The following is a 55,385-nucleotide window of genomic DNA, read 5'->3' as shown; positions in this document are numbered from 1 at the left end:
GGGCAACGCATTGGCTGCAGGGTATCCGACCCCGGAGTCCGCCCCAAATACGTCCGCCTTGCCCGAGCGCAGCAACTCGGCCGCGTCAGCCGCGATGGTCGGGCTGAGTGGGATACGGACGATCTCGGCCGCCTTGATCTCCCGGGTGAGCACGCGCTCCGAGGGAGCTCCGCGAATGGTGCCGATCTTGACACCGGCCTTATCGACCGAGGGGATGTCGGGGAATTCCTTTCCTGGCGCCGCGACATAGATGAGACTAATGACCCACAGGTCGGCGGTAGAGGTGGACTTATCGGCAGGAGCAAGAACTCGGGGTCCGATTGCGACGTCCCATTCACCTTTGCCGAAGCTTTGCTGGTATGCATCCGGACTAGGATACATCACGGGTTCGACCGCCACGCCGAGCTTCTGCCCAATGAACCGCGAGACCGGCTCAGCCACGCCACCGAGCACGGTGATGTCAATCATGCCGACGCGTAACTTTCCACTTGGGGCGATCTCCGGCGCTGGAGCTGTCTGCCCAAATGCCATGCCAGACAACGTTATGAACAACGCGACCGAAAGAAGAAGCCGAACCATCAGGCGCCCCTTTGCTTGGACAGGTCGATCCTATCAGCGGACGGGCAACCCGGCCATTACTACCGAATTGGTAGGGCTCGCGAGGCGATGTTGCCTACGGGTCAACTCGACAAAACTCAAAGTCAGCATAGCGCGTTGGTTTTCGGGCGCATCGCGAATGATCGTCGCGTCCTCCCGAGCGGTGTCAGTCCGGGACGCCGGCCGCCTTCAGCGTTTCACGATAGGTCGCGGACATCGATTGCACCGGAAACGGAATCCGCGACAGGAAGCTGGAGATCGAAAACTCCGGATCGACCTTAAGCAGCTCGCGCGCGGTCTGGGTCGCGCGCGCGGAGTCGCCGGTCTTGACCAGAGCCACGATCAGGACGCGGAGGGCGACTGCGAAGCGACGGTTCTGCGCCAGCGCCTTGTCGGCCCACGTCACCGCCTCGGTGAAATTCTGGTCGAGCACCGCGCAGATCGCGAGCGCCGCGGACGCGAACCAGCCGCGGGGGTCGCGCGGGTTGAGCCGTTGCGCGCGCTCGATCATCGCGCGGCCAACGTTCTGGTTGCCGCGCATCGCCTCGATCCAGCCGCCGAGCACCAGCGCCATCGCCGAGTTCGGATTGATCGCAAGCGAGCGCTCGAACAGTTCGCGCGCGGGCTCGATCTCGTCGGCCATGTTCCAGATCGCGAACGCCGCCATCCACAGCACCTGCGGATCGCCGGGCGCAAGCTCCACCGCGCGCCAGGCCTGCGCGACCGCGCGCTCCCGGTAGGAGTCGTCAGGCTTCAGCCAGCCCTGGACATGGCGCATCGCATGGCAATAGGCCGACGCCGCCAGCGCGGGCGCGTAGGTCGGATCGAGCGCCAGCGCCTGGTCGAGGCAATCGAGCGCGGCTTCCATGCTCTCGGGCGTGAACTCGTACCTCAGACTGTAGGCGCGCAGCAGCAGATCGTAGGCGTCGAGCTTGTCGGGTGGCGCGGCCCGCACCCGCTCGGCCTCTGCGACCAGCATCGTCGGCTCGATCGCGCCGACCACGGTCTCGGTGATGCGATCCTGCAGGTCGAACACGTCGTTCGCCGCACCGTCGAAGCGATCGGCCCACAGATGCGCGCCGGAGGTGGCGTCGATCAGCTGGCCGGTGATGCGCAGGCGATCACCGCCGCGGCGGACGCTGCCCTCGAGCACATAGCCGACGCCGAGCTCGCGGCCGACCTGGCGGATATCGACCGCCTTGCCCTTGTAGGTGAAGGCGGAGTTGCGCGCGATCACGGTGAGGCGGCTGCAACGGGCGAGCGCGGTGGTGATGTCCTCGGCGATCCCGTCGGCGAAATAATCCTGCTCCGGATCGCCGCTCATGTTGGTGAAGGGCAGCACCGCGATCGACGGGCCCTCGCTCGGTCGCGGCGGCGCGGCGTTGTCGGCAACCGGACGAGCGGACGCGCTGTCCTCCCGGACATCGCCGACGAAGCGGAGGCCCTTGCGGGGCAGGGTGCGGATCAGCCGCTGCGCCTCGCCATTGTCGCCGATCGCGGTCCGCGCCGCGTTGACCCGGCTGCTCAGCGTCGCCTCCGAGACGATCCGGCCGTGCCAGACCGCGGCCAGCACCTCGTCGCGGCTGACGACGCGATTGCGCGCGCGGATCAGGAATTCCAGGAGGTCGAAGACCTGCGGCTCGACGGCCACCAGGGCAGCGCCGCGGCGCAGCTCCCGGCGCTCGGAATCGAGGGTCAAGTCGTTGAAATGGTAAGTCAATTCGAAGAGTCCGGCAGGCGGCGGCTGAATCCGGAGCGGAAGCTAGCACAGGCCGACGGAAGCCAAAATCAAGACGGTCTGAAGAACAAATCCATGTCCTCTGAAAGCGGGCGGGGGCGGTCTCTGCGATAGTGATTTCGACACCAGAGTTAAGGAGATCGCCATGTCCCAACCCACCAACCAGCAACGCCGCCGCTTCCTCGGCATCGCCGGCGGGATCCTCGCCGCGTCCCGGTTTGGCTTGATCGGATCGGCGAGCGCGCAATCCAAGGAGCAGTCCAAGGCGGCGGCGCCCGCGGTCAAGGCCGGCGGCCATACCACGATCGGTCCGGTGAAGCAGATCAAGGCCGGCGTGCTCGATACCGGTTATGTCGAGATGGGTCCGGCGTCAGGTCCTGCTGTCATTCTGCTGCACGGCTGGCCCTACGACATCCACAGCTATGCCGACGTCGCGCCGGCGCTGGCGGAGGCCGGCTATCGCGTGATCGTGCCGCATCTGCGCGGCTACGGCAGCACGCGCTTCCTCTCCAGCGATACCAAGCGCAGCGGCCAGCCGGTCGCGGTCGCCGCCGACATCATCGCGCTGATGGACGCGTTGAAGATCGAGAAGGCGGTGCTCGGCGGTTATGATTGGGGTGCGCGCACCGCCAACATCATGGCAGTGCTCTGGCCCGAGCGCTGCAAGGCGATGGTGTCGGTCAGCGGCTACCTGATCGGCAGCCAGGCGGCCGGCAAGCTGCCGCTGCCGCCGAAGGCCGAGCTGCAATGGTGGTACCAGTTCTATTTCGCGACCGAGCGCGGCCGCGAGGGCTATGCCAGGAACCGGCACGACTTCAACAGACTGATCTGGCAGCTCGCTTCGCCGCAGTGGAAGTTCGACGACGCCACCTATGACCGCAGCGCCGCCGCGTTCGAGAACCCCGACCACGTCGAGATCGTGATCCACAATTACCGCTGGCGGCTCGGCATCGCCGAGGGCGAGGCCAAGTACGACGCCTTCGAGACGACGCTGGCCCCAGGCGCCCGTGATCGCGATCCCGACCATCACGATGGAAGGCGATGCCAACGGCGCGCCGCATCCGGAGCCCGCGGCCTATGCCAGGAAGTTCTCCGGGCATTACGAGCATCGCCAACTCGCCGGCGGCATCGGCCACAACCTGCCGCAGGAGGCGCCGCAGGCCTTCGTGCAGGCGATCATCGACGTCAGCAAGGTCTAGACACGTGCCGCCAAGATCGATGTGGAGACCTGATAGCTTCGATCTGGCGCTGCGATGGCTGCGAGGCTAGTTTCCCCGCGGCAATCGCATGCGGGGTACGGCTTTGACCATCACCATCTACGGCATCAAGAACTGCGACACCATGAAGAAGGCACGCGGCTGGCTCGACGATCACGGCGTCGCCTATGATTTCCACGATTACAAGACGGCCGGGATTGCCAAGGACAAGCTCAAGCAATGGAGCGACGAGGTCGGCTGGGAGACGCTGCTCAACCGTGCCGGCACCACCTTCAAGAAGCTGCCCGATGCCGACAAGGAAGGGCTGAACGAGCGCAAGGCGGTGGCGCTGATGGCCGAGCAGCCCTCGATGATCAAGCGTCCGGTGCTCGACCTCGGATTGAAGCGCGTGGTCGGCTTCAAGCCGGATATCTATGCCAAGGAAGTGCTGGCGAAAGCGCGCAAGAAGGGCTGATGCCGGCAGGCTCCGCGCATCTCGAACCATGAGGTCCCGTCGGTGGCCTACATCGTTCGAGACGCCCACATCCTGCGGGCTCCTCGGATGACCGGTCTGAAGGCGGGACAACATGTCCGACGTCGTCCCTGCGAAAGCAGGGACCCATAACCACAGGATCTAATTGTTGAAAGGCTGTGACCCCAGCCCTGCGCAACAATGGCCTTCGGTGGCTATGGGTCCCTGCTTTCGCAGGGACGACACTGAATGTTTGGTGCCGCTCCCCTTAGCTCGAAAGCGCTTTACGTCAGCTCGACCGAATCCTGGCTCGCGGGGCGGACCGCCGGCACGAACCTGCGGTCGATCACCGCGCGCACCGTGACGACTGGGACCGACTTCGCCTTCACGCCCATCAGATTGTGCAGCCGGAAGCCGCCCTCGATGCTGATCGCCTTGTAGGAGCCGATGATGTGCTCGACGGTGTCGCCGCGCCCGAACGGCAGCAGCAGCCGTTCGTAGGAGACATCCTTGCCGTCGGCGTCGGTGACTTCAGCGACCGTATAGGTCGGACGCTTTCGCGCCAGGCAGGCACGATAGGACCGGATCACGCCGGCATAACGCTCCGGGCCGATCGCATCATCCAGATAGCGGTTGGTGCGCAGCCGCGGCTCGACATGCTCGTTGCCATAGGCGGTCGTTAGCCTTGCGCCTTCCTGCGTGATGATGAAACGGGCGGCGTCGCCGCTGCCCTCGACGTCGAAGCCCATCATGTCGGCGCGCTCGTCGGCACTGCCGTCGGTGTGGAAATCGTCGAGCGTGGGAAGCGCGTCCGGCGTGCGCAACGCGCGCAGCCAGGCATTCAGCAGCACGCGCTGCGTGATCGATTTGATCACCGATGGATCGGCGCTTGTGAATGGCATCGGCTAGCCGACGCGCGGGATGGTCGGGCCGCGGGCATAAAGCCGCAGCCACGTGCTGAGGACATCACGTTGCCGGATCGACTTGACGACCGAGGAATTGGCGCTGTGGAAATGCAAGGCTGGTGCCGCTCATCATGTAATGGCCAAAGCTTCGGCGAGAAGGCGGAAATATTCTATGAATGCCGGACTGCGGAGCAAAACACCCTTAATGGTGGCTTTCCGAGGCGCAAAGCCCGCGGAAATACCATTCGACTAAGGATCAACCGGAACAAGCCGTGCCGATACTGCACTGCACAGCTTTCCACCTTGCGTAACTGCCGCAGATGACGGCATATTCCGGCCCGGAGGAGGCGGGCGCCGGACGGTTTCCAAGACGGACCGACGACCTGTCTGACATGAAAAAACTGGCCACGCGGGCGAGGCGCTTCGCGGCGATGGCGTATGGGGGAATCTTTTTGGCCGATGAGTTCATCCTCGAAACCAGCGGATTGACCAAGGAATTCGCCGGTTTCTTTGCCGTTCGCGACGTCGCGCTGAAGGTGCGTCGCGGCAGTATCCATGCGTTGATCGGGCCGAACGGCGCCGGCAAGACGACCTGTTTCAATCTGCTGACCAAGTTCCTGAAGCCGTCGGCCGGCCAGATTCGCTACAAGGGCCAGGACATCACCGCGATGCCGCCCGCCGACGTGGCGCGGCTCGGGCTCGTCCGCTCGTTCCAGATCTCTGCGGTGTTTCCGCATCTGACAGCGCTGGAAAATGTGCGCGTGGCGCTGCAGCGCCAGCATGGTTCGTCATTCGATTTCTGGCGCTCCAAGAGCGTGCTCGACCGCTTCAATCCGCGCGCGCACGAGCTTCTGAACGATGTCGGCTTGAGCGAATTCGCCAACACGCCGGCGGTCGAGATGCCGTACGGCCGCAAGCGCGCACTTGAAATTGCAACGACACTCGCGCTCGACCCCGAGATGATGCTGCTCGACGAGCCGATGGCCGGCATGGGCCATGAGGACATCGACAAGATCGCGGCGCTGATCAAGCGGATCTCGGCCAAATACACCATCCTGATGGTCGAACATAACCTCTCGGTGGTGGCCAACCTCTCCGACATCATCACCGTGCTGACGCGCGGGCAGGTGCTGGCGGAGGGCAACTACGCCGACCTCTCCAAGGACGAGCGCGTGAAGGAAGCCTATCTGGGAGCGGGTCATGGCTGAGGCAAATCTCGCGGAGAAGCCGGTGGCCGCGGCCGGCGCCGAGGTGCTGGCGGTCAAGGATTTGCAGGCCTGGTACGGCGAATCGCACATTCTACACGGCATCAATTTCAACGTGAAAGCCGGCGAGGTGGTGACGCTGCTCGGCCGCAACGGCGCCGGCAAGACCACCACGCTGAAGTCGATCATGGGCGTGATCAACAAGCGCTCCGGCTCGATCCGCTTCGACGACAAGGAGATCATCCGCGCCACGTCGGACAGAATCGCGCGGCTCGGCATCGCGTTCTGCCCGGAGGAGCGCGGCATCTTCGCCAGCCTCGACGTGAAGGAGAACCTGCTGCTGCCGCCGGTGGTGCGTCCGGGCGGGCTGCCGCTCGACCAGATCTTCACGCTGTTTCCCAATTTGAAGGAGCGCCTCACCAGCCAGGGCACCAAGCTGTCGGGCGGTGAGCAGCAGATGCTGGCGATCGCGCGCATCCTGCGCACCGGCGCGCGCTTCCTGATGCTGGACGAGCCGACCGAAGGCCTGGCGCCGGTCATTATCCAGCAGATCGGGCACACCATTGCGCGCCTGAAGTCGCAGGGATTTACGATCCTGTTGGTCGAGCAGAATTTCCGTTTCGCCTCGACCGTTGCCGACCGCTACTACATCGTCGAGCACGGCAAGGTGATCGACGGCTTCGCCAATTCGGAGCTGTCCGCCAACATGGATAAGCTGCATACCTATCTCGGCGTCTGATCGCCCGAGCCAGAAAATTTGAGGACTGAGGGAATCCCCATGAAGAACACGATTTCTGCGCTTCTGCTCGGCACCGCGATGGCGCTCAGCGTCGCGAGCATTGCCTCCGCCGACGACAAGGTCGTCAAGATCGGCGTGTTGTCGGATCAGTCCGGCCTCTACGCCGACCTCGCCGGTCCCGGCTCGACGCTGGCGGCGCAGATGGCGATCGAGGATTCCGGCCTCAAGGCCAAGGGCTGGACCATCGACCTGATCTCCGGCGATCACCAGAACAAGCCCGACATCGGCACCACCATCGCGCGCCAGTGGTTCGACGTCGACAAGGTCGACACCATCGTCGACGTGCCGAATTCCGGCGTCGCGCTCGCGGTCAACAACGTCGTGAAGGAAAAGAACGGCGTCTACATCAATTCGGGCGCTGCGACCTCGGACCTCACCAACGCACAGTGCTCGCCGAACACGGTGCACTGGACCTACGACACCTACATGCTGGCGCACGCCACCGGCCAGGCGCTGGTCAAGGCGGGCGGAGACACCTGGTTCTTCCTGACCGCGGACTATGCGTTCGGCGCGGCGCTGGAGCGCGACACCACTGCGGTTGTCCTCGCCAATGGCGGCAAGGTGGTCGGCGGGGTCAAGCATCCGCTCAACACCGCCGATTTCTCCTCGTTCCTGCTGCAGGCGCAGGCCTCCAAGGCCAAGATCATCGGCCTCGCCAATGCCGGCGGCGACACCACCAACTCGATCAAGCAGGCGGCCGAGTTCGGCATCGTCAAGGGCGGCCAGAAGCTTGCCGCGCTGTTGCTGTTCCTCACCGACGTCAAGGCGATCGGGCTCGAGACCGCGCAGGGCCTGAACTTCACCGAGACCTTCTACTGGGACCTCAACGACAACACCCGCGCGTTCTCCAAGCGCTTCTCGGAGCGGATGAAGAACGGCGCGCCCCCGACCATGGTGCAGGCCGGCGTCTATGCGGGCCTCACGCATTACTTCAAGGCGCTGGAAGCGCTCGGCGGCAATCCGCATGACGGCGCCAAGGTGGTCGCCAAGATGAAGACCATCCCGACCGACGATCCGCTGTTCGGCAAGGGCGAGGTCGAGGCCAACGGCCGCGTCACCCACGACGCCTACCTGTTCGAGGTGAAGAAGCCCTCGGAGTCCAAGGGACCGTGGGACTTCTACAAGCTGGTCGGCACCGTGCCGGGCAACCAGGCCTTCACGCCGCTCGACAAGAGCACCTGTGCGCTCCTGAAGAAGTGACGATCACGCCCGCCGGCCATGCGCGTGGCCGGCGGGCTTCATCTATCTAAGCGAAAGCTCATTCGATGCAGGCTCTCTACGCACAGCTTCTGGTCGGACTGATCAACGGCTCGTTCTACGCGCTGCTCAGTCTCGGGCTTGCCGTCATCTTCGGCATGCTCAACATCATCAATTTCGCGCATGGCGCGCTCTACATGATGGGCGCCTTCGTGGCGTATTTCCTGCTCAATCTGGGCGGCATCAACTACTGGTGGGCGCTGATCATCGCCCCCGTCGTGGTCGGCATCTTCGGCATGATCCTCGAGCGCACCATGCTGCAATGGCTGACCGGGCTCGACCATCTCTACGGCCTGCTCTTGACCTTCGGCATCGCGCTGATCGTGCAGGGCGTGTTCCAGAACTATTTCGGCTCCTCCGGCCTGCCTTACTCGATCCCGGATCAGCTCAAGGGCGGCGTCAATCTCGGCTTCATGTTCCTGCCGATCTATCGCGGCTGGGTGGTGGTGTTCTCGCTGGTGGTGTGCCTTGCCACCTGGTTCCTGATCGAGAAGACGCAGCTCGGCGCCTACCTGCGTGCCGCGACGGAAAACCCGACGTTGGTGCGCGCCTTCGGCATCAACGTGCCGCGCATGATCACGCTGACCTACGGGCTCGGCGTCGGCCTTGCCGCGCTCGCCGGCGTGCTGTCGGCGCCGATCAACCAGGTCCGCCCGCTGATGGGCGCCGATCTCATCATCGTGGTGTTCGCGGTGGTCGTGATCGGCGGTATGGGCTCGATCATGGGCTCGATCATCACCGGCTTCACGCTCGGCGTGATCGAGGGACTGACCAAGTATTTTTATCCCGAGGCCTCCAACACCGTGGTGTTTGTCCTGATGGTGCTGGTGCTGCTGGTGAAGCCAACGGGACTGACGGGACGGGCGGCCTGATATGTCAGCATTGACCGACGATACACTTCCGATGACGCCGCGCGCGATGCGCGACGAGATGATCGTGTTCGCCGTGATGGCGGTGCTGCTGGCGGTGGTGCCATGGACGGGGATCTATCCGTTCTTCGTCATGCAGGCGCTGTGCTTTGCGCTGCTCGCCTGCGCCTTCAACCTCTTGATCGGCTTTGGCGGCCTGCTGTCGTTCGGCCACGCCATGTTCCTCGGCACCGCCGGCTACGTCTCGGCGCATGCGCTGAAGGTGTGGGGGCTGCCGCCGGAGCTCGGGATCGTGGTCGGCACCGCCGCGGCGGCTCTGCTCGGCCTCGTCACCGGCTACATCTCGATCAAGCGGCAGGGCATTTACTTCTCGATGATCACGCTGGCGCTGTCGCAGCTGCTTTACTTCCTGTATTTGCAGGCGCCGTTCACCCATGGCGAGGACGGCATCCAGGGCATCCCGCAGGGCCATTTGCTCGGGATCTTCGACCTCTCGAAGCCGATGGTGCTCTACTACGTGGTGCTGGTCGGCTTCCTCGCCGGCTTCCTGTTGATCTACCGCACCATCAACTCGCCGTTCGGCGAGGTCTTGAAGTCGATCCGCGAGAATGAGCCGCGCGCGATCTCGCTCGGCTACAAGACCGACCAGTACAAGCTGCTCGCCTTCATCCTGTCGGGCACGCTGGCGGGCTTTGCCGGTTCGCTGAAGGTGTTCGTGGCGCAGAACGCCTCGCTCACCGACGTGCACTGGTCGATGTCCGGTGAAATCGTGCTGATGACCCTGGTCGGCGGCCTCGGTACCATCTTCGGCCCGGTGGTCGGCGCCTTCGTGATCATCGCCATGCAGCAATATCTCGCCGGGTTCGGCCAGTGGGTGACCGTGATCCAGGGCGTGATCTTCGTGGCCTGCGTGCTGCTGTTCCGCCGCGGCCTGGTCGGCGAGTTGGCCCATCTGCTCAGGCGGTCGCTGTAAGGGCAGGGGCAGGATTTCGGCCGACATAGCGGTGGACGACCGCCCGTTCGGGCGGTCGTTTCAGGTTTTTTCCCCGCCAGATGCTCTATGACAGTTCTGTGACAGTCGCTAAAAGGGCTGTCCCAGAATGATGGAACAGAGACATGCTGCGCTGGTTTCGCGCCTTCCTGCCCAAGGAAGAGCGGTTTTTCGAGCTGTTCGCCCGCCACGCCCAGACCTCCGTGCAGTGCTCGCTGGCGCTGCAGGACATGCTGAAGGGCGGGGAGGAGACCCCGGTGTTCTGCCAGCGCGTCAATCAGTTCGAGAACGACGCCGACAGCGTCACCCGCGAGGTGCTGACCGCGGTTCGCCGCACCTTCATCACCCCGTTCGACCGCAGCGACATCAAGAACCTGATCACCGCGATGGACGACGCGGTCGACCAGATGCAGGCGACCGCCAAGGCGGTGATGCTGTTCGAGGTGCGCGAGTTCGAGCCGCCGATGCGCGAGATCGGCACCCTGATCGTCGAATGCGCCAATCTGGTCGTCCGCGCGCTGCCATTGTTGCAGGCGATCGGCCACAACGTCTCGATGCTGACCCAGATCACCGAGGAACTGACCAAGCTCGAGGGCCGGGTCGACGATCTCCACGATATCGGGCTCAAGGAGTTGTTCCTGAAGCACCGCAACGCCAACACGATGGACTTCATCGTCGGCGCGGAGATCTACGACCACCTCGAGAAGGTGGCCGACCGCTTCGACGACGTCGCCAACGAGATCAACTCCATCGTCATCGAGCAAGTCTGAGCATGATCCGGAAAAGTGTGGAGCGGTTTTCCGGCGCGACAAACGCGGAACACGTTTGCGCGGAGATCATGCTCAAGAAAACACAATAAAGCGGGGCATCACGTGGACGCCACGCTGGGTCTTCCGGTTCTGACCATCCTGATCGCGGTCGCGCTGCTGTTCGACTTCCTGAACGGCCTGCACGACGCCGCGAACTCGATCGCGACCATCGTCTCGACCCGGGTGCTGCGGCCGCAATATGCGGTGTTCTGGGCGGCGTTCTTCAACTTCGTTGCCTTCGCGGTGTTCGGCCTGCATGTCGCCAACACCATCGGCACCGGGATCATCGACCCGTCGGTGGTGGATGCGACCGTGATCTTCGCCGCGCTGGTCGGCGCGATCGTCTGGAACGTGATCACCTGGGGCTTAGGCATTCCCTCATCGAGCTCGCACGCGCTGATCGGCGGCCTGGTCGGCGCCGGCATGGCGAAGGCGGGCATCTCAGCGGCGGTGTGGAGCGGGCTGACCAAGACCCTGCTCGCGATCGTGCTGTCGCCGCTGGTCGGCTTCCTGCTGGCGCTGGTGCTGGTCGCGATCGTGTCCTGGCTCTCGGTGCGCTCGACGCCGTTCGCGGTCGATCGCGCCTTCCGCATCCTGCAATTCGCCTCCGCGTCGCTGTATTCGCTCGGCCATGGCGGCAACGACGCGCAGAAAACCATGGGCATCATCGCCGTGCTGCTCTACTCGCAGGGCCATCTCGGCGACACCTTCGAAATCCCGTTCTGGGTCGTGCTGGCCTGCCAGAGCGCGATGGCGCTGGGCACCTTGATGGGCGGCTGGCGGATCGTCCGCACCATGGGGCTTCGCATCACCAAGCTGACGCCGATGCAGGGTTTTTGCGCCGAAACCGGCGGCGCCGCGACGCTGTTCATCGCGACCTATCTCGGGGTTCCCGTCTCAACCACGCATACCATCACCGGCGCCATCGTCGGCGTCGGCGCCGCACGGCGGCTCTCCGCCGTGCGCTGGAACGTGGCGAGCTCGATCGTCTACGCCTGGGTGATCACGATCCCGGCGTCGGCCGCGGTCGCCGCGGCGACGTATTGGGTCGTGCAAATCCTGAAGTAATTAACCGACCAGTTTCAGCCCGACGATGCCCGACACGATCAGGGCGATGCTGGCAAGCCGCATCGCGGTCGCCGGCTCACCGAGCAGGATGATGCCGAGCGTTGCAGTGCCGACCGCGCCGATCCCGGTCCAGACCGCATAGGCGGTTCCAATCGGCAGCGTCTTCAGCGCGAGGCCGAGCAGCAGCACGCTGCCGGCCATCGCCGCCAGCGTCAGCACCGACGGCACCAGCCGCGAGAAGCCCTCGGTATATTTCAGTCCGATCGCCCAGCCGATCTCGAGCAGGCCTGCGGTGAACAGAATGGCCCAAGCCATAACGAACCCTCCGGATAAGGCAGGGTCGTCCCCGCGGGTGATGTGGTGAGGGAAAGGTCGTCCTTTCCGGCCATATATGGGGATCGCGCCGCCGCTCCGCATTGCGACAAAACGCCCTTGATTGCGCCCGTTTTCCCTGCCAAATGCCCGCCATGTCCGACATTTCAGTTTCAGCCGAATCGCCGTCCCGCTCGCCGCTGTCAGAGGAAGTGGCGCGCCGGCGCACTTTTGCGATCATCTCGCACCCGGACGCCGGCAAGACTACGCTGACGGAAAAGCTGCTGTTGTTCGGCGGCGCCATCAACCTCGCGGGCCAGGTCAAGGCCAAGGGCGAGCGCCGCAACACGCGGTCGGACTGGATGAAGATCGAGCGCGAGCGCGGCATCTCGGTGGTCACCTCGGTGATGACCTTCGAATTCAACGAGCTGGTGTTCAACCTCCTGGACACGCCGGGCCACGAGGACTTTTCGGAAGACACCTATCGCACGCTGACCGCGGTCGACTCCGCGGTCATGGTGATCGACGCCGCCAAGGGCATCGAGGCGCGCACGCGCAAGCTGTTCGAGGTGTGTCGGCTGCGCGACATCCCGATCATCACCTTCATCAACAAGATGGACCGCGAGAGCCGCGACACGTTCGAGCTGCTGGACGAGATCGAGAAGACGCTGGCGCTCGACACCACGCCGATGACCTGGCCGGTCGGCCGCGGCCGCGACTTCCTCGGCACCTATGACGTCGTCAATGGCGGCGTGCGGCTGCTGGAAGGCGGCGGCGCCAAGACCGGCGCCACCGAGCAGATCGACATCGCCGATCTCGGCAAGCGCAATCCCAACCTCGACGTCGCCGAGGTCAAGGACGAGCTGGCGCTGGCCTCGGAGGCCTGCAAGCCGTTCGAGCTCGCCGCGTTCCGCGAGGGCCATCTGACGCCGGTCTATTTCGGCAGCGCGCTGCGCAATTTCGGCGTCGGCGACTTGCTCGAAGGCCTCGGCAAGTTCGCGCCGGCGCCGCGCGCGCAGGATTCCGATCTGCGCAAGGTCGATGCATCAGAGCCGCGGATGAGCGCGTTCGTGTTCAAGATCCAGGCCAACATGGATCCGAACCATCGCGACCGCATCGCCTTCGCCCGGCTGTGCTCGGGCAAGCTCAGCCGCGGCATGAAGGCCAAGCTGGTCCGCACCGGCAAGAACATGAGCCTGTCGAGCCCGCAGTTCTTCTTCGCGCAGGATCGCTCGGTGGCGGATGAAGCCTTCGCCGGCGACGTCGTCGGCATTCCCAACCACGGCACCTTGCGGATCGGCGACACCCTGACCGAGGGCGAGGATCTGACCTTCGTCGGCGTGCCGAGTTTTGCCCCGGAAATCGTCCGCCGCGTTCGCCTCACCGATGCGATGAAGGCGAAGAAGCTGAAGGAAGCCTTGCAGCAGATGTCGGAGGAGGGCGTCGTGCAGGTGTTCCGGCCGCGCGACGGCGCGCCGGCGCTGGTCGGCGTCGTCGGTCCGCTGCAGCTCGACGTGCTGAAGGCGCGGTTAGACGCGGAATATTCGCTGCCGGTCGAGTTCGAGGTCTCCGAATTCTCGCTGGCGCGCTGGATTTCCTCCGACGACCGCAAGGCGCTCGACACCTTCATCGCCGCCAACAATTCCGGCATCGCCGACGACGTCGACGGCGATCCCGTGTTCATGGCCAAGAACGAATTCTATCTCGGCTACACGCGCGAGCGGGCGGAGGGCATCACCTTCTCCAACGTCAAGGACGTGAAGAAGAAGGCGTAGCGTTGCATACGCACTGTCGTCCCCCGGCTTGACCGGGGGACCCAGTACGCCGCGGCCTATCCGTTCGATCACCGCTGTCTCTGGAATACTGGATCGCCCGGTCGGGGCCGGGCGATGACAGCGACGGTGTGGCGAGAGAAGCGCGAGGATGTGAACCGGCCCCGCTTGATGCGGTCTGCCCGCGGTACCATGTTCCCCGGAGCGCAATCCGGGTCCGTCTGCATGCTCCGACGCGTCGCCATCTGTCTCGCTTTTGCCGTGCTGGCCTTTGCGTTCGCGAGCGCTGCCTCTACGCAGCAGCGGCAGCAGACCAACCCGGCTCCGTTCGCACACACGCCTTGCAGTGTGCTCGACGAGGGGCCTTGCATCCCGTCTTATTGCAGTGTGTTCAACACCGGGCCGTGCTTTCCCGAGATGGATTATCCGTACGGCGAAAATCTCCAGCTCACGATCCTGACCGTGCCGCCCGAGGGACAGGCCGATAAGTACCGAAAGCCGGATCATGATCTCAATACCATCGGCGATCTCTTCGCCGCGCTGCGTTCCTGCTGGGCCCCGCCGCCGCCGGACGACGCGCGTGCGGGCATGCAGATGTCGGTGCGCTTCAGCTTCAAGCGATCCGGCGAGATGATCGGCACGCCGCGGCTGACGTTTTCGACGCGGGGTATCCCGGCCGACACCCGCACCACCTACCTCAACGCGATCAATGCCTCGCTGGATGCCTGCCTGCCGCTGAAATTCACCGGCGGGCTCGGCGGTGCGCTGGCCGGCCGCCCGATCATGATCCGCTATGTCGACAATCGGGAGCTCGCCAAGCCGGCCGGCAAGCCGTGAGGAACGTCATTCCGGAGCGATGCGGAGCATCGAACCTCAGATGTGCAATTGCACATCGGGGAATCTCGAAATTGGCTTGTGCGCCCTGTAATCTCGAGAATCCCCGGTGCGCAGTTGCGCACCTGCGGTCTGGCCCTGCGGGCCATCCCGGAATGACGGCATAGGCCGCAACGCATTGCTTTCCGCAGTCTGAAGGTGATACGCGAGGGCATCAATCAGGGAGGAACATCGTGGGACTGCTCGTCATGATCCTGGGTCTCGTGCTGTTCCTCGGCATCCATGTGCTGACCAGCCTGCGCGACCTGCGCGCAGGCATCGTCAATGCCATGGGCGAGGGGGCCTACAAGGGCGTCTATTCGCTGGTGTCGTTCGCAGGCCTTGCGCTGATCATCTGGGGTTTCGGCCACTACCGTGCGACCGGCTGGATCGACGTCTGGACGCCGCCGACCGCGTTCAAGCACATCACGGTGGCGCTGATGCTGCCCGCCGTCATCCTCGTCGTCGCCTCCTACATCCGCGGCCGCATCTACACCACGCTGAAGCATCCGATGCTGGCGGGCGTGAAGCTGTGGGCATTCGCGCATCTGCTCGCCAATGGCGACCTCGGCTCGATCATCCTGTTCGGCTCGTTTCTCGGCTGGGCGGTCTATGACCGGATCTCGCTGAAGCGCCGCGCCGATGCCGGTGCGCCGCCGATCCCGGTGGGCGGCCCGACCAACGACCTGATCGCGATCGCGGTCGGTGTCATCGTCTATCTGGCGCTGGCGTTTGCGTTCCACCCGGTCGTGATCGGCGTGCCTGTCATGGGAGCCTGACTATGTCTGTTCAATCCGCCATCAAGCGCAAGACCGCGCCCGATCTGCGCGCCCGCAAGAACGGCGAGCCGATCGTGATGCTGACGTCCTACCACGCGCACACCGCGGCACTGGTCGACCGCCATTGCGACGCGATCCTGGTCGGCGATTCCCTCGGCAACGTCATGCACGGTTTCGAGACCACGGTGCCGGTCACCCTCGACATGATGATCCTGCAAGGCCGCGCGGTGATGCGCGGCTCGCAGGCCGCGCTTGTTGTGGTGGATATGCCGTTCGGCTCCTATGAGGGGTCGAAGGAGCAGGCGTTCCAGTCCGCGGTGCGGATCATGAAGGAAACGCTGTGCGGCGCGGTCAAGCTCGAGGGCGGCGCGCGGATGGCCGAGACGGTGGCGTTCCTGTCCGAGCGCGGCATTCCGGTAATGGGGCATATCGGCCTGACGCCGCAATCGATCAACACGCTCGGCTCGTTCCGCGCCCAGGGCCGCGAGGAGGAGAGCTGGGCGCCGATCGAGAACGACGCCAAGGCCATTGCGGAGGCGGGCGCCTTCTCGATCGTGGTCGAGGCGGTCGCCGAACCGCTGGCGCGCAAGATCACGCAGTCGATCACAGTCCCGACGATCGGCATCGGGGCGAGCGCGGCCTGCGACGGTCAGGTGCTTGTGCTGGAGGACATGCTCGGCCTGTCGCCGCGCGCGCCGAAATTCGTCCGCCGCTATGGCAATCTCGGCCCCGCGATCGAGAAAGCGATCGCGGGCTATGCGCGCGACGTCAAGAGCCGCGCCTTCCCGGGGCCTGAGCACGTCTACGGCATGAAGAAGAGCTGACGAGGCACGCATGGACTGGTCGCAACACGCACTGCCGCTGATGCGGCTCGAGCCGCGCTTCGGTGACCGCGTCGTGCCGGCATTCGCGGAGCGGCCGGCCAGCCTGTGGGCGATGATCGCTGAAGCGGTTACTCAGAATGGCGACGGCGAGGCGCTGGTCTGCGGCGCGACGCGCATGAGCTGGCGTGACGTCGCCGAGCAGTCGGCCAAGGTCGCGGCGGGCTTTTCAAAGCTCGGGCTTGCGCCCGGCGACCGCGTCGCGATCCTGCTCGGCAACCGCATCGAGTTCGTGTTGACGATGTTTGCCGCCGCGCATGCCGGACTGGTCACGGTGTTGCTCTCCACGCGCCAGCAGAAGCCCGAGATCGCCTATGTGCTGAACGATTGCGGCGCCAAGTGCCTGGTCCACGAGGCCACCCTTGCCGACCGCATTCCGGCCGCCGCCGATATTCCCGGCCTGAAGCACCGCATCGCGGTCAGCGACGACAGCGCGTCGCAATTCGCTCGCCTGCGCGACAATGCTCCGGCCGCGGCGCCGGCGGAGGTGATGGAGGAGGACACCGCGATGATCCTCTACACCTCGGGCACCACCGGCCGGCCGAAGGGCGCGATGCTGGCCCATTGCAACATCATTCACTCCTCGATGGTGTTCGCATCCTGCCTCAAGCTGACCAAGGCCGATCGCTCGATTGCCGCAGTGCCGCTCGCGCATGTCACCGGCGCGGTCGCCAACGTCACCACCATGGCCCGCTGTGCCGGCGCGCTGATCATCATGCCGGAGTTCAAGGCGTCGGAATATCTGAAGGTGGCCGCGCGCGAGCGCGTCAGCTACACGGTGATGGTGCCGGCGATGTACAATCTCTGCCTGATGCAGCCGGATTTCGACAGCTATGACCTGTCGAGCTGGCGGATCGGCGGCTTCGGCGGCGCGCCGATGCCGGTCGCGACCATCGAAAAGCTCGACGCCAAGATTCCCGGACTGAAGCTCGCCAATTGCTACGGCGCCACCGAAACGACGTCGCCCTCGACCCTGATGCCGGGCGAACTGACCGCCGCCCATATCGACAGCGTCGGCCTGCCGTGTCCCGGCGCCGAGATCATCGTGATGGGCGCCGACGGCCGCGAGGTGCCGCGCGGCGAGATCGGCGAGCTCTGGATCCGCAGCGCCTCCGTGATCAAGGGCTACTGGAATAATCCGAAAGCGACCGCGGAAAGCTTCACGGCCGGGTTCTGGCATTCCGGCGATCTCGGCTCGGTCGACGCCGACAATTTCGTCCGCGTGTTCGATCGCCAGAAGGACATGATCAACCGCGGCGGCCTGAAGATCTATTCCGCCGAGGTCGAGTCGGTGCTGGCCGGCCATCCGGCCGTGGTCGAGAGCGCGATCATCGCCAAGCCGTGCCCGGTGCTCGGCGAGCGCGTCCACGCCGTGATCGTGACCCGCAGCGAGGTGAATGCGGAAAGCCTGCGCGCCTGGTGCGCCGAGCGCCTGTCGGATTACAAGGTGCCGGAGACCATGGCGCTCGGCACAACGCCGCTGCCGCGCAACGCCAATGGCAAGGTGATCAAGCGGCAGCTGCGGGAGACGCTGGCGGGGGCGTGATCCGGGCAGGACAACGTCCCCGGTTAACGCTTTGATCCGCCTCGCTTTGCCTTGCCTCCGCCACACCGTTAGGGTAACGCCGCCGCGATGTGGGGATCGGGTAGGGGCTGGGCTCCACCCAGATTCGCGGTCCCGAGGGGATGGGATAGCTTTAAGTGTCTGAATTATTTGACGAAGTAGACGAGGAAGTCCGTCGCGATCAGCTCAAGAAGCTGTGGGACAAGTACTCGATCTTGATCATCGCGCTGGCGGTCCTGGTGGTCGCGGGCGTCGGTGGCTGGCGCGGCTACCAATATCTCGAGGCCAAGAAGGCCGCCGAGGCCGGTGCGGCGTTCGACCGCGCCGTCGAGCTCTCGGATCAGAACAAGCACGCCGAGGCCGCGGCTGCCTTTGCCGACCTGGTCACCAAGGCGCCGTCCGGCTACCGCACGCTGGCGCGGCTGCGCATGGCCGCCGAGGTCGCGACCCGCGATCAGCCGGCCGCCGCAAAACTCTATGACGAGATCGCAGCCGACCGCAGCGTCGGCGGCCCCGACCAGGACCTGGCGCGGATCCGCGCCGCGCAGCTCGTGATGGAATCCACGACCTATCCGAACATGCTGCAGCGGCTCGAGGCTGTGGCGACGTCGAAGGATTCGACGTTCCGTCACTCCGCGCGCGAGTTGCTGGCGCTGTCGGCCTGGCGCGCCAACGATGCCACCGCGGCGCGGCAGTGGCTCGACCAGATTGCCAATGACGGCGAGACGCCGCCGAGCATGCGTTCGCGCGCCGAAGCGCTGCAGGCCTTGTTGCCGCCGGTCGCGAAGAGCTGACCTGGAGAGCTGACTTGGCGCGAAACCCGAGTTTGAGTGAGAGATCGACCATGCGCCGCTCGCAACGCCTGATCGCAGCCGCAGTCCTCACCGCGCTTTGCGGCGCGCTGGCCGGCTGCGGCAGTGGCGGCATGGCCAATTTCGACCCGAGCGACATGCTCGACTTCCTCGACACCAAGAAGAAGCTGCCGGGCGACCGCAAGCCGGTGTTTCCCGAAGGCGTGCCCGGCCTCGAGCAGGGCGTGCCGAAGGAATTGTACAAGGGCTCGCAGCAGGAGCAGCTCGACCAGCAGAACGCCGCGGCGGCAGCCGCCGCCCAGCCGGCTCCGCCAGCTGAGCCGCCGAAGGGCGCCAGGAAGCACGCCAAGCGGGCCGCGCCACCAGCCGATCAGGCGGCTGCGCCCGACGCCGCAACCGAGGAGGGTGCGCCCGCCGCGGTGCCGCCGGATCCGAAGCCGAAGAAGATCGTCCGCCGCCGCACCACCGCGCCGCCGGCCGACGACCAGCAGGCGCAGCCTGCCGCGCCGGCCCAGCAACAGACCCAGACCACGCAACAATCCGGCGGCGCGTTCCCCGCGCCACTACCGAGCGGCGGATTTAGCCGCTAGAGCTGATCGCCGGGCGGCGTGACGTAGCGCATTCCACGGCCTCAAGGTTCGAGACGCGCTGCCGCGCTCCTCACCATGAGGGTCCAAGACCCTCATCCTGAGGAGGCGCGAAGCGCCGTCTCGAAGGATGAGGCCACCGAACGACAAGAGGCACGGGCTACCCGAAGCTCATTGACTCCAGCTTCATAAATTGCGCTTGGATAGTTCATGTCTTTCACCATCGCCATTATCGGCCGGCCCAATGTCGGAAAGTCGACGCTGTTCAACCGGCTGGTCGGCCAGAAGCTCGCGCTGGTCGACGACGAGCCCGGCGTCACCCGTGACCGCCGCGAGGGTCAGGCCAAGCTCTACGATCTCGACTTCACCATCATCGACACCGCAGGCCTCGACGAGGGCGCCAAGGGCTCGCTGACGGCGCGGATGCAGGAGCAGACCGAGACCGCGATCGAGCTCGCCGACGCGCTGATGTTCGTGATCGACGCCCGCGTCGGCCTGACCCCGACCGATCGCGCCTTCGCCGACTTCGCCCGCAAGGCCAACAAGCCGGTGGTGCTGGTCGCCAACAAGGCCGAGGGCAAGCATGGCGAGATCGGGGCGATGGAATCCTACGCGCTCGGGCTCGGTGATCCCGTGCAGATCTCGGCCGAGCACGGCGAGGGCATGGGCGACCTCCACGAGGCGCTGAGCGCGCTGGTGCCCGAGGCGCCGGAGGAAGACGACGAGATCGAGGACGATGAGGACATCTCGGAGGAGGAGGCCGCGCAGCGCCCGATCCGCGTCGCCATCGTCGGCCGGCCCAATGCCGGCAAGTCGACCCTGATCAACCATCTGCTCGGCGAGGAGCGGCTATTGACCAGCCCCGAGGCCGGCACCACGCGGGATTCCATCGCGGTCGAGATCACCTGGAAGGGCCGCCAGTTCCGGGTGTTCGACACCGCCGGCCTGCGTCGCCGCTCGCGGATCGAGGAGAAGCTGGAAAAGCTCTCGGTCGCCGACGCGCTGCGCGCAGTGCGCTTCGCCGAGGTCGTTGTCATGATGATGGACGCGCAGAACAAGTTCGAGGAGCAGGACCTGCGCATCGCCGATTTGATCGAGCGCGAGGGTCGCGCCATCGTGCTCGCGGTCAACAAATGGGACCTGGTCGAGCGCAAGCCCAACCAGATCTCGCAGCTGCGCACCGATGCCGACCACTGGCTGCCGCAGGTCAAGGGCGCGCCTGTTGTCGCGGTCTCCGGCCTGATGGGCGAGGGCATCGACCGCCTGATGACCGCGATCCAGGAGGCCTATGCGGTCTGGAACCGGCGGCTGCCGACCTCGGCGCTCAATCGCTGGTTTGAGCAGGCGATCCAGGCCAACCCGCCGCCGGCGGTTTCGGGCCGCCGGCTGAAGCTGAACTACATCACCCAGGTGAAGGCGCGCCCGCCGAGCTTCGTGCTGTTCTGCTCGCGTGCCGATGCGATCCCGCGATCCTATCTGCGCTACCTGATCAACTCGCTGCGCGAAACCTTCGATCTGCCGGGCACGCCGATCCGGATCACGCTGCGTGAGAAGGCCAATCCGTTCGCCCACAAGCGCAAACGGCCGTCGTGAGCGGGCATCGCGTTTTCGAGCGAAGTGGGTACCGGTTCGCGTGAAGAAAACGCGTCAAACGAGGTTGATACCGCCGCAGCCGCCGTGCCACAGGCGCCCAGCGGCGCGGTGATCTCATCACCCTGTTGCTCGATATGCTCGCGCTCGGGATCATCATCCCGATCCTGCCCAAGCTGATCGAGGGCTTCGTCGACAACGACATCGCCAACGCGGCACGTATCCGCGGCGCCCTGGGCTTCGCGATGTTCGGCGCCGCGACGCACGCCTTGACGACGCAGCTCGTCGCCGCCGACCAGCAGGCCAGTTGCAGGGCGCGACGTCGAGCGCGCAGAGCATGTCCGAGCTGATCGGCCCGTTCCTGTTCACGCTGCCCTTCGTCTATTTCATCGGCGACGTCGCGCCGCTCAAGATGCCCGGCGCGCCGTTCTTTCTGGCCGGCGCGCTGCTGCTGCTCGCGCTCGGCATCGCCTGGCGCGCGACGGTGAAGACAACTCCGCAGGGTGGGCAAAGCGCAAGCGTGCGCACCATCGCGAGCACGCCGGGAATGGTGGACACGGCGCGCGCGCCTTTGCCCACCCTACAATTCTAATCCGTCGCCGGCACCGAATGGTGCTCGTGCGTGATGCGCCAATCGCCGTCGATCTTGCGCAATCCGATCGTTAGCCTGAACTGGAAAATGGCGTCGGGCGGGCCGCAGCGCATCACCATGACCGCGAAGGCGACATCATCGCCGGCCGTGATCGCGATCTCGTCGATATCGAAGGCGTGCGAGGGACGGTAACAGGTATAGAACAGGTCCCACGTCTTTCTGTATTCATCCAATCCGCGCGACTGCAACGGCGGCGGCACGTCGAACATCACGATGTCCTGATCGTGGCGGGCGAGGATGCCCGGATAGTCCTGTCGGCGGACGGCCGCCGCCCAGGCGTCGATCAGTGCCCTGATTTCGGCTTCCGTCGTCTGTTTCTGCTGTGTCATCGCTTGCGGGTTCCGGCTGCTGGTGGATCGATGCTTCGAGGACGAACGCGGCTGCGCCAGTCCGACACCGGCCCGACGGGCCGCCGCGATGACGATTGCGTTATTTTGACCATTTACAAACCATCCGGTTGGTTTGTATAAAGCCAATGCCGGATCAAGTTGCGTGCCTCGCCCGGAGGCCGCGCTGCCAGGAGGAGCATGGTGACCGACGAGGCCGTTGATAACTACGATGAGTTGACCCGCTTCAGCGACGCGCAGGCGGCGCTGCTGACGTCGCGCAGCCTCGTCTATCTGACCGACCTGAAGCTCGATGGCGGCAGGCATGCGACGATCGTCGCCGCCAGCCATGCCGACGCCCAGGCTGTCGCCCGCGCGCGCGGTCGCGGGGAAAAGGTCATCGGCCGCATGGCGCACGGTTTCCTCCATGGCCTGCTGCGGAAGGTTCGCTTGTGCGCGTGAGTGATCGGGGCACTCGATGACGCTTCCTGAAATTGAGGCGTCTCCCGAGGTCGCCGCCGGCATGGCGGAGACGTGGTTCGCGCCGCCTGGCACTATCGGATGCAGCGCTTGAGATTGACCGATGCCGCTGAGATACTGCGCTCTCACGCGACTCCTTCCTGAGTAAGTAGCCCATGGATAATCCTTCCCGCTCGGAACGCTCCCGCAACGCCGCGCTCGACGCCGCGATCACCATCGTGACGCGCGACGGTCCGGGACGCCTGACGCTGGACGCGATCGCGCGCGAGAGCGGGCTCAGCAAGGGCGGCGTGATGCATCAGTTCCGCACCAAGGAAGCGGTGCTGCGCGCTCTGCTCGAGCAGCAGATGGCGCATTTCGAGGAATTCTCGAACCGCTACATCGAAAATGTGCGCGGGACCACCGCGCAGCCCGAACTGTCGGCGCAGATCGCGACGCTGCGCGAGGCGATCTCGACGCCGCGGGCGGGGGCGTTCGCACTGCTGGCGGCGATGAACGAGAATCCTGAATTGATGGCGATGCCGCGGGATCAGGACATCAAGAAGGTCGCGCTGATGAAGGCCGAGGCGCGCGATCCGGATCTCGCGCTGCTGCGCTGGGCAGCGGCGCGCGGACTGCTGCTGAGCTCGCTGTTCGGCATGTTGTCGCTGACCGATGTGGAGCGCGACCGGCTGTTCGAACGGTTGCTCGACGACAGCAAGTGGACCGCGATGGAGCAGGGCGCGCCCGCGGCAGCAAAGCCGTCCAGGGCGAGGGCGCAAACGGCGTCGCCGAAGCCTGCCGGCGCGCGCGCCGCAAAGCCGGTCTCGGCGCGCAAGCGCAGCTGAATTTCCGACGCTGCCCTGAAAACGCAACGCCGCCCAAGCGGAATATGATCGCTTGGCGGCGTTGGATCGGCACCGGGCCCCTGAAATCCCCCGGCAATTGGTCCGGTATCACAGCAAACATCTCGGGTTTGTGACAGCGCTGGCCGTCATTCGCGAAGCCGTCGCGACAGGTTTTCTCCTGCGCGCTTCAAGCCCGGAATTTTTCTGACGGGTTTCCTGCGATTGCAACTTTACAAACCGTCTGGTCGGTTTTATAGATGGCCGCACTGAGGCAAGGTCTGGCGGCGCCGGGACGGCGAGCCAGATCGGCAGTGACGGCCGCAGCCGTAACTTTAGCCCCGGACGCGGCTGCGGCCGAGCTGCTCTTCCGCTTTAGCTCGGATGAGGAGATTGGAATGGAGAGCTCGATCGCGACACGCGGTCTGGGAGCGATGGCGCTTTGCGTCCTCGCAGCAGGATGCGCCGGCGTCACGCCGGTGGCCTATTCGGACGTGGCGTCAACCGCCTACATGACGCCCGATACGTCGGATTCCTCAGGCCGCGTGCCGTATCGCTATGCGCCGCCGGTCGACTGGCGGAGCTACAACAAGGTGATGCTCGATCCGGTCGTGATCTATCGCGGCGCGGATCATCAGTTCGGCGAGATGTCCGAGAAGGACAAGCAGACGCTCGCCGCCTACATGCAGACCCGCTTCGCCGACAAACTGCGTGGCCGCTTCATGCTGGTGAATACGCGCGGGCCGAACACGTTTCGCGTGCGGCTGACGCTGACCGGCGCGGTTGCCAACACGCCGGTGCTCGGCACGCTGTCGCGCTTCGATATGGCAGGCGCGATCTATAATGGCGTGCAGGCGGCGCGCGACGGCGAGGGCACCATGACCGGCTCGGTGATCTATGCCGTCGAGATGTTCGACGGCCCGACCTCGCGGCTGCTCGGTGCTTACGTCAGCAAGCAATATCCCAACGCCTACGACATCAAGGCCAGCGTCGGCGATCTCGCCGCCGCCACCGCCGGCATCGACAAGGGTGCCGATGCCTTCATGGCGCAACTGAAGTGAGGCGCGCCGCGCGCGTCCCTCGAAATCATCCCGACGCTGAAAGGTCACACTGAAAGGTCCCTTGCAATGAACTTTCTGGTTCGCATGTTTCTGCGCAGCCTGGTCGCGGCCCTGCTGATGAGTTCGACCGGCCGCGCCGAGACGATCCCGGCCGATCCCAGCGGCACCTGGCTGACCGAAAACGGACAGGCCCGCATCCGGCTCGAGCGCTGCGGCACCGCGCGCGATCGCATCTGCGGCTTCATCGTCTGGATGAAGGATCCGCTCGATCCGCGTGGCCAGCCGCTGCGCGACAGCCTCAATCCCGATCCCGACAAGCGAACGCGCGCGCTGCTCGGCCATCAGCTGATCCTGGGATTGAAGCTGACGCCGGAGGGGCGGTTCGACGGCGAGATCTACAATGCCGAGGACGGCAAGTCCTATGCGGTGTCGCTGTGGCGCGATGCGTACGACCGGCTGAAGCTCCAGGGATGTCTGATCAGGTTCCTGTGCCAGACCCAGACCTGGAAGCAGACGCTCGACGTGCAGCCCGGACAGCTGGTCGGTCTGACCGGCGATCCCGGCGGCCCGCGCGCTGACCGCGAGTGGGCGTCGCTGCCCGCGCAGGCCAAGGCGAAGTCAGCCGCGAAATGAAAAGCGTAGGGTGGGCAAAGCGTAAGCGTGCCCACCATCGCGAGCACGCCGCAATGGTGGCCACGGCGCTAGCGCGCCTTTGCCCACGCTACGGCAGCTGGCTTATTTCTTCACCAGCGGACAGTCGCTCGCTTCGAGCGGCTTGGCGGCGTCTTCCGGCGAGATGGTGGCGATCAGCTTGTAATAGTCCCAGGGATATTTCGACTCTTCCGGCTTCTTCACCTCGAACAGATAGGCCGGGATGATGCGGCGGCCGTCGATCCGCAGCGGACCCTTGCCGAACAAGGGATCGTCGGTCGGGATCTCCTTCATCTTGGCGACCACCTTGGCGCCGTCGTGCGGATTGCCGCCCATCGCGTCCAGCGCCTTCAAATAATGCAGCACGCCGGCATAGACGCCGGCGACCGTCATCGACGGCATCGAGCCCTTCGGCGAGACCTTCTGGAAACGCTTCGACCAGGCGCGGGTCTGGTCGTTCATGTCCCAGTAGAACGACTCGGTGAAGGTGAGGCCCTGCGCGATCTTGAGGCCCAGCGCGTGCACGTCGTTGACGAACAGCAGCAGCGCCGCGAGCTTCTGTCCGCCCGCGGTGATACCGAATTCGGAGGCCTGCTTGATCGCGTTGGTGGTGTCGCCGCCGGCATTGGCGAGGCCGATGATCTTGGCCTTGGATGCTTGCGCCTGCAGCAGGAACGAGGAGAAATCCGCGGTGTTGAGCGGGTGCTTGACGCCGCCCAGCACCTTGCCGCCGTTGGCGGTGACGACCGCCGAGGTGTCGCGTTCCAGCGCATGGCCGAAGGCGTAGTCGGCGGTGAGGAAGAACCAGCTGTCGCCACCGGCCTTGGTCAGCGCCTTGCCGGTGCCGTTGGCGAGCATGTAGGTGTCGAACGTGTAGGAGATCGTGTTGGCGTTGCAGGCCTTGCCGGTGAGGTCGGCGGTCGCAGCCCCCGAGTTGAGCACGATCGAGTTCTTCTCCTTGGCGAGGTTGCTCACCGCCAGCGCAACGCCGGAGTTCGGCGTATCGGTGATGATGTCGACCTTCTCATTGTCGATCCAGTTGCGCGCGATGTTGACGCCGACATCGGGCTTGTTCTGATGGTCGCCGCTGACCACCTCGATCTTCCAGCCCTTGGCGCGCAGGCCGGAATCCTCCACCGCCATGTTGGCCGCGGCCACCGAGTTCGGGCCGCCGATGTCGGCATAGAGGCCCGACATGTCGTTCAGCACACCGATCTTGACGTTCTTGTCCTGAGCAAAGGCAGGTGTTGCAAGGCCGAGTGCGGCGCAAGCGAGAAGCACGGCGTGGCGCCGTGCGAGCGTCGTCGTCATGAGACATTCCCTCCACTGTGATTTATCCGGACGGCCCTCTTGTGGGGCCTTGTGCCGGTCGTTCGGGTTCCCGCTTACCCTGTCCTCAGGCGAGCGGCAATCCGCATAAAGCCGGATGACTGCGTCGAAGCGTCATCCCACCGTCATTGCCTACTTCAGCGCGTCCGAGGTCAGCTTGAACTTCTGGATCCGCTTGCCGTCGACTTCGCCGGTATAGACGTTGCCCTTCTGGTCGACCGCCATGACGTGGAGCAGGGCGAATTGCCCGGCATTGCGGCCGCTATGGCCGAAGGTGCCGACCACGGTGCCGTCGTCGCGCTTGATGACGCGGATCTCGTTGTTGGCGCCATCGGCGTTCAGCAGATAGGTCTGCTTCGGATCGGGCCACAGCGCGAGATCGAATACCGCGCCGTCGCCGCGGGTGTTCTTTTCGTAGAACCATTCCCGCACGAAGGTGCCGTTCTTCTGGAACACCTGGATGCGGTCCTGGCTGCGATCGCAGACATAGACCAGCCCGTCATTGGCGATCTTGATGCAGTGCACGGGATTGCCGAACTGCTCCTGCACCGCGGCGCTCGGATCGTAGGGCGGCTGCTTCTCGTCGGTCGGCAGTTTGCCGTAGCCGCCCCAGTGCCGCTTGTAGGCCAGCGTGGTGGCGTCGAACACGATGACACGGCGGTTGCCATAGCCGTCGGCGACGTAGAGCTCGTTTGCGTCCTTGTCGATCGCGATCCCCGCGGGCCGGCCGAGCTGGGTCGAGTCGTTGCTGTTGGTGCGCGCGGCGATCTTGCCGATCTGGCCGAGATATTTGCCGTCGAGCGAGAACTTCAGGATTTCGCTGTCGTCATCGGCATTGCCGCCGATCCAGACGAAGCCGCGCTCGTCGACCTCGATGCCGTGCTCGCGGCCGACCCATTGATAGCCGTCGCCGGGTCCGCCCCAGGATCGCAGCAGATTGCCGTCGGCGTCGAACTCCAGCACGGGCGGCGCCGGCACGCAGCACTTTGCGCGCGGCGGGCTCAGGCTCGCGGCCTTCTCGCCATCGGTCAGCGAGCGCGGCCGGTGGATCACCCAGATGTGGCCCTGCCAGTCGACGGTGATGCCGCCGATCTGGCCGAGGATCCAGTTGTTGGGCAGCTGTTTCGGCCAGGAGGCGTCGACCGCGAAGGTCGGGACGTCACCGGCCTTGGTCGGCGCGGGCGCAATGAGAAGCGCTGAGGATGCGATGCAGGCGGAGAAAAACAATCCGGTGAGAATGGAGCGCGCGCGATTGAACGTCGGCGTCATGATGCCTCCCGAGAGTTTTCTTGGCGGCCGGGCCGCTGGGGAGGGCAGTCAATCGTGGGGCGGACGCGGAGTCAATTGCATGAGAATGGCAAGCCGAAGCGCCATAAACGGTGTCATCGTCCGGCTCGACCGGGCGATCCAGTACGCCGCGGCGTCTCGACTCAAGCACTGCTGCCTCTGGAATACTGGATCACCCGCATGCGCGGGTGATGACAATCGAAGGTGCGGCTCGTATGTGCCCCTCACGCCGGCGGCTGGAATGTCCGCAGCGTGCGTGCCTTGTAGTCGTAGAGCCTGCCCGTCTCGGTCCATGCAGGCGAGCACATCGGCACGATGAATTCGGCGGCCATGTCGGGTGTATCCAGCGTCATCGGGTCTTCGCCGGGAAACACCTGGGCGCGCATCCTTGTGCGGATCGGGCCGGGGCTGAACAGGTTGACGCGCAGCGCGGTGTTGGCGGTCTCATTGGCCCAGGAGCGCACCAGCGCGTCGAGTGCGGCCTTGGAGGCCGCATAGGGGCCGAGATAGGCGCTGGCCTTGTGCGCCACGCCTGAGGTCACGAACACCGCGCGGCCGGCGTCGGACTGCCGCAGCAGCGGGTCCATGCAGCGGATCAGCTGGAAGTTGGCGGTGACGTTGATTGCGAGCACGTCGTTCCACGGCTTCAGCTCGATATGGCCGAGCGGCGACGAGGGGCCGGCGGTGCCGGCATTGCCGACGAGAATGTCGAGCTTGCCGTGGCGCTCATGCAGCGCGAGCCCGAGCCGCGCGATGCCCTCGTAGTCGGTGAGCGAGAGCGGCACCAGCGTGGCGCTGCCGCCGTCCTTGCGGATCGCGTCGTCGAGCTCTTCCAGCCCGCCTTGCGTGCGCGCCACCGCCACGACATGGGCGCCGGCCTTGGCCAGCGCGATTGATGTCGCATAGCCGATGCCGCGCGAGGCGCCGGTCACGAGGGCAATCCGGGAGGCGAGAGGTTTTGTCATGGGAGGGACTCTAACAAATCGTCGTCCCTGCGAAAGCAGGGACCCATACGCCGTGACGGCGATAATGGAAGAAAGTGGTCGTGTCTAACCCTGTCACCAGCCACGCTGGCCGGTGGTTATGGGTCCCTGCTTTCGCAGGGACGACAGCGGTGGTGATAGCGTCAGCTCGCCTCGGCGAGCAGCGAGAGCTGGCGCGGCGGGGCCTCGGTTTCGCTCTGGTCGGTGAGGTGGGTCGGATAGGCGCCGGTGAAGCAGTGGTCGGCGAACCTTGGATTGGCTGGATCGCGCCCCTCATAGCCCATCGCGCGGTACATGCCGTCGATCGACAGGAAGGCGAGCGAGTCGGCGCCGATGATGTCGCGCATCTCCTCGAGCGAATGGGTCGCCGCCAGCAGACCGCCGCGGTCCGGCAGGTCGATGCCGTAATAGTCGGGATAGAGGATCGGCGGTGAGGCGAGGCGGAAATGCACCTCGCGGGCGCCGGCGTCGCGCATCATGCGCACGATCTTCTTCGAGGTGGTGCCGCGCACGAGCGAGTCGTCGATCAGGATGATGCGCTTGCCCTCGATCGCGGCGCGGTTGGCCGAATGCTTCATGCGGACGCCGAGCTCGCGCACGGTCTGGGTCGGCTGGATGAAGGTGCGGCCGACATAGTGGTTGCGGATGATGCCGAGCTCGAACGGCACGCCGGAATACTGGCTGTAGCCGACCGCGGCAGGGACGCCGGAATCCGGCACCGGCACCACGACGTCGACCTCGGGATGGCTCTCGCGCGCGAGTTGAGCGCCGAACGCCTTGCGCACGTCGTAGACCGAGCGGCCGCCGACGATGGAGTCGGGCCTGGCGAAATAGATGTATTCGAAGATGCAGGGCCGCGCCGGCTTCGGCGGGAACGGCTTGTGGCTGTGCGCGCCGTGCTCGTCGAACACGATGATCTCGCCGGGCTCGATGTCGCGGACATATTTGGCGCCGATCATGTCGAGCGCGCAGGTCTCCGAGGTCAGGATCGGATGGCCGTCGAGATCGCCGAGCACCAGCGGACGGATGCCGAGCGGGTCGCGCGCGCCGACCAGTTTCTTGTTGGTGAGCGCGACCAGCGCATAGGCGCCCTCGATGGTGCGCAGCGCCTCGATGAAACGGTCGATGAAGCGGGTGCGCTTCGACTGCGCAACCAGGTGCAGGATCACCTCGGTATCGGTGGTCGACTGCATCATGGCACCGCCCTTGACCAGCTCGCGGCGCAGGGTCAGGCCATTGGTCAGGTTGCCGTTATGGCCGACCGCGAAGCCGCCGGCGCTGAGCTCGGCGAACAGCGGCTGCACGTTGCGCAGGATGGTGCCGCCGGTCGTGGAGTAGCGGACGTGGCCGACCGCGGCGTTCCCGGGCAGGCGCTCGATCACCTCGCGGCGGGAGAAGGCGTCGCCGACCAGGCCGAGGCGGCGTTCCGAGTGGAAGCGGCTGCCGTCGAAGGAGACGATGCCGGCGGCCTCCTGGCCGCGGTGCTGGAGCGCGTGCAGGCCGAGCGCGGTGATCGCGGCGGCCTCCGGATGGCCGAAGATGCCGAACACGCCGCATTCCTCGCGGAGCGTGTCGCCATCGAGATCGGGGTGGTACCTGAGAGGGTCGTTTTTGGGGTCGTCTTGCAGTTCGATCGGGCCGAGGTCGAGATCCATTTGGTCGCTATGATCCGAAGGGGTCTGCATCTCGTTCATCGCCTCTCGTAAGGGCCCAAATAGTTTATCGGCCCGCGGGTTTCTCGATCAGCTTCTTCAAGCTGTCACGCGCAGGTTTGCTATAGCCATCACCCGACGCCGGCGTCGCCTGATCATTGGTATCGGCCGCAGAATCGTCGTCTGGCTTATTCTTCTTGAACTTCTTTAAGATGGTGTTCTCGGGGTCGTCAGGCAAGAGCGTCATGAGCCAATCCCCGGTTCCCTGCAACACCACGCGGGACTTCGCGCCGGTCACCCAGTCGGGCCGCTGCTTGTCCGGAACCAGCCAGGTGAAGAACATGAACGCCACGACCACGATCAGGAGGCCGCGGGCGAGCCCGAACAGGAAGCCGAGAGTACGGTCGAGCGCGCCGATCCGGGAATCCAGGATCATGTCGGAAATCCGCACCGTGATCACGGAAACCACGATCAGCGTGCCGATGAAGGTGCCGGCGACCACGACGATGGCCGCGACCGTGTCGTTGTTGAAGTAGGTTTTGGCGGTCGGCAGCAGCTTCGAGAAAGCATACAGCGTGACCAGCGCGGCGGCGCCCCAGGCCGCGATCGACAGGATCTCGCGCATGAAGCCGCGCACCATGGCAAGCAGGCCCGAGATCAGCATCACGCCGAGCAGGACGAGATCGAGTATTGTTACGGGCATCGGCTGGTCAGGTCCGCTGGTACGTTTCGGTACGCTGTTAAGGGCTTACGCTGTGAGAGCTCTCGCGAATCGGCAAAGTCGGTGCCGTCCTAACTGAGGCGCATTGGGGGCATCCGGCAAGGCCGCAACACCACCTGTCCCGCGCGGCGGATGTATAGCGGCGAGGGGCTGAGACGTCACGCCCGCTTTAGGTGGTCTCGCGACGGAATCGGGCCGGTGTGGCATTTTTCCCAGCCTTATCAGCGTCTCCGGAGCCGCCCGGGTCGCCGCTTGGCGCACCTTCGTCGTGCCGTGGCGCAGCCCGGCCGCCGCGGGGCGTTCCGCGCGCGGCAATCTCGGCGACCAGCGTGGTCAGATTGCCGACGCTGTTGAGCGCGAGCCCCATATCGCCCCCCGGTTCGGGCAGGATAGCGCGGCCGAAGCCGAGCTTGAGCGCCTCTTTCAGCCGGGCCGGGGTCTGCGCCACCGGGCGGATCGCGCCCGACAACGAAATCTCGCCGAAATAGACTGCATCCGTCGGCAGCGGCGCATTCACCAGCGAGGACACCAGCGCGGCGGCCGCGGCGAGATCGGCGGCCGGCTCCTGGATGCGCAAGCCGCCGGCGACGTTGAGATAGACGTCATGTCCGGACAATTTGACGCCGCAATGCGCCTCCAGCACCGCCAGCACCATCGACAGCCGGCTCGGGTCCCAGCCGACCACGGCACGGCGCGGCGTACCCAGCGAGGTCGGCGCCACCAGCGCCTGCAATTCGACCAGCACCGGGCGGGTGCCCTCGATGCCGGCAAACACGGCTGTGCCGGGGCTGCCGAGCTCGCGTTCGGAGAGGAACAGTTCCGAGGGGTTGGTGACCTCGCGCAGCCCGAGTCCGGTCATCTCGAACACGCCGATCTCGTCGGTGGCGCCAAATCGGTTCTTGACCGAGCGCAGGATGCGGAACTGCTGCGAGCCTTCGCCTTCGAACGACAGCACCGCATCGACCATGTGCTCGACCACGCGGGGGCCGGCGATCTGGCCGTCTTTTGTGACGTGGCCGACCAGGATGATCGCGGCCCCGGTCTTCTTGGCGAAGCGAATGAGTGCCTGCGCCGAGGCGCGCACCTGGGTCACGGTGCCGGGCGCGGATTCCACCGTGTCGGTCCACATGGTCTGGATCGAATCGATCACGATCAGCCGCGGCACCGCGCCTTCCGACAGCGTCGAGACGATGTCCTCGACCGAGGTTTCCGAGGCAAGCTGCACCGGCGCATCGGCGAGCCCGAGCCGCTCGGCGCGCAGCCGCACCTGGGCCACCGCCTCTTCGCCGGAGATATAGACCGCGCGGTGGCCGGCGCGCGCCATCATGGAGGTGGCCTGGGTCAGCAACGTCGATTTGCCGATGCCGGGATCGCCGCCGACCAGGAGCACCGAGCCGCGCACGAAGCCGCCGCCGGTGACGCGGTCGAGCTCGGCCATGCCCGACGACAGCCGCGGCGCGTCCTGGGTCTTGCCGGACAGCGATTCCAGCGCAAACGTTCGCCCCTTGCGCTTGCTGCGGATCGAGACCGGCACCGAGCCCGTGGTGTCTTCCTCGGCCAGCGTGTTCCACTCGCCACAGGAGTCGCACTTTCCCTGCCAGCGATTATACGCCGCGCCGCAGTTCTGGCAGACAAAGGACAGGGTGGATTTGGCCATGAAGAAGAGCTCGATTCCTGATCCTCTCCATAGCACGGATCAAAGGGTCGCAATGCCCGACGGCCGCGCCGTGCCCGGGCATGTCGGGTCAGCGGAGGCCCGACGCCGATCGTTGCTTCAGGACGCGAACCGCGATCGGGGCGGCCGGCCATAGCTGCAGCCGGTAGTGGTCGTCGCCCTCGAGGCCGTTTTCCGACAGCGTGTCGAGCGCGCCGTAGGAGACGCGCACCCGATAGGACCCTGGCGGGGTCTCGATGCGCACGGCATCGGGGAAGTAGTCGGTGCAACCGGCGATCACGACGCGTCCGGACGCGAGGTCGAGGCTGGCTTCGACCACATGATCCCAGTTAGCCGAATCGTCGTCGGGCTCCTGCTCAAGCAGTGTCACCGCGACTGGAACTTCCATATTCCTCACGGTGCCGATCCCGACCGTCCCCGGCGCGATCGCGAGCATTCGATCGGTCGCTTCCTCCGTCCACGCAGCGGAAAGGTCGCCGGATGCAGGTTCATCCTGGATGTAGAATTGAAAGTAATCGGCGAACAGTGAAAGTTCGAGCGATTTCATTTTAGGGCTTCCCTGGATGATCGATCTTCAGTTCATCATAGCGGTCCACAGCAGCGACGCGCCCGCCGCCAGCATGATGCCGTCCATGATCAGCCGGAATGCCTCCGGCTTCATATGCAGCACGAAGCGTTTGGCGATGAAGGCGCCGGCCATCAGCGAGATGCCGGCGATCAGGCCTTTCAACGCGATATCAGGTGTCAGCGCGCCGAACCGCTCGAAGGTCACCGATTTGCTGACATAGAGCCCGAGCGAGCTCGCCGCTTCGGTGGCGAGGAAGGCGCCCTTGTTGAGGCCGTAGAACAGGAACAGCGGCACACTGAGCGGGCCGGTCGAGGCGACGATGCCGGTGAGGTAGCCGATCAGCGCGCCGCCGATTGCGAGATGCCAGAGATTGGCTTTCAGCCTGTGCCGCGCCAGCCAGTGCCGCACCGGCACCATCGCGATCAGGAATACGCCGATCGCGATATCGACCGCGCGCGAGGGCAGCACGAGCAGCGTGCGCGCGCCGAGCGCTGCCGCCGGAATGCCCGTGATCGAATAGGCGGCGCAAGCGCGCCAATCGACCTCGCGCCACCAGGCCAGGATGCGCGACACGTTGGCCATCACGGCGGCGACCGCCATGATCGGCACCGCCTGCTTCGGGCCGTATTGATAGACCAAGACCGGCATCAGCATGATCGACGAGCCGGTGCCGACGATGCCCGAGATGGTGCCGGCGACGAGGCCGACGATCAGGACGAAGACAAAGCCCACCTGTTCGCTCCGAGAGGAGGTTTGCCCATGCCACCGATTGGCCCGCCGGCGCAAGGGTCGCGGATAGCGCCACATATTCGGCGTCGTCCCTGCCTAGTGCGCAATTGCGCACGGGAGCAGGGACCGATAACCACAGGCAGTCATTGTTGAGCGACGCCCGAACGACGCGTCTCTTCAACAACAGCCGCCGCGGAGTATGGGTCCCCTGAGTTCACAAACGAAGTGCAACACTTCCTTGAGGAGGTGTTGCGATGGGGCGGAGTTACGAGCAGCTATCCCTGGACGAGCGATGCGAGATTGCCCGGCTTTCAGCCAATGGCAGCTCGGTGCGGCAAATCGCGGCAGCTCTGGATCGCTCGCCATCAACGATCTCTCGGGAGCTGAACCGCAATTCTGGCGCCCAGGTCGGCTACAAACCCAGCTATGCCCAGCAACAGATGCGAGCGCGGCGCTGGACGGGCGTACGCCTCGAACGGGAGCCCGGCCTGCGCCGCGCGGTCTTGGAGCGCCTTGGTCAGGGCTGGTCGCCCGAGCAGGTCGCGGGCCGGCTGGCCCGCGAACACGGCCGCAAGGTGATCTCCCACGAGACCATCTACCGCTTCATATACGCCCAGATCCGGCGCACCTCGGACTTCAGCTGGCGGCGTTATCTGCCACGCGGCAAGAGCAAACGCGGCTACCGCGGCAAGAAGGGCGGCAGTCCCGCAAGCTTCATAGAAGGCCGTGTTTCCTTGGACAAACGGCCTATCGAGGCCGCCGATCGCAATGCCCCCGGTCATTGGGAAGCCGACCTGATGATGTTCTCCAAATACGGTCAGGCGATCCTGACCGTGCACGAGCGCACCTCGCGCCTGCTGCTCGGCATCCGCATCGCCAGCAAGCTCGCGCGCGGTATCGCCCGTCATCTCGTCCGCTTGTTTGCTGCCTTGCCGGAAGGCCTGTGCCAGACCGTTACCTTCGACAATGGGACCGAGTTCGCCTGTCACCTGGAGCTGCACCGCCTCGCGATCGAGACCTTCTTCTGCGATCCGCACGCGCCCTGGCAGAAGGGCGGCATCGAGAATGCGATCGGTCGGATGCGCCGCTTCATTCCACGCAAAACCGATCTCGCGACCTTCCCGACGCGCCGCCTCCGCCAGTCGATCAACGCCTACAACAACACCCCGCGCAAATGCCTTGACTTCCAAACCCCTCTCGAGGCCTTCTCTCAAGTGTTGCACTTCGAGTGTGAATCCACCTCCCCGCTTTCGCAGGGACGACGGCTGTGGTGGGGCAGGCGCCATCACCTCAACACCACCCACACCGGTGCATGATCACTGGCTCCTTCCTCGCCGCGGATGTCGCGGTCGACGCCGGCTTTCGCGAGCCGCGCGGCGACCTCGGGGCTGAGCAGGAGATGATCGAGCCGCAGGCCGGCGTCGCGCGGCCAGCGCTGGCGCTTGTAGTCCCAGAAGGTGAACATTGGCTCGTCCGGATGCAGCGTGCGGATCGCATCGCACCAGCCCTGGTCGACCAGCGCCTTGAACGCGGCGCGGCTCTTCGGCTGGATCAGCGCATCCTTGTCCCAGGAGCGGGTCGGATAAATGTCGAGAGGCGTCGGCGCGACATTGTAGTCGCCGGCAAGCACCACGGGCACCTCCTGCTTCAGCAGCTTGGCGGCGTGGGCGCGCAACCGCTTGAACCAGGCGAGCTTGTATTCGAATTTTGGTCCGGGCTGCGGATTGCCGTTCGGCAGATAGAGGCTGGTGACGACGATGCCGCGCACCGCGGCCTCGATGTAGCGCGCCTCGTGGTCGTCGCGATCGCCGGGCAGGGCGGTGCGGATCAGCACCGGATCGGCCTTGCGCGCGAGGATGGCGACGCCGTTCCAGGTCTTTTGTCCCTGCCACACCGCGCCGTAGCCGGCCTTCGCGAGCGCGGCCGCCGGAAACTCGGCGTCGCTGGCCTTCAACTCCTGCAAGCTGACGACGTCCGGTTTGGCCGCCTTCAGCCAGCGCAGCAAATTGGGCAGCCGGCGGTTGACGTTGTTGATGTTGAAGGTCGCGATCTTCATGCGGTCAGACGATCGCGACGATTCATGCCGTCAGGCGGAGGGCAGTGGTGGCGGTGCAGCGGGCGCGGCCGTCGGCATGACTGGCGGCGCCGCTTGCGTGGTGGCCGGTTTGCTCGTCTCGGCGACCGCGTCGACTTTCTCGACACTCGCGTCGCTTGTCGCCGCAACCGCATCGCCGCCCTTGTAGATGCGCACGAAGCGGCGGCCGAGGCTGGTCAGCACCTCGTAGCCGATGGTGCCGAAATGATGCGCGACCTCGTCGACGGTGATGCCTTCGCCGATCAGCGTCACCATGTGGCCGCGGCGCACCGCGTTCTTGTCGAGGTCGGTGACGTCGACCGCGATCAAATCCATCGAGACGCGGCCGGCGATCGGGCAGCGCTTGCCGGCGACCACGACCTCGGCGCCGCGGGTGCCGTCATTGGCGCTGGCGGCGCGGAAATAGCCGTCGGCATAGCCGGCGGCGATGATCGCGAGCCGGGTCGGCCGCCGCGCGGTCCAGGTGCCGCCATAGCCGACGGTCTCGCCGCGATCGATGTTGCGGATCTGCACGATGCGCGCCTTGAGGTCGACCACGGGCTGCATCGGGTTGTCGGCCTCCGGGGTCGGATTGACGCCGTAGAGCGCGCAGCCCGGCCGCACCATGTCGAACTGGAATTGGGCGCCGAGGAACACGCCGGAGGAGTTCGCCAGCGAGGCCGGCACGCCGGTGAACAGGCTTGCGATCTCGCGGAAGCTCGAAAGCTGCCTGGCGTTGACCGGACTGTTGAGCAACTCGGCGGAGACGAGGTGGCTCATGACCAGCGTGATGCCGTGATCGCCGGCATTGATCCGCGGGATGATGCCCTGCGCTTCGCTGACCGTCAGCCCGAGCCGGTTCATGCCGGTGTCGATATGGATGGCTGCGCCGCCGGACCAGCCGGAGCGGCGGCAGAACACATCCCATTCGGCGAGTTCGTTGAGATCGCCGATCACAGGCTTGCAGTCGATCCTGGCGTAGGCATCGCCGGTCTGCTGGAAGAAGCCGCCGAGCGAATACACGGTCGCCTGCGGAGCGGCGGCGCGCACCGCGGCGGCTTCCTCGACATTGGCGACGAAGAAGGTCTTGCAGCCGGCCTTGGCGAGCGCCCGCGACACCTGCTCGGCGCCGCAGCCATAGGCGTTGGCCTTGACCACGGCGGCGCATTCGGCGGGGACTGCGGTCTTCTCGAGCTTGCGCCAGTTGGCGATGATGGCGTCGAGGTCGATGGTCAGGATGCCGGTGGCGGCCGGGTGGGCCGCCAGCAGGTTGGCTTCGGGCGTCAGCTGCGATTTCGCGTCGGTCACGATGTTCATGGCGCAGTTGTACGCGGCAGGCTTGCGCCGTTCAACCGCGCAGCGGAATCAGTGGGAGTGATCCGGAACCTGGCCGTCGGCCGCGAGATCGCCGAACCGGGTGACGCTGGCCTCGAAGTGCAGCTCGACGGTGCCGGTCGGGCCGTGACGCTGCTTGCCGATGATGACTTCGGCCTTGCCGTGGGCGAGGCCCATTTCCATCTGCCACTTCTCGTGCTCGGGGGTGCCGGGGCGCGGCTCCTTGTTCGCGAGGTAGTATTCCTCGCGGTAGACGAACATCACGACGTCGGCGTCCTGCTCGATCGAACCGGATTCGCGCAGGTCGGACAATTGCGGCCGCTTGTCGTCGCGGTTTTCAACCTGACGCGACAGCTGCGACAGCGCGATCACCGGGACGTTCAGTTCCTTCGCGAGCGCCTTCAGGTTGGTGGTGATCTCGGTGATTTCCTGCACGCGGTTGTCGGTGCCCTTCTTGCCGGAGCCCTGCAGCAGCTGGATGTAGTCGATCACGATCAGGTCGAGACCCTTCTGCCGCTTGAGCCGGCGGGCGCGGGCCGTGAGCTGCGAGATCGAGAGGCCGCCGGTTTCGTCGACATAGAACGGCAGCGACTGCAACTCGATCGAGCAGTCGCGGATCTTCTCGAAATCGAGCTCGGAGATGCCGCCGCGACGGATGTGGCTCGACGGGATTCCGGTGCGTTCGGCGAGAATACGGGTGGCGAGCTGCTCGCCGCTCATTTCGCAGGAGAAGAAGCCGACGGAGCCGCCGTTGGCGGCTTTGACCGTGCCGTCGGCCTGGACCTCGGGCACATAGGCCTTGGCGATGTTGTAGGCGATGTTGGTGGCGAGCGAGGTCTTGCCCATACCGGGCCGGCCGGCAAGCACGATGAGGTCGGAGGGCTGCAAGCCGCCCATGCGGGCGTCGAGATCGCGCAGGCCCGTCGAGATGCCCGACAGCTTGCCGTCGCGCTGGAATGCCTTTGCCGCCATGTCGACGGCGACCGTGAGCGCATCGGCAAAGCGCTGGAAGCCGCCGTCATAGCGCCCGGTCTCGGCGAGTGCGTAAAGCTGCCGCTCGGCGTCCTCGATCTGCGCACGCGGCGCGAAATCGACCGGCGCGTCGTAGGCGACGTTGACGATCTCCTCACCGATCTGGATCAGGTTGCGGCGCAGGCTGAGGTCGTAAACGGTGCGCCCGTAATCCTGGGCGTTGATGATGGTGGTCGCCTCGGCCGCGAGGCGAGCGAGATATTGGCTGACGGTCATGCCGCCGAGATCGAGCTCGGCCGGCAGGAAGGTTTTCAAGGTGACGGGCGTTGCAACCTTGCCCATCCGGATCAGGCTACCGGCCGTCTCGTAAATCTGCTGATGGATGATTTCGAAGAAATGCTTCGGCTCGAGAAAGTCGGAGACGCGATAGAACGCGTCATTGTTGACCAGGATGGCGCCCAGCAGACCCTGTTCCGCTTCGATGTTGTGCGGCGCATTCCGATAGGTCGGCGATGCGGCGTCAGGCGCGAGCTTGTGGACGTTCGAATCAATCAAGGCCATGGACGAGCTTATTCTTCTGATTGCGTCGTTGCTGCGATTTTCGGATGTGGGGCGGCGATCAAGCGCCAGCCCGGCACGAAGCGAAAGGACGGATATTTTCTTATGCACGATTCACACACCGCGATGTGTGAATCGCGACGGCCGGATGCATTCCGCTTGACGGGGTTTCGCCCAGGATCGGGCGGAGGGCGGCCGATCAGGAATGTCGTTGGCGAAAACCGGACGCAGCCTGAACCTTTTTGGGCGCGAGCCGACCCATGCAGAGGCGAGGCGGCGGCTGGCCCCGGTTCCTTCAGATCAGGATGAGGAAAGCCAGCGCAACCAAGGCGGCCACCACGCCGGTGGCGATCAGGGCGTAGTCGGTCGCGATATCGCGCTGCGGGTCCAACATCGTCTGGTGCGTTTCTCGGGTCATTCCGGACCACTACGACAGCCCGGGACAGACCTTTGTGAAGCAGATCACACCTGCTGCACTTTCTTTGCAGCAAGGATCGCGGGAACGACCCGGCGGATTTCGGGTTGTATCCGCTCAGGGAAGATACGGCGGCGATGGCTCAAGAGTTTCAGACAGCGCGATCGAGGGTTGGCCGGGCAGGCGGTGTGGACCGCCGCTGGCTGGTCGCGCTTGTCGATGCCATGGAGCAGGCGGCGCGTCCGGAGGTCCGGAAAGCTCCTTGCGACGCCAAGCTGATCTCGGCCGCCGCGGCCCATCTGGCGCGTCCGGCCTCGACCTTCGCCCATTGCGGGTCGGCCTACAGCCTCCGCAACTGACAGCACCCATCCTGTCGGGTTTACTCGCCGGCGAGTTGCAGCCGGGGCTTGGCGGCGTCGGCCTCCTTCAGCCGCAGCCGGGCTTCCTCGCGCCCGATATAGTCGCGGGTCATCGGGACGATGCCCTGGCGCTTGGTGAGCTGGAGCTGGAAGTTCATCATGTTCTGCACCCGGAACGACATCTCCGCGGCAGCGAGATAGAACTCCCACATCCGGGCGAAGGCTTCGTCGTAAAGCCGCACGGCCTCCTCGCGCCGCGCCATGAAGCGCTCGCGCCACGCCTTCAGCGTCTCGGCATAGTGCAGCCGCAGGATCTCCATGTCGCAGATCAGCAAGCCGGCCTTCTCGATCGCCGGCATCACCTCGGACAGGGCCGGGATGTAGCCGCCGGGGAAGATGTATTTGCGGATCCAGGGGCTGGTGACATCGGGGCCGGTCGAGCGGCCAATCGAATGCAGCAGCATCACACCATCGTCGCTCAGCAACTCGGCGCAGCGCTTGAAGAAGGTCTCGTAATAGGCGACCCCGACATGTTCGAACATGCCGACCGAGACGATGCGGTCGAAGGGGCCGGGGATGTCGCGGTAGTCCTGCATCAGGAAGCGCGCCGATTGCGACAGGTTCCGCTCCGCGGACCGGGCGTTGGAGATCTGCAGCTGCTCGGTCGACAGCGTGACGCCGGTGACATCAGCACCGCTCATCTCTGCAAGATAGAGCCCGAGCCCGCCCCAGCCGGAACCGATATCGAGCAGGCGGTGGCCGGGCTTGATCAGCAGTTTTGCCGCAAGGTGGCGCTTCTTGGCGAGCTGGGCGTCGTCCAGCGTCGCCTCCGGGGTCTCGAAATAGGCGCAGCTATATTGCTTGTCGGCGTCGAGGAAGAGCGAATAGAGGCGGCCGTCGAGGTCGTAATGGCGGGCGACATTGCTTCTGGAGCGGCCGCGCACGTTGATCTGCTGGGCGCGCCGCCCGAGGAAGCGCAGCCAGGCCTGCAGCCTGGCAAAGTTCGGCAACATGGCCGCCTGGCCCATCAGGACGGCCAGCACATCGGCGATGCTGCCTTGTTCCACCACGAACGTGCCGTCCATGAAGGCTTCGCCGAGATAAAGTTCGGGATCGACCAGCACGCGGGCTTGGGCCGCCCTGGTCGTGAAGCGTGCGGCCGCCGGAATGCCGGTGCCGTCGCCGCATGTGAATTGAGCGCCGCTCGCGGTCGTGAACGTGATCGAACCGCGGCGGATAAAGCGCCCCAAGAAGTATCGCAACAATCGGTCCATCGAGACACCAACGGAACGGCAAGCTGCACACCGACACCACCGGAGCTGATCACTCCAATGTGTCCCCAAACTAAACATAGGCAGGGAATTGGATCGCGCTATTGCGTTGTGCTCAAAGCCGATATTCCAAAATGTGACAATTGCGTGGATGCGTCACGCGCGTGCTTCCATTCGCGCGATAATCGTCTAAAAGGTGACCGCCGCAGCCGATCCATCAGGTGCAGGCGGCGATTTTTCCGGAATCTGGAGACTTAAGGAATGTTGAGCCGAGCCCTCAGTCTGGCGACGGTGACGCTTCTGATTGGCCTGTCGGCCGGGTCGGTGCGCGCACAAAACCTCGAGGCCGGCAAAAGCCCCTCCCAGATCTTCGCGAACACCTGCACGGCCTGCCACAAGAGCCCGCGCGGCCTGCTGAAGACCGTTCCGGCCGGCTCGCTGCCGGGCTTCCTGCGCCAGCACTACACCACATCGAGCGACATGGCCGGCGTGCTGTCGTCCTATCTGATTTCGAACGGTGCCAACGACCCACGTTACCAGGCCAAGGATCAGCCCAAGGGAGCCAAGGGCAGGGAAGGCAGGCAGGAGGCAATCCAGTCTCCGGAGCAGGCCTCCGAACGTCCGTCGCGCCGGCAGCATCAGGGCGCGGCACAGGAAGGTGCAAAGCCGGATGCCGATGGTCTGACCCAGGCGCCGGGCGAGGGCCGTCAGGGCCACCGCGGCCGGCGCATGGCCCGCCCGACCGAAACGCCGGAGGGCGCCAAGCCGGAGGACGGCCAGCCGCCGCAGGCCGCAAGCGAGGGCAAGCCGTTGCGCCAGAAGCACGGCCGTCGCGGCAAGCCGCTCGACGAGCCGAAGTCGGAGGAGGCGCCGAAGGGCGAGACCTCCAGCGACGAGCCAAAGGCCCAGACGGCTGTGAGGCACGAAGACAAGGGCGAGGCCGAGAAGCCGGCGAGACCTGCCAGCCAGCCCGACGCGGCCAAGCTTGATGCGCCGAAGAGCAGCAGCGAGCCTTCTGCCCTGCGCTCCGACCCGGTTCCGCAGGTCACGCCGGCGCCGGCCGCACCCGAGCCCGCCGCTGCCGCGTCTCCGGCACCCGCCGCGCCGCCGGTGACCGCGACCGCGCCGCCGCCACCGCCGCCCCCGACGACGCCAGGCTCCGGTCCGCCGGAGGCGCCAAGCTCGAAGTAATCGCCGACGCCGGACCCATGAGGCCCGGCGTTTTCGTTTGACCGCCGCTAGAGCAAAGCTCTAGAGTATTGATCTAGGTGGAGAGGCGAAGTGAGCACGGCACGCGAGGATCTGCTGGCGGCGGGATTGGCGGTGTTCGATCGCGATGGCTTCGAGGGCGCCACGGTCGCCGAGATCCGCTCCCGCGCCCGTGCCTCCAACGGCAGCTTCTTCCACTTCTTCACCTCGAAGAAGCAGCTCGCCGGAACCCTGTTCCTGGAAATCCTGCAGGCCTATCACGCCGCGATCATCACCTCCCTCAACGATACGCACGGCGCCAGCGAAGGCGTCGCGCGGCTGATCCACGCCCATCTCGACTGGGTCGTGACGTCCAGGCGCGAGGCGCGCTTCCTGTTCGAGATTTCGCGCAGCGAGTGGGGCGAGGAAGTGCGCGGCGCGCAGCGCAGCGAGAATTCGCGGCTCGCCGAGGCCATCGAGCGCTGGCGCGCGCCGCTGCTGGCGCGCGGCGAATTGCTGCCGATGACACCAATGCTGTTCTTCAGCCAGATCATCGGGCCGGCGCAGATCTTCTGCCGCGCCTATCTGTCGGGCCGCCACACCGGCGATCCGCGCGAGCAGGTCGAGACGCTGATCGCGTGTGCGATCCGCGCGGTGGTGGCGCCGGGTGCGCCGGGGCGAGCAGGAGGGACATCATGAGCGGGATCGATCCGGACTTCGCGCCGATCGCGACGCGGATTCGCGACAATGTCGGCCGTCAGGGTTTCATGGGTCTGGTCGGTGCTGAAGTGGCCGAACTGTCGCGCGGGTCATGCACGCTCGCGGTCGACCGCCGGCCGGAGCTGTTGCAGCAGCACGGCCTGTTCCACGGCGGCGTGACGGCGTTCCTGGTCGACAATGCCACCACGATCGCGGCGGCGACGTCGCGCGGCCAGCCGGCGCTGACGGCGGAGTACAAATTGAACCTGCTGTCGCCGGCGTCGGGCGATCGGCTGATCTGCCGCGCGCGCGTGATCAAGCCGGGACGCCAGGTCGCGGTCGTCGCGGCCGACGTGTTCTGCATCATTGACGGCAAGGAGAAGCACACCGCGACCGCCCTGGCCTCGATCGCAATGCTCGACGATCAGGCGGCGGCACGAATCCAAAGCCCGGCCTGATGAGGGCCGGGCTTCAGTCTGTTGAGCGATGGAGAGAGGCTTACTTCTCTTCGGCAGCCGGAGCCGGTGCGGCTTCGTCGTCGTGCTGGGCTTCCGGATCGAAGAACTCGCCGGCGGCGGCAAGCGCCTCGGCAGCGGCGTCCTGGTCTTCCTGGCGGGTCGAGATATCCTCGCCGCGCTTGATGCGCTCGGCCTCGTCGGCGGAGCGGGCGACCGTCACGGTGACGCTGGCCTCGACCTCGGGGTGAACCGCGATCGTCACCTTCTGCTGGCCGATCACCTTGATCGGCGAGTCGAGCCAGACCTGCGGCCGGGACACCGTCACGCCATCGGTCGCCAGCGCGGCGACAATGTCGCGCACGGTGACCGAGCCGAACAGCTGGCCGGATTCGGACGCCTGGCGGATGATGACGATGTCGCGGCCGTCGATCTTCTCGGCGACCTTGGCGGCTTCGCCCTTGGCCTTGATGTTGTTGGCCTCGAGCTCGGCCTTCATGCCGTCATACTTGGCGCGGTTCGCCTCGGTGGCGCGCAGGGCCTTGCCGCGCTTCAGCAGGAAATTGCGGGCGAACCCGTCCTTGACGCGCACGACTTCGCCCATCTGGCCAAGCTTGGCAACGCGTTCGAGCAGAATGACTTCCATTTTCGTTCTCCTTTGAGATGCTAAGTATCGGTTTAAGTGGTTGGATCGAATCTCACTCCGCCGGCAAAGGCGGCGGTCTGGTTTGCAGATAGCGCTGGCGCAATCCGAGCACAGCGTCGGCGATGCCGAGCGCGAAGATCGCCACGATCGGCCAGCCGAACATGACGACCACGGCGTAGATGCCGCCGAGCCAGAAGCCGCGGCTGGCAAGCGACAGCGTCAGCGTATGCAGCACCGCGAAGCCGACCAGCGCATAGGTGATCACGAGTGCCATCGTGACGATCTGCGCCAGCAGCGCCAGCATGCCGCCGACGAAACTGAGGGCTGCGGCCACCAGCAGCGCGACCAGCGTCATGGCGGGAAGTGCGGTGGTGCGGAGTTCCGGCCACGGCCGGTTCAGCCGACCTGAGGTTTGGGTGATCTTGCCGGCCAGCCACAGGTTCAGCGTCAGCGTGATCATCGCGATGACCGTTGCCGCGAGCGGCGCGAAGATCACCAGGACGTCGACCAGCCGTTCGATCTCTCCACTGGGCTGGCCCTGGTCACCAGCGCTGAGCATCTTGAGCAGGCCACGCCGCAACGTGCCGGTGATCGTGTCGGTATCGGTGCCGAGCGTGAGCAGCGCGGCGGCCGTCGTGATGATTGCGAGGCCTGCGATCCAGAGCAGGATGCGGCCGACGGGATACCATTCAAGCGCAGGCAGCTGTTGCGTGGCGCTATCGCCCGCTGCGGCCTCGATCGGCCGGCCGAGCAACGCGAGATGGCCGAGCCACCAGCCGGGCACAGCGACCATCATTGCAAATGCGATGCTGTGGGGAAGTCCGAAGATCGCGCCGAGCACGGATGCCGCACCGACACCGCCGATGGCGGCGGCAAGCGGGCTCCAGCCGAGCGCCGCCACCATGACCGGCAGCGGTGCGAGATAGAACAGCAGTATCGAGATTGCCGCGCCCGAACTGATCGAGGCGAACATCAACGCCGACGCGGCGCCGGCGGCAAGTGCAACGGTGAAGATCCCGATCATCAGCTGTCCCGCCCCCTTTGAGCGGTTAGGGGTCCTCTCTCGAGAACCCCAACCATCGGCGACCGGACGACCCGGAAGCCTTATGAGAATAAAGCGGCCGGCGGCTTATGCCGCCGGCCGGAAACGATTAGCGGATCACGTAGGGCAGCAGGCCGAGGAAGCGCGCGCGCTTGATGGCGCGGGCGAGCTCACGCTGCTTCTTGGCGGACACGGCCGTGATGCGGCTCGGCACGATCTTGCCGCGCTCGGAGACGTAACGCATCAGCAGCTTGGAATCCTTGTAGTCGATCTTCGGCGCATTCGCGCCCGTGAACGGGCAGGACTTGCGACGACGGAAAAACGGACGGCGGGCACCAGCATCAGCCATGATTCATTACTCCTCGGTCGCAGCTTCTTCGTCGCGCGGACGGCGCGGACCACGGTCGCCACGGAAGCCGCCGCCCTCGCGGTCACCACGGAAACCGCCTTCGCGGTCGCCACGGAAGCCGCCGCCACGGTCATCGCGCTCGCGATCACGGTCGGCCTTGCGCATCATCGCGGACGGGCCTTCCTCGTGCTCTTCGACGCGCACGGTGAGGTAACGGATGACGTCTTCGTTGATCCGCTCCTGGCGCTCGATCTCGGTGACGACAGCCGACGGAGCGTCGATGTTCATCAGCACGAAATGTGCCTTGCGGTTCTTGTTCATGCGGTAGGTGAGGGAGCGCACGCCCCAGCTCTCGGTCTTGGTGACCTTGCCGCCGCCCTGTTCGACAATGCCCGTCATCTGGGCCGTCAGTTCATCCACCTGCTGGGTGCTCGCATCCTGACGCGCGAGAAAAAACATGCTCGTAAAGAGGCATGGTTGTCCTTTCCTGTGTTGGCGCGGTTTCCGGCGACAAGCCCTTCGAGACCTTCGGAAAGGACTCGAGCTGCTCAGAAGGCGGGAGCACGGGACGACGGGCCGACTGGCCCTGCCACATCAAAATCAACGGGTGAGGAAATCAACGCGTGAGTTTGCTGAGACCGTCCGTTCAGCTCCCGGCCGGAGCCCACGAATGGCGCGCTTATACGGATTTTGGCCGCGAAAGCAAGCATGCGCAGCCGGTCTCGGCCGCTGGATTTGCAGGAGGGCGTAGCCCTCCGGGCAGGCTGACGCAACTTTCGGCCATTTCCCGTTGATTTCTTTGTTTGTATATCATACAAATATCTCGGGAGGACGATCAATGGGTTCGGAGACCGCCAGCGGCATGCCTGCGCCCGATCCGAAACACGCGGTGCGCGCGACACGGTCGGCGGGGCGCAAGATGCGCTCGCTGCTGCTCGATGCGGCCAGCCGCCTGTTCAAGGAGCGCGGGCTGTCGGGCACCTCGATCTCCGATATCGCCGCGGCCGCGGACGCCTTCCCGAGCCAGATTACCTATTACTTCCGCACCAAGGAGGCGCTGTTCGTCGAAGCCGCCAGCCGCGACATGCTCTATCTCGCGCGCGCGACCGAGCAGGCGGCCCTGAAGGCCCACACGCCGCGGGAGTACACGCACGCTTTGGCGGAAACCGTGACCGCGACCGACACGGTCGCCTTCTTCGCCGAGGCCCTGACGTTGACGCGGCGCCGACAGGATCTCGCGCCGCTGGTCGAGCGCACCATCGAGCGTCTGCACAGCGAAGGCGCGCGCGCCTATGCGGGCCAGGTCGAGCGTCACGGCTGGCGCTCGCTGCGCGCGCCCGAGGAGAGCTCGCGGCGCTTCTGGGCGATTGCGATCGGCGTGATCGTCGAGGGTTTTGCGATGGGGCGCGGCGCCGAGGAAATGTGTCGCGAATTGCTGCGCGCGCTCGGCGAGCAGGCAACATCGACACCGGCTGCTGACACGACGCGCCTGCGCCTGGTCGGCGATCCCAGCACTTCAACGGACGGGGAGACCAGTTCATGACCGCGCTGCGCATGCGTGCCCGCGATTTCCTGACCGAAGACGAGCTTGTGTCCGTGCGCGAGCGCACGACGTGGAAGGGCGTGGCCCTGATCGCGCATGCCTGGGTGCTGATCATCGGCGCAATCGCGATGGTCGCATGGTGGCCCAATCCGCTGACCTATCTGCTGGCGGTTGCGATCATCGGCTCGCGCCAGCTCGGCCTTGCCATCCTGATGCATGACGGCGCGCATGGCTGTCTCTCGGCCGACGAGAAGACCAATCTCACGCTGAGCCAGTGGTTCTGTGCGTATCCGATCTTCGCGGAAACCCGCGGCTATCGCCGCTATCATCTGCAGCATCACGCGCGGACGCAGCAGGAGGATGATCCGGATCTCGTGCTGTCGGCGCCGTTTCCGATCACGAAGATGAGCTACCGCCGGAAGTTCTTCCGCGACATCACCGGACAGACCGGCTACCAGCAGCGCAAGGCGCAATTGCTCAATGCGATCGGGCCGAAGGAGTGGCCGCTGTCGCGGCGCGCCGCCAACTTCTGGCAGAAGCTCGGGCCGCAATGCGTCACCAACGCGCTGCTGTTCGCGGGCCTTGCCGCCGCGGGCGTGTGGTGGGCTTACCCGCTGCTATGGCTGGTGCCGCTCTTGACCTGGATGATGGTGATCACGCGGATCCGCAACATCGCCGAACATGCCGTCGTGCCTGACAGCTCCGATCCCCTGCGCAACACCCGCACCACGCGGGCCAATATCCTCGAGCGGCTGTTCATCGCGCCGTATTACGTGAACTATCACCTCGAGCATCATCTGCTGTTCTACGTGCCTTGCTATAACCTGCCGCGCGTCCACCGCATCCTGAGCGGAAGCCGCTATGCCGGGCGGATGGAGGTGCAGCCGGGCTACGCGGCCGTGCTGCGGCTGGCGACCGCCAGGCCCGCCCATGAGGATCGTCCGGGCCAGCTGGTCAACAGCGCCCGCCGGGCGCGGGCCGGCGGCAAGGTTAATGCCGACCAGAATGCCGGCGGATTTTAGCGCCGAACCCGTCCGGCATCCCCAGGGTTCCTGCCGCGCGGCTTGACAGCGCGCCCCCCATCAGTGTCTTACGGCCCGGTCCGGAGCCGGTTGCAAGGATTGGTTGCAAGGGATCGGCTTGGACCCGCTGTGGCGCGCATCGCGCGAGGCGGATACCGTTTTCCCCTGCGGCAGGCGAGGCGCTTGCGCGGGGATCACGCTCAACAAGGTAGGGATCGCCGATGACGGCAGCATTTACGTTTCCCGGGCAGGGCTCGCAGGCGGTTGGCATGGGCAAGGCCCTGGCCGACGCCTTTCCGGTCGCCAAGGCGGTGTTCGACGAGGTCGATGCCGCGCTGGGCGAGAAGCTGACCGCGATCATCTGGGATGGTCCGGGCGACACGCTGCAACTCACCGAAAATGCCCAGCCGGCGCTGATGGCGGTCTCGATCGCCACCTTGCGGGTGCTGGAGAGCGAGGCCGGCTTCTCGGTCGGCCGTGACGCGGCCTTCGTCGCCGGACACTCGCTCGGCGAGTATTCGGCGCTGGCCGCCGCCGGCAGCCTGACCGTCAGCGATACCGCGCGGCTGCTGCGCACCCGCGGGCTTGCGATGCAGAAGGCGGTGCCGGTCGGCGCCGGTGCGATGGCCGCGCTGCTTGGCCTCGACTACGAGGCGGCGGTTGCGGTCGCCAATGAAGCGGCGCAGGGCCAGGTCTGCCAGGCCGCCAACGACAATGGCGGTGGCCAGGTGGTGGTCTCCGGCGACAAGGCGGCGGTCGATCGCGCGGTCGAGATCGCCAAGACCAAAGGGGCAAAACGCGCGATGCTGCTGCCAGTGTCGGCCCCGTTCCACTGCAAGCTGATGCAGCCGGCGGCCGATGCGATGGCGCAGGCGCTGTCCGCCGTCACCATCAAGGCGCCCGCGGCGCCGCTGGTCTGCAACGTGCTGGCCTCCGCGATCACCGACCCCGACGAGATCCGCCGCCGCCTGATCGAGCAGGTCACGGGCACGGTTCGCTGGCGCGAGTCGGTCGCCTATATGGCCGGGCAGGGCGTGACGCGGTTCTTCGAGATCGGCGCCGGCAAGGTGCTGAGCGGCCTCGTCAAGCGCATCGCCGACGGCGCGGTCGGCGTGTCCGTCGGCGGTCCGAACGATATTGCTGCGGCCAGGGATGCGCTGGCAGCGTCGGCGTAAAGAGCCGGAAGGAGAATTCGATGTTTGATCTGACTGGCAAGACCGCGCTCGTCACGGGCGCAACCGGCGGTATCGGCGGCGCGATCGCGCAGGCGCTGCATGCGCAGGGCGCGACGGTGGCGATTTCGGGGACGCGGCGCGAGGTGCTGGACGGCTTCGCGGCCAAGCTCGGCGAGCGCGTGCACGTGCTGCCGTGCAATCTCTCCAGCAAGGACGATGTCGAGGCGCTGGTGCCGGCGGCGGAAGCCGCGATGGGCCAGGTCGACATCCTGATCGCGAATGCCGGCATCACCCGCGACAATCTGTTCGTGCAGCTGCGCGACGAAGATTGGGACGACGTCATCGCGGTCAACCTGACCGCGACCTTCCGCCTCGCGCGCGCCGCGACCAAACTGATGATGCGCAAGCGCTTCGGCCGCATCATCGCGATCACCTCGATCGTCGGCGTCACCGGCAATCCGGGGCAGGGCAATTACACCGCGTCGAAGGCCGGCATCATCGGCCTGATCAAGACGCTGGGGGCCGAATACGCCAAGCGCGGCGTGACCGCGAACTGCATCGCGCCGGGTTTCATCAAGACGCCGATGACCGATGCGCTGAACGACAAGCAGCGCGAAGCCATCCTGGCCAAGGTTCCTGCGGCGCGGCTTGGAACGCCCGAGGATATCGCCGCAGCGGCGGTCTATCTGGCCTCCAACGAGGCCGCCTACGTCACCGGGCAGACGATTCACGTCAACGGTGGGATGGCCATGATTTGAGCTACTTACCGGTTCTCGCAATGCGGCGAAAAGCCGGTTTCGGGAGCCGGTTCAGGCGTGTAGTCAAGGCTTTGGAAGTATGGTAGCTGAACCCCCCGTGGATGGGCGAAGAACGCCATTGCAGGATTTTGAAACCCTGTATATTGGCGTGGCGACGCCTGCCGTTCGCCGGGGCTTTAGTCGGCTACGACCGGGCCGAATCAAGACTATGCGCGACTGAGTAATCGAGACGACCACGATGGCTCGTATCGTCTTGGGGTCGGGTCCAATGGAACAACGAGGTTGAACGATGAGTGAGATTGGCGAGCGGGTTAAGAAGATTGTGGTCGAGCACCTTGGTGTCGAGCCCGAGAAGGTGGTCGATAGCGCGAGCTTCATCGATGACCTCGGCGCCGACAGCCTCGACACGGTCGAGCTCGTGATGGCTTTCGAAGAAGAATTCGGTTGCGAGATTCCGGACGATGCGGCGGAGACGATCCTGACCGTCGGCGACGCGACCAAGTTTCTTGAGAAGAACGCGAAGAGCTGACGCCGATCGCGAAGTTGACGGGGCCGGACGGACCGCGGTCGAGCGGTCCCCCGGCTTCTTACTATTAGCCGCGCATTGCTGGCCGGAGACGTGGAAATGAGACGAGTTGTCGTCACGGGGCTGGGCATGCTTACACCGCTCGGCTGCGGCGTTGACGCAACTTGGGCGCGTATCCTCGCCGGAGACAGCGGCGGCAAGAAGATCGACACCTTCGAGGTGTCGGACCTGCCGAGCCAGATCGCCTGCTACATTCCGCGCGGCGACGGCTCCAATGGCACCTTCAATCCCGATCAGTGGATGGAGCCGAAGGACCAGCGCAAGGTCGACGATTTCATCCTCTATGCGATGTGCGCGGCCAAGCAGGCGCTTGATGATGCCAACTGGCATCCGACCTCCGACGAGGACCAGTTCGCCACCGGCACGATGATCGGCTCCGGCATCGGCGGCCTCACCGGCATCGCCGAGACCGCGGTGCTGCTGAAGGAGCGCGGGCCGCGCCGGGTCTCGCCGTTCTTCATTCCGGGCCGCCTGATCAATCTGGCGTCCGGTTATGTCTCGATCGAGCACGGCCTGAAGGGTCCCAATCACGCCGTCGTCACGGCGTGCTCGACCGGCGCGCATGCGGTCGGCGACGCGGCGCGGCTGATCGCGCTCGGCGACGCCGAGGTGATGGTTGCGGGCGGCGCCGAATCGCCGATCTCGCGCATCGGCATTGCCGGCTTCTGCGCGGCGCGGGCGCTGTCCACCGGCTTCAACGACAACCCGACCAAGGCATCGCGGCCCTACGACAAGGATCGCGACGGCTTCGTGATGGGCGAGGGCGCCGGCATCCTGGTGCTCGAGGAGTACGAGCACGCCAAGCGGCGCGGCGCCAAGATCTATGCCGAGGTCACCGGCTACGGCCTGTCGGGCGATGCCTTCCACATCACGTCGCCGCCGCCGGACGGCAATGGCGGCTTCCGCAGCATGAGCATGGCGCTGAAGCGCGCCGGCCTTGCCGCATCCGATCTCGACTACATCAATGCGCACGGCACCTCGACGCAGGTCGGCGACGAGATCGAGCTCGGCGCGGTCGAGCGTCTGCTCGGCAATGCGGCTTCCAAGGTTTCGATGTCGTCGACCAAGTCCGCGACCGGGCATCTGCTCGGTGCGGCCGGCGCGATCGAGGCGATCTTCGCGATCCTGGCGATTCGCGATAATGTGGTGCCGCCGACCATCAATCTCGACAATCCGTCGGTGCAAACCGCGATCGATCTCGTGCCACACACGTCGCGCAAGCGTGACGTCAATGTGGCGCTGTCCAATTCCTTCGGTTTCGGCGGCACCAACGCCTCCGTGATCGTGCAGCGCGTGACCAATTAGTAGGTCTTTACAACTAGTCCACCGTTTTGCCGTATTCCGCGGTGACTCCTAATAGCGGGCGTATGCTATTGGCGGGACAGGGGTTTGTCCGGCCACGATTCAACCGGCAGGATATTGGTTTGCATCGATGAGTGAGAGGCCGCCCATTTCACCGAGGAGTCCCCGCGCGGCGCTGGAGCCCGAACAGGTTCCGCCGCCGCCCAAGCGTTCGGATCGCGCCCGCAATCCCTTCGTGATCGTCGGCAATGCCATCTTCACGATCCTGATCATCCTGATGCTCGGCGCCGGCGCGACGTACTACTACGGCAAGCAGGCGTTGGAATCGCCGGGACCGCTGCAGGAAGACAAGATCGTCAACATCCCCGCGCGCGCCGGCAAGCGCGACATCGCCGACGTGCTGTCGCGCGAGGGCGTGATCAACGTCAATCCGTGGGTCTTCATCGGCGGCGTGTTTGCGCTGAAGGCGAGCTCCGATCTCAAGCCTGGCGAATATTCGTTCCAGAAGAACGCCAGCCTGCGCGACGTCATCGCCACCATCGTCGACGGCAAGGTGGTGCAGCACGCCATCACGATTCCCGAGGGCCTGACCTCCGAGCAGATCGTGTCGCGGCTCTCCGACAACGACATCTTCACCGGCTCGGTGCGCGAGATCCCGCGCGAGGGGACGCTCTTGCCGGAGACCTACAAATTCCCGCGCGGCACCACGCGCGATCAGGTGATCCAGCGCTTGCAGCAGGCGCAGAAGCGCGTGCTCGCGGAGATCTGGGAACGCCGCAATACCGATACCCCGCTGAAGTCGCCGGACCAGCTGGTGACGCTTGCCTCGATCGTCGAGAAGGAAACCGGCCGTGCCGACGAGCGCAGCCGCGTCGCCGCCGTGTTCGTCAATCGCCTGCGCCAGCGCATGAAGCTGCAATCCGACCCGACCATCATCTACGGGCTGGTCGGCGGCAAGGGCACGCTGGGACGGCCGATCAAGCGCAGCGAGATCACGCAGCCGTCGCCCTACAACACCTATGTGATCGACGGCCTGCCGCCCGGACCGATCGCCAATCCCGGCCGCGCCTCGCTGGAGGCGACCGCCAATCCGGCGCGCACCCGCGACCTGTTCTTCGTTGCCGACGGAACCGGCGGCCACGCCTTCACCGAGACCTACGACCAGCACGCCAAGAACGTTGCCAAGCTGCGCGCCTCGGAAAAGCAGATCCAGAACGACACCGTCGAGCCTGCGGATGATCCGGCGCCTGCCGCCGCGGCGCCGGGCGCAGCGGACACCAATCCCACGGCGACCACGCCGCCGAAGCCCACCAATCAGAAGAAGCCGCCGCGCAGCGGTCGCCAGGGCGCAGCCCAGCAGACCACCTCGCCGCCCGTCGTGCAGCGCTAACTTCTCGTTTCCCGGAAGTGGACGTAATTCCACTTTCACGGAATCCGTCTTAAGATCGCACCGGCCGCTCACGAGTCCCGCAGGCTCGGGGTGAGTCTCAAATCATTCTGTTGGAGAGTTTCACGCGATGGCGCTGTCGAGCATGACTGGCTTTGCCCGAAGCCATGGCGCGAGCGGTCCCTATACGTTCGAGTGGGAGCTGAAATCGGTCAACGCCAAGGGCTTTGACCTGCGGCTGCGGCTGCCGCCCGGCTGGGACGAGCTGGAGGCGCTGGCCAAGAAACGCGCCGGCGAGGTGCTGTCGCGCGGCACGGTCTACGCCAATCTGAGCGTCAAGCGCACCGACGCGGCGCAGACCATCCGCATCAACGAGGACGTGCTGGCCGCCGTAGTGAAGGTCGCGGGTGAGCTCGCGCAACGCATCGACGCGGTGGCGCCGAGCATCGACGGATTGCTCGGCATCAAGGGCGTCATCGAGGTGGTCGAGCCCGAGAGCAACGAGGACGAGGACAAGGCGGCGCGCGAGGCGGCTGCGATGGCCTTCGAGCAGGCGCTCGCGAGCCTCGTCGAAATGCGCCGCCGCGAGGGCGATGCGCTGGGCCAGATCCTGATGCAGCGGATGGACGAGATCGAGCGGCTCGCCAGGCGCGCAGAGGCTGCGCCCGGCCGCAAGCCCGACGCGATCAAGGCGCGGCTCGCCGAGCAGATCGCGGCCCTGCTCGAGACCTCCGATCGCTTCGACGCCGACCGGCTCAGCCAGGAGGCGATCTTGATCGCGACCAAGGCCGATATCCGCGAGGAGCTCGACCGCATCGCCTCGCACATCACCCAGGCGCGCGAGATGATCGGCAAGGGCGGCCCGGTCGGGCGGCGGCTCGACTTCCTCGCCCAGGAATTCAACCGCGAGGTCAACACCTGCTGCTCGAAGTCGAACGACGTCGAGCTGACCAATACCGGGCTTGAGATGAAGAACGTGGTCGAGCAGTTCCGCGAACAGGTCCAGAATCTGGAGTGAATGATGACGGCGCAGGGTTTTGACGGCGTAGAGCGGCGCGGACTGATGTTCGTGCTGTCGTCGCCTTCTGGCGCCGGCAAGACGACGCTGTCGCGCATGCTGCTCGAGCGCGAGCCGGGCCTGAAAATGTCGGTGTCGGCGACGACGCGGGCGCGGCGTCCGGGGGAGGTCGACGGTCGCGACTATTTCTTCGTCGACCGGCAGACGTTCGAAGCGATGGTCAAGCAGGATGAATTGCTCGAATGGGCGACGGTATTCGACAATCTGTACGGCACGCCGCGCGCGCCGGTCGAGGCGGCACTGTCGGTAGGACAGGACGTTCTGTTCGACATCGACTGGCAGGGTACGCAACAACTGCACCAGAAATCGGAGACCGACGTCGTGAGGGTCTTCATCCTCCCGCCGTCGGCGGCCGACCTTGAGAAGCGCTTGCATACGCGGGCACAGGACTCGGAGGAGGTCATCCGTGGGCGGATGAGCCGGGCTTCCGACGAACTGAGCCATTGGGCCGAATACGACTACATCGTGGTCAATCAGAACGTCGACGACGCATTTGCTGAAGTGCAGTCGATTCTGAAGGCCGAACGGCTCAAGCGCCAGCGGAGAACGGGCTTGACCGAGTTCGTACGCGACCTGCGACGCCAGCTCGAGAAGTAACGCTGCGGGATGGTGATGCGATCGCAGGGGATCGCATCACCCCCGTTCCGATTCCATCGGAACGGAAACGGCTCTAGTTCGCCGCGCTGCGCGCCAACCGCTGCAGCATCGCCGCGATCTGCCGGTTGTCCTGCTCGGTCTGGGCCGGATCACGTGCCGCCTCACGATGCGGCGCCGGCGTCTCGGCGCGGCGCGGAATCGGGGTCTCGGCACGGCGCGGGGTGGCCTCCGACAGGCGCAACGGACGGTCGCGGCTGACCAACGCCATCGGCGGCGCCGGCTCGGTGTGCAGCGAATCCCAGGGCGCCTGCCACTCGTCCTTGATCTGGTAGGGCGGCGTCCGCGTGCGCGTCAGGCGGAACACCAGCGCGCTGACCAGGCCGGCCAGCGCGAGCGCACCGATCATCACGATCAGCAGCATCTGGGTCGAGGACGATGACTTGTCTGCGGGCGCCTCGGCCGCAGCGGGGGCCGCTGGTGCCGGCGCGGCCGCTTGCTGCGGCGTCGTGTCGGCCTGCGCGACCACGGTCGGCTGGTCCGCGGCGTGCCGGGTGCCGTTG

58 protein-coding genes and 2 pseudogenes (2 of these 60 only partly in view) are annotated in these 55,385 nt (G+C 65.5%); 37 read left to right on the top strand and 23 right to left on the bottom strand.

The genetic code is table 11. The features are described 5' to 3' along the window. Together ACVW17_RS30125 and ACVW17_RS30120 are read right to left on the bottom strand one after the other, a co-directional pair. Positions 1 to 579, bottom strand: partial view of a hypothetical protein gene (locus ACVW17_RS30125; RefSeq protein WP_456755238.1) — the 5' portion only. It extends 183 nt beyond the left edge of the window; 579 of the gene's 762 nt are visible here — the first part of the coding sequence; it begins with the start codon at positions 577 to 579; its stop codon lies off the left edge, out of view. Between the two features lie 184 nt (positions 580 to 763). After that, entirely contained in the window at positions 764 to 2,317 is a 1,554-nt protein-coding gene (locus ACVW17_RS30120) for a winged helix-turn-helix domain-containing tetratricopeptide repeat protein (protein WP_456755237.1), read from the bottom strand. 163 nt (positions 2,318 to 2,480) lie between these two features. Here ACVW17_RS30120 and ACVW17_RS30115 point away from each other — a divergent pair. Both ACVW17_RS30115 and ACVW17_RS30110 read left to right on the top strand, forming a co-directional pair. Next, positions 2,481 to 3,534, top strand: a pseudogene (locus ACVW17_RS30115) (alpha/beta fold hydrolase). A gap of 103 nt (positions 3,535 to 3,637) precedes the next feature. After that, positions 3,638 to 4,006 (top strand): ArsC family reductase, encoded by a 369-nt coding sequence (locus tag ACVW17_RS30110; protein ID WP_456798202.1) that lies wholly within the window; start codon positions 3,638 to 3,640, stop codon positions 4,004 to 4,006. Positions 4,007 to 4,287: 281 nt separating this feature from the next. Here the strand turns inward: ACVW17_RS30110 and ACVW17_RS30105 are convergent, their stop codons facing one another. After that, positions 4,288 to 4,905, bottom strand: coding sequence for a hypothetical protein (locus ACVW17_RS30105; RefSeq protein WP_456755234.1), 618 nt, complete (start codon positions 4,903 to 4,905; stop codon positions 4,288 to 4,290). Positions 4,906 to 5,360: 455 nt separating this feature from the next. Here ACVW17_RS30105 and ACVW17_RS30100 point away from each other — a divergent pair, with 455 nt between their 5' ends. From ACVW17_RS30100 to ACVW17_RS30070, 7 genes are all read left to right on the top strand, one after another. Continuing rightward, complete coding sequence (locus ACVW17_RS30100; RefSeq protein ID WP_456756557.1) at positions 5,361 to 6,116, top strand: ABC transporter ATP-binding protein; 756 nt, start codon at positions 5,361 to 5,363, stop codon at positions 6,114 to 6,116. Beyond that, on the top strand, positions 6,109 to 6,852 hold the full coding sequence (locus ACVW17_RS30095; protein WP_456755233.1) for an ABC transporter ATP-binding protein: 744 nt from the start codon (positions 6,109 to 6,111) through the stop codon (positions 6,850 to 6,852). The genes ACVW17_RS30100 and ACVW17_RS30095 overlap by 8 nt, the downstream gene beginning before the upstream one ends. A 39-nt stretch (positions 6,853 to 6,891) precedes the next feature. After that, positions 6,892 to 8,112, top strand: coding sequence for an ABC transporter substrate-binding protein (locus ACVW17_RS30090; RefSeq protein WP_456755232.1), 1,221 nt, complete (start codon positions 6,892 to 6,894; stop codon positions 8,110 to 8,112). A 65-nt stretch (positions 8,113 to 8,177) separates the two neighbouring features. Further along, entirely contained in the window at positions 8,178 to 9,041 is an 864-nt protein-coding gene (locus tag ACVW17_RS30085; RefSeq protein ID WP_456755231.1) for a branched-chain amino acid ABC transporter permease, read from the top strand. Between the two features lies 1 nt (position 9,042). Continuing rightward, on the top strand, positions 9,043 to 10,011 hold the full coding sequence (locus ACVW17_RS30080) for a branched-chain amino acid ABC transporter permease (protein WP_456755230.1): 969 nt from the start codon (positions 9,043 to 9,045) through the stop codon (positions 10,009 to 10,011). A 143-nt stretch (positions 10,012 to 10,154) separates the two neighbouring features. Further along, positions 10,155 to 10,799, top strand: a complete 645-nt coding sequence (locus ACVW17_RS30075) for a DUF47 domain-containing protein (RefSeq protein WP_456755229.1) — start codon at positions 10,155 to 10,157, stop codon at positions 10,797 to 10,799. Between the two features lie 102 nt (positions 10,800 to 10,901). Beyond that, complete coding sequence (locus tag ACVW17_RS30070) at positions 10,902 to 11,906, top strand: anion permease (RefSeq protein ID WP_456798201.1); 1,005 nt, start codon at positions 10,902 to 10,904, stop codon at positions 11,904 to 11,906. On the opposite strand, the gene sugE is transcribed toward ACVW17_RS30070, so the two are convergent. Beyond that, positions 11,907 to 12,221: a quaternary ammonium compound efflux SMR transporter SugE gene (gene sugE, locus ACVW17_RS30065; protein ID WP_456755228.1), complete on the bottom strand. Its 315-nt coding sequence runs from the start codon at positions 12,219 to 12,221 to the stop codon at positions 11,907 to 11,909. 152 nt (positions 12,222 to 12,373) lie between these two features. On the opposite strand from sugE, the gene ACVW17_RS30060 reads away from it, so the two are divergent. From ACVW17_RS30060 to ACVW17_RS30015, 10 genes are all read left to right on the top strand, one after another. Continuing rightward, positions 12,374 to 13,993: a peptide chain release factor 3 gene (locus ACVW17_RS30060; protein ID WP_456755227.1), complete on the top strand. Its 1,620-nt coding sequence runs from the start codon at positions 12,374 to 12,376 to the stop codon at positions 13,991 to 13,993. A gap of 222 nt (positions 13,994 to 14,215) precedes the next feature. Then, positions 14,216 to 14,827, top strand: a complete 612-nt coding sequence (locus ACVW17_RS30055) for a hypothetical protein (protein WP_456798200.1) — start codon at positions 14,216 to 14,218, stop codon at positions 14,825 to 14,827. Positions 14,828 to 15,057: 230 nt separating this feature from the next. Continuing rightward, the gene (locus tag ACVW17_RS30050) at positions 15,058 to 15,642 is read left to right on the top strand and encodes an NnrU family protein (RefSeq protein ID WP_456755225.1); all 585 of its coding nucleotides are present in this window, start codon (positions 15,058 to 15,060) and stop codon (positions 15,640 to 15,642) included. Between the two features lie 2 nt (positions 15,643 to 15,644). Continuing rightward, entirely contained in the window at positions 15,645 to 16,466 is an 822-nt protein-coding gene (gene panB, locus ACVW17_RS30045; RefSeq protein WP_456755224.1) for a 3-methyl-2-oxobutanoate hydroxymethyltransferase, read from the top strand. 10 nt (positions 16,467 to 16,476) lie between these two features. After that, positions 16,477 to 18,069 carry a class I adenylate-forming enzyme family protein gene (locus ACVW17_RS30040; protein ID WP_456755223.1) on the top strand — a complete coding sequence of 531 codons (1,593 nt, stop codon included), beginning with the start codon at positions 16,477 to 16,479 and terminating at the stop codon, positions 18,067 to 18,069. A gap of 155 nt (positions 18,070 to 18,224) precedes the next feature. Further along, positions 18,225 to 18,881 carry a tetratricopeptide repeat protein gene (locus ACVW17_RS30035; RefSeq protein ID WP_456755222.1) on the top strand — a complete coding sequence of 219 codons (657 nt, stop codon included), beginning with the start codon at positions 18,225 to 18,227 and terminating at the stop codon, positions 18,879 to 18,881. A gap of 50 nt (positions 18,882 to 18,931) precedes the next feature. Continuing rightward, a complete protein-coding gene (locus tag ACVW17_RS30030) occupies positions 18,932 to 19,489 on the top strand; it encodes a hypothetical protein (protein WP_456755221.1) in 558 nt (185 codons plus the stop codon). A 207-nt stretch (positions 19,490 to 19,696) separates the two neighbouring features. After that, on the top strand, positions 19,697 to 21,079 hold the full coding sequence (gene der, locus ACVW17_RS30025) for a ribosome biogenesis GTPase Der (RefSeq protein WP_456755220.1): 1,383 nt from the start codon (positions 19,697 to 19,699) through the stop codon (positions 21,077 to 21,079). A 134-nt stretch (positions 21,080 to 21,213) separates the two neighbouring features. Further along, a complete protein-coding gene (locus ACVW17_RS30020) occupies positions 21,214 to 21,426 on the top strand; it encodes a hypothetical protein (protein WP_456755219.1) in 213 nt (70 codons plus the stop codon). Continuing rightward, positions 21,414 to 21,668: a hypothetical protein gene (locus tag ACVW17_RS30015; RefSeq protein WP_456755218.1), complete on the top strand. Its 255-nt coding sequence runs from the start codon at positions 21,414 to 21,416 to the stop codon at positions 21,666 to 21,668. The genes ACVW17_RS30020 and ACVW17_RS30015 overlap by 13 nt, the downstream gene beginning before the upstream one ends. Here ACVW17_RS30015 and ACVW17_RS30010 read toward each other — a convergent pair. Then, the gene (locus tag ACVW17_RS30010; RefSeq protein ID WP_456755217.1) at positions 21,665 to 22,204 is read right to left on the bottom strand and encodes a YybH family protein; all 540 of its coding nucleotides are present in this window, start codon (positions 22,202 to 22,204) and stop codon (positions 21,665 to 21,667) included. The genes ACVW17_RS30015 and ACVW17_RS30010 overlap by 4 nt on opposite strands. A gap of 54 nt (positions 22,205 to 22,258) precedes the next feature. Between ACVW17_RS30010 and ACVW17_RS30005 the strand changes: the two genes are divergently transcribed. From ACVW17_RS30005 to ACVW17_RS29990, 4 genes are all read left to right on the top strand, one after another. After that, entirely contained in the window at positions 22,259 to 22,516 is a 258-nt protein-coding gene (locus ACVW17_RS30005; protein WP_456755216.1) for a hypothetical protein, read from the top strand. Between the two features lie 173 nt (positions 22,517 to 22,689). After that, positions 22,690 to 23,361 carry a TetR/AcrR family transcriptional regulator gene (locus tag ACVW17_RS30000; RefSeq protein ID WP_456755215.1) on the top strand — a complete coding sequence of 224 codons (672 nt, stop codon included), beginning with the start codon at positions 22,690 to 22,692 and terminating at the stop codon, positions 23,359 to 23,361. A 395-nt stretch (positions 23,362 to 23,756) separates the two neighbouring features. Continuing rightward, positions 23,757 to 24,419 (top strand): DUF3313 domain-containing protein, encoded by a 663-nt coding sequence (locus tag ACVW17_RS29995; protein WP_456755214.1) that lies wholly within the window; start codon positions 23,757 to 23,759, stop codon positions 24,417 to 24,419. A 66-nt stretch (positions 24,420 to 24,485) separates the two neighbouring features. Then, positions 24,486 to 25,052, top strand: a complete 567-nt coding sequence (locus ACVW17_RS29990; RefSeq protein ID WP_456755213.1) for a DUF2147 domain-containing protein — start codon at positions 24,486 to 24,488, stop codon at positions 25,050 to 25,052. 102 nt (positions 25,053 to 25,154) lie between these two features. Here the strand turns inward: ACVW17_RS29990 and ACVW17_RS29985 are convergent, their stop codons facing one another. The 8 genes from ACVW17_RS29985 to ACVW17_RS29950 all read right to left on the bottom strand — a co-directional run bounded on the left by ACVW17_RS29985 (position 25,155) and on the right by ACVW17_RS29950 (position 34,017). Then, positions 25,155 to 26,381, bottom strand: coding sequence for an ABC transporter substrate-binding protein (locus tag ACVW17_RS29985; RefSeq protein ID WP_146984344.1), 1,227 nt, complete (start codon positions 26,379 to 26,381; stop codon positions 25,155 to 25,157). Between the two features lie 150 nt (positions 26,382 to 26,531). Beyond that, complete coding sequence (locus tag ACVW17_RS29980) at positions 26,532 to 27,668, bottom strand: hypothetical protein (RefSeq protein WP_456755212.1); 1,137 nt, start codon at positions 27,666 to 27,668, stop codon at positions 26,532 to 26,534. 242 nt (positions 27,669 to 27,910) lie between these two features. Beyond that, complete coding sequence (locus tag ACVW17_RS29975; RefSeq protein ID WP_456755211.1) at positions 27,911 to 28,651, bottom strand: SDR family NAD(P)-dependent oxidoreductase; 741 nt, start codon at positions 28,649 to 28,651, stop codon at positions 27,911 to 27,913. A 161-nt stretch (positions 28,652 to 28,812) separates the two neighbouring features. After that, positions 28,813 to 30,363: an amidophosphoribosyltransferase gene (gene purF / locus ACVW17_RS29970; RefSeq protein ID WP_456755210.1), complete on the bottom strand. Its 1,551-nt coding sequence runs from the start codon at positions 30,361 to 30,363 to the stop codon at positions 28,813 to 28,815. A gap of 25 nt (positions 30,364 to 30,388) precedes the next feature. After that, entirely contained in the window at positions 30,389 to 31,024 is a 636-nt protein-coding gene (locus tag ACVW17_RS29965; RefSeq protein ID WP_212014401.1) for a CvpA family protein, read from the bottom strand. 187 nt (positions 31,025 to 31,211) lie between these two features. Continuing rightward, positions 31,212 to 32,699 carry a DNA repair protein RadA gene (gene radA, locus ACVW17_RS29960; protein ID WP_456798199.1) on the bottom strand — a complete coding sequence of 496 codons (1,488 nt, stop codon included), beginning with the start codon at positions 32,697 to 32,699 and terminating at the stop codon, positions 31,212 to 31,214. An 88-nt stretch (positions 32,700 to 32,787) separates the two neighbouring features. Further along, complete coding sequence (locus tag ACVW17_RS29955; protein WP_456755207.1) at positions 32,788 to 33,264, bottom strand: hypothetical protein; 477 nt, start codon at positions 33,262 to 33,264, stop codon at positions 32,788 to 32,790. Between the two features lie 27 nt (positions 33,265 to 33,291). Then, the gene (locus tag ACVW17_RS29950; protein WP_456755206.1) at positions 33,292 to 34,017 is read right to left on the bottom strand and encodes a sulfite exporter TauE/SafE family protein; all 726 of its coding nucleotides are present in this window, start codon (positions 34,015 to 34,017) and stop codon (positions 33,292 to 33,294) included. A gap of 251 nt (positions 34,018 to 34,268) precedes the next feature. Here ACVW17_RS29950 and ACVW17_RS29945 point away from each other — a divergent pair, with 251 nt between their 5' ends. Further along, positions 34,269 to 35,330, top strand: a complete 1,062-nt coding sequence (locus ACVW17_RS29945; protein WP_456798198.1) for an IS30 family transposase — start codon at positions 34,269 to 34,271, stop codon at positions 35,328 to 35,330. Here ACVW17_RS29945 and ACVW17_RS29940 read toward each other — a convergent pair. The 4 genes from ACVW17_RS29940 to ACVW17_RS29925 form a co-directional block, all read right to left on the bottom strand. After that, on the bottom strand, positions 35,300 to 36,070 hold the full coding sequence (locus ACVW17_RS29940) for an exodeoxyribonuclease III (protein WP_456755204.1): 771 nt from the start codon (positions 36,068 to 36,070) through the stop codon (positions 35,300 to 35,302). The genes ACVW17_RS29945 and ACVW17_RS29940 overlap by 31 nt on opposite strands. 30 nt (positions 36,071 to 36,100) lie before the next feature. Further along, on the bottom strand, positions 36,101 to 37,405 hold the full coding sequence (gene alr, locus ACVW17_RS29935; protein ID WP_456755203.1) for an alanine racemase: 1,305 nt from the start codon (positions 37,403 to 37,405) through the stop codon (positions 36,101 to 36,103). A 48-nt stretch (positions 37,406 to 37,453) separates the two neighbouring features. Beyond that, complete coding sequence (locus ACVW17_RS29930; protein ID WP_456755202.1) at positions 37,454 to 38,956, bottom strand: replicative DNA helicase; 1,503 nt, start codon at positions 38,954 to 38,956, stop codon at positions 37,454 to 37,456. Positions 38,957 to 39,248: 292 nt separating this feature from the next. Then, positions 39,249 to 39,371 (bottom strand): hypothetical protein, encoded by a 123-nt coding sequence (locus ACVW17_RS29925; RefSeq protein WP_283812622.1) that lies wholly within the window; start codon positions 39,369 to 39,371, stop codon positions 39,249 to 39,251. A gap of 185 nt (positions 39,372 to 39,556) precedes the next feature. Between ACVW17_RS29925 and ACVW17_RS29920 the strand changes: the two genes are divergently transcribed. Continuing rightward, positions 39,557 to 39,727 (top strand): hypothetical protein, encoded by a 171-nt coding sequence (locus tag ACVW17_RS29920; protein WP_456798197.1) that lies wholly within the window; start codon positions 39,557 to 39,559, stop codon positions 39,725 to 39,727. 20 nt (positions 39,728 to 39,747) lie between these two features. Here the strand turns inward: ACVW17_RS29920 and ACVW17_RS29915 are convergent, their stop codons facing one another. Continuing rightward, positions 39,748 to 41,001 (bottom strand): class I SAM-dependent methyltransferase, encoded by a 1,254-nt coding sequence (locus tag ACVW17_RS29915; protein WP_456755200.1) that lies wholly within the window; start codon positions 40,999 to 41,001, stop codon positions 39,748 to 39,750. Between the two features lie 258 nt (positions 41,002 to 41,259). On the opposite strand from ACVW17_RS29915, the gene ACVW17_RS29910 reads away from it, so the two are divergent. The 3 genes from ACVW17_RS29910 (at position 41,260) to ACVW17_RS29900 (ending at position 43,343) form a co-directional block, all read left to right on the top strand. Next, positions 41,260 to 42,189 (top strand): hypothetical protein, encoded by a 930-nt coding sequence (locus tag ACVW17_RS29910; RefSeq protein ID WP_456755199.1) that lies wholly within the window; start codon positions 41,260 to 41,262, stop codon positions 42,187 to 42,189. Positions 42,190 to 42,279: 90 nt separating this feature from the next. Further along, entirely contained in the window at positions 42,280 to 42,885 is a 606-nt protein-coding gene (locus ACVW17_RS29905; RefSeq protein WP_456755198.1) for a TetR/AcrR family transcriptional regulator, read from the top strand. After that, complete coding sequence (locus tag ACVW17_RS29900; RefSeq protein ID WP_456755197.1) at positions 42,882 to 43,343, top strand: PaaI family thioesterase; 462 nt, start codon at positions 42,882 to 42,884, stop codon at positions 43,341 to 43,343. Before ACVW17_RS29905 ends, ACVW17_RS29900 begins: the two co-directional genes overlap by 4 nt. Positions 43,344 to 43,383: 40 nt before the next feature. Here ACVW17_RS29900 and rplI read toward each other — a convergent pair whose 3' ends face one another. From rplI to rpsF, 4 genes and pseudogenes are all read right to left on the bottom strand, one after another. Beyond that, a complete protein-coding gene (gene rplI / locus ACVW17_RS29895; protein ID WP_456755196.1) occupies positions 43,384 to 43,986 on the bottom strand; it encodes a 50S ribosomal protein L9 in 603 nt (200 codons plus the stop codon). Between the two features lie 52 nt (positions 43,987 to 44,038). Further along, positions 44,039 to 45,010: a hypothetical protein gene (locus ACVW17_RS29890; protein ID WP_456755195.1), complete on the bottom strand. Its 972-nt coding sequence runs from the start codon at positions 45,008 to 45,010 to the stop codon at positions 44,039 to 44,041. A 127-nt stretch (positions 45,011 to 45,137) separates the two neighbouring features. Beyond that, positions 45,138 to 45,377, bottom strand: a complete 240-nt coding sequence (gene rpsR / locus ACVW17_RS29885; protein ID WP_016844287.1) for a 30S ribosomal protein S18 — start codon at positions 45,375 to 45,377, stop codon at positions 45,138 to 45,140. A 6-nt stretch (positions 45,378 to 45,383) separates the two neighbouring features. Next, positions 45,384 to 45,852, bottom strand: a pseudogene (rpsF, locus tag ACVW17_RS29880) (30S ribosomal protein S6). 363 nt (positions 45,853 to 46,215) lie between these two features. Here rpsF and ACVW17_RS29875 point away from each other — a divergent pair. From ACVW17_RS29875 to gmk, 9 genes are all read left to right on the top strand, one after another. Next, positions 46,216 to 46,920 (top strand): TetR/AcrR family transcriptional regulator C-terminal domain-containing protein, encoded by a 705-nt coding sequence (locus ACVW17_RS29875; RefSeq protein ID WP_456755194.1) that lies wholly within the window; start codon positions 46,216 to 46,218, stop codon positions 46,918 to 46,920. Further along, positions 46,917 to 47,942, top strand: a complete 1,026-nt coding sequence (locus ACVW17_RS29870) for a fatty acid desaturase family protein (protein ID WP_456755193.1) — start codon at positions 46,917 to 46,919, stop codon at positions 47,940 to 47,942. The genes ACVW17_RS29875 and ACVW17_RS29870 overlap by 4 nt, the downstream gene beginning before the upstream one ends. 221 nt (positions 47,943 to 48,163) lie before the next feature. Next, positions 48,164 to 49,117, top strand: a complete 954-nt coding sequence (gene fabD / locus ACVW17_RS29865; protein WP_456755192.1) for an ACP S-malonyltransferase — start codon at positions 48,164 to 48,166, stop codon at positions 49,115 to 49,117. Positions 49,118 to 49,137: 20 nt separating this feature from the next. Next, complete coding sequence (gene fabG / locus ACVW17_RS29860) at positions 49,138 to 49,875, top strand: 3-oxoacyl-[acyl-carrier-protein] reductase (protein ID WP_018271293.1); 738 nt, start codon at positions 49,138 to 49,140, stop codon at positions 49,873 to 49,875. Positions 49,876 to 50,164: 289 nt separating this feature from the next. Next, positions 50,165 to 50,404: an acyl carrier protein gene (locus ACVW17_RS29855; protein ID WP_002716125.1), complete on the top strand. Its 240-nt coding sequence runs from the start codon at positions 50,165 to 50,167 to the stop codon at positions 50,402 to 50,404. A gap of 96 nt (positions 50,405 to 50,500) precedes the next feature. Then, positions 50,501 to 51,766 (top strand): beta-ketoacyl-ACP synthase II, encoded by a 1,266-nt coding sequence (gene fabF, locus ACVW17_RS29850; RefSeq protein ID WP_456755191.1) that lies wholly within the window; start codon positions 50,501 to 50,503, stop codon positions 51,764 to 51,766. A 127-nt stretch (positions 51,767 to 51,893) separates the two neighbouring features. Beyond that, positions 51,894 to 53,153 carry an endolytic transglycosylase MltG gene (gene mltG / locus ACVW17_RS29845; protein ID WP_456755190.1) on the top strand — a complete coding sequence of 420 codons (1,260 nt, stop codon included), beginning with the start codon at positions 51,894 to 51,896 and terminating at the stop codon, positions 53,151 to 53,153. A 127-nt stretch (positions 53,154 to 53,280) separates the two neighbouring features. Then, entirely contained in the window at positions 53,281 to 54,168 is an 888-nt protein-coding gene (locus tag ACVW17_RS29840) for a YicC/YloC family endoribonuclease (RefSeq protein WP_456755189.1), read from the top strand. 3 nt (positions 54,169 to 54,171) lie between these two features. Then, positions 54,172 to 54,825, top strand: coding sequence for a guanylate kinase (gene gmk, locus ACVW17_RS29835; protein WP_456755188.1), 654 nt, complete (start codon positions 54,172 to 54,174; stop codon positions 54,823 to 54,825). A 73-nt stretch (positions 54,826 to 54,898) separates the two neighbouring features. On the opposite strand, the gene ACVW17_RS29830 is transcribed toward gmk, so the two are convergent. Further along, positions 54,899 to 55,385 carry the 3' portion of a hypothetical protein gene (locus tag ACVW17_RS29830; protein WP_456798196.1) on the bottom strand. It continues 566 nt past the right edge of the window, so only the last 487 of its 1,053 coding nucleotides appear in the window; its start codon lies off the right edge, out of view; the stop codon is at positions 54,899 to 54,901.

Source organism: Bradyrhizobium sp. USDA 4473 (assembly GCF_054063335.1).
This window is presented reverse-complemented; position numbering and strand designations above follow the sequence as displayed.

Coding starts and splice junctions, on each gene's coding strand:
- ACVW17_RS29990 (WP_456755213.1), top strand. CDS start 24,486: ATGAACTTTCTGGTTCGCATGTTTCTGCGCAGCCTGGTCGCGGCCCTG.
- ACVW17_RS29870 (WP_456755193.1), top strand. CDS start 46,917: ATGACCGCGCTGCGCATGCGTGCCCGCGATTTCCTGACCGAAGACGAG.
- ACVW17_RS29965 (WP_212014401.1), bottom strand. CDS start 31,024: ATGCCCGTAACAATACTCGATCTCGTCCTGCTCGGCGTGATGCTGATC.
- ACVW17_RS30020 (WP_456755219.1), top strand. CDS start 21,214: ATGCTCGCGCTCGGGATCATCATCCCGATCCTGCCCAAGCTGATCGAG.
- ACVW17_RS30105 (WP_456755234.1), bottom strand. CDS start 4,905: ATGCCATTCACAAGCGCCGATCCATCGGTGATCAAATCGATCACGCAG.
- ACVW17_RS30000 (WP_456755215.1), top strand. CDS start 22,690: ATGGATAATCCTTCCCGCTCGGAACGCTCCCGCAACGCCGCGCTCGAC.
- ACVW17_RS30080 (WP_456755230.1), top strand. CDS start 9,043: ATGTCAGCATTGACCGACGATACACTTCCGATGACGCCGCGCGCGATG.
- ACVW17_RS29995 (WP_456755214.1), top strand. CDS start 23,757: ATGGAGAGCTCGATCGCGACACGCGGTCTGGGAGCGATGGCGCTTTGC.
- fabF (WP_456755191.1), top strand. CDS start 50,501: ATGAGACGAGTTGTCGTCACGGGGCTGGGCATGCTTACACCGCTCGGC.
- ACVW17_RS30090 (WP_456755232.1), top strand. CDS start 6,892: ATGAAGAACACGATTTCTGCGCTTCTGCTCGGCACCGCGATGGCGCTC.
- ACVW17_RS29915 (WP_456755200.1), bottom strand. CDS start 41,001: ATGGACCGATTGTTGCGATACTTCTTGGGGCGCTTTATCCGCCGCGGT.
- ACVW17_RS30085 (WP_456755231.1), top strand. CDS start 8,178: ATGCAGGCTCTCTACGCACAGCTTCTGGTCGGACTGATCAACGGCTCG.
- ACVW17_RS29985 (WP_146984344.1), bottom strand. CDS start 26,381: ATGACGACGACGCTCGCACGGCGCCACGCCGTGCTTCTCGCTTGCGCC.
- ACVW17_RS29890 (WP_456755195.1), bottom strand. CDS start 45,010: ATGATCGGGATCTTCACCGTTGCACTTGCCGCCGGCGCCGCGTCGGCG.
- ACVW17_RS29940 (WP_456755204.1), bottom strand. CDS start 36,070: ATGAAGATCGCGACCTTCAACATCAACAACGTCAACCGCCGGCTGCCC.
- ACVW17_RS30040 (WP_456755223.1), top strand. CDS start 16,477: ATGGACTGGTCGCAACACGCACTGCCGCTGATGCGGCTCGAGCCGCGC.
- ACVW17_RS30030 (WP_456755221.1), top strand. CDS start 18,932: ATGCGCCGCTCGCAACGCCTGATCGCAGCCGCAGTCCTCACCGCGCTT.
- fabD (WP_456755192.1), top strand. CDS start 48,164: ATGACGGCAGCATTTACGTTTCCCGGGCAGGGCTCGCAGGCGGTTGGC.
- rpsR (WP_016844287.1), bottom strand. CDS start 45,377: ATGGCTGATGCTGGTGCCCGCCGTCCGTTTTTCCGTCGTCGCAAGTCC.
- ACVW17_RS29955 (WP_456755207.1), bottom strand. CDS start 33,264: ATGAAATCGCTCGAACTTTCACTGTTCGCCGATTACTTTCAATTCTAC.
- radA (WP_456798199.1), bottom strand. CDS start 32,699: ATGGCCAAATCCACCCTGTCCTTTGTCTGCCAGAACTGCGGCGCGGCG.
- ACVW17_RS30075 (WP_456755229.1), top strand. CDS start 10,155: ATGCTGCGCTGGTTTCGCGCCTTCCTGCCCAAGGAAGAGCGGTTTTTC.
- rplI (WP_456755196.1), bottom strand. CDS start 43,986: ATGGAAGTCATTCTGCTCGAACGCGTTGCCAAGCTTGGCCAGATGGGC.
- panB (WP_456755224.1), top strand. CDS start 15,645: ATGTCTGTTCAATCCGCCATCAAGCGCAAGACCGCGCCCGATCTGCGC.
- ACVW17_RS30095 (WP_456755233.1), top strand. CDS start 6,109: ATGGCTGAGGCAAATCTCGCGGAGAAGCCGGTGGCCGCGGCCGGCGCC.
- alr (WP_456755203.1), bottom strand. CDS start 37,405: ATGAACATCGTGACCGACGCGAAATCGCAGCTGACGCCCGAAGCCAAC.
- ACVW17_RS29855 (WP_002716125.1), top strand. CDS start 50,165: ATGAGTGAGATTGGCGAGCGGGTTAAGAAGATTGTGGTCGAGCACCTT.
- ACVW17_RS29875 (WP_456755194.1), top strand. CDS start 46,216: ATGGGTTCGGAGACCGCCAGCGGCATGCCTGCGCCCGATCCGAAACAC.
- mltG (WP_456755190.1), top strand. CDS start 51,894: ATGAGTGAGAGGCCGCCCATTTCACCGAGGAGTCCCCGCGCGGCGCTG.
- ACVW17_RS30055 (WP_456798200.1), top strand. CDS start 14,216: ATGCTCCGACGCGTCGCCATCTGTCTCGCTTTTGCCGTGCTGGCCTTT.
- purF (WP_456755210.1), bottom strand. CDS start 30,363: ATGAACGAGATGCAGACCCCTTCGGATCATAGCGACCAAATGGATCTC.
- ACVW17_RS29900 (WP_456755197.1), top strand. CDS start 42,882: ATGAGCGGGATCGATCCGGACTTCGCGCCGATCGCGACGCGGATTCGC.
- ACVW17_RS30015 (WP_456755218.1), top strand. CDS start 21,414: ATGTCCGAGCTGATCGGCCCGTTCCTGTTCACGCTGCCCTTCGTCTAT.
- ACVW17_RS29945 (WP_456798198.1), top strand. CDS start 34,269: ATGGGGCGGAGTTACGAGCAGCTATCCCTGGACGAGCGATGCGAGATT.
- ACVW17_RS29925 (WP_283812622.1), bottom strand. CDS start 39,371: ATGACCCGAGAAACGCACCAGACGATGTTGGACCCGCAGCGCGATATC.
- ACVW17_RS29975 (WP_456755211.1), bottom strand. CDS start 28,651: ATGACAAAACCTCTCGCCTCCCGGATTGCCCTCGTGACCGGCGCCTCG.
- ACVW17_RS29910 (WP_456755199.1), top strand. CDS start 41,260: ATGTTGAGCCGAGCCCTCAGTCTGGCGACGGTGACGCTTCTGATTGGC.
- ACVW17_RS29840 (WP_456755189.1), top strand. CDS start 53,281: ATGGCGCTGTCGAGCATGACTGGCTTTGCCCGAAGCCATGGCGCGAGC.
- ACVW17_RS29980 (WP_456755212.1), bottom strand. CDS start 27,668: ATGACGCCGACGTTCAATCGCGCGCGCTCCATTCTCACCGGATTGTTT.
- gmk (WP_456755188.1), top strand. CDS start 54,172: ATGACGGCGCAGGGTTTTGACGGCGTAGAGCGGCGCGGACTGATGTTC.
- sugE (WP_456755228.1), bottom strand. CDS start 12,221: ATGGCTTGGGCCATTCTGTTCACCGCAGGCCTGCTCGAGATCGGCTGG.
- ACVW17_RS30060 (WP_456755227.1), top strand. CDS start 12,374: ATGTCCGACATTTCAGTTTCAGCCGAATCGCCGTCCCGCTCGCCGCTG.
- fabG (WP_018271293.1), top strand. CDS start 49,138: ATGTTTGATCTGACTGGCAAGACCGCGCTCGTCACGGGCGCAACCGGC.
- der (WP_456755220.1), top strand. CDS start 19,697: ATGTCTTTCACCATCGCCATTATCGGCCGGCCCAATGTCGGAAAGTCG.
- ACVW17_RS29930 (WP_456755202.1), bottom strand. CDS start 38,956: ATGGCCTTGATTGATTCGAACGTCCACAAGCTCGCGCCTGACGCCGCA.